The 57671-nt window shown below is 50.3% G+C and carries 48 protein-coding genes and 3 pseudogenes; 36 read left to right on the top strand and 15 right to left on the bottom strand.

Going from position 1 to position 57671, the window contains the following annotated elements:
• The first annotated feature begins 136 nt into the window (after nt 1-136).
• From ABNT34_RS06240 to istB, 3 genes are read left to right on the top strand one after another with little or no spacing between them, the layout of a single operon-like run.
• The gene (locus tag ABNT34_RS06240) at nt 137-688 is read left to right on the top strand and encodes a hypothetical protein (protein ID WP_348729804.1); all 552 of its coding nucleotides are present in this window, start codon (nt 137-139) and stop codon (nt 686-688) included.
• Between the two features lie 3 nt (nt 689-691).
• Complete coding sequence (locus tag ABNT34_RS06235; RefSeq protein ID WP_348729802.1) at nt 692-1654, top strand: hypothetical protein; 963 nt, start codon at nt 692-694, stop codon at nt 1652-1654.
• A 10-nt stretch (nt 1655-1664) separates the two neighbouring features.
• Entirely contained in the window at nt 1665-2411 is a 747-nt protein-coding gene (gene istB, locus ABNT34_RS06230; protein ID WP_348729800.1) for an IS21-like element helper ATPase IstB, read from the top strand.
• Between the two features lie 205 nt (nt 2412-2616).
• On the opposite strand, the pseudogene silE reads toward istB, so the two are convergent.
• The 3 genes and pseudogenes from silE to silR form a co-directional block, all read right to left on the bottom strand.
• Nucleotides 2617-2727, bottom strand: a pseudogene (gene silE / locus ABNT34_RS06225) (silver-binding protein SilE); the annotation flags it as partial.
• Nucleotides 2728-2977: 250 nt separating this feature from the next.
• Entirely contained in the window at nt 2978-4453 is a 1476-nt protein-coding gene (gene silS, locus ABNT34_RS06220) for a copper/silver sensor histidine kinase SilS (RefSeq protein ID WP_296297438.1), read from the bottom strand.
• The gene (gene silR / locus ABNT34_RS06215; protein ID WP_296297436.1) at nt 4446-5126 is read right to left on the bottom strand and encodes a copper/silver response regulator transcription factor SilR; all 681 of its coding nucleotides are present in this window, start codon (nt 5124-5126) and stop codon (nt 4446-4448) included. Before silR ends, silS begins: the two co-directional genes overlap by 8 nt.
• Nucleotides 5127-5315: 189 nt before the next feature.
• Here silR and silC point away from each other — a divergent pair, with 189 nt between their 5' ends.
• From silC to ABNT34_RS06180, 7 genes are all read left to right on the top strand, one after another.
• Nucleotides 5316-6701 carry a Cu(+)/Ag(+) efflux RND transporter outer membrane channel SilC gene (gene silC / locus ABNT34_RS06210; RefSeq protein WP_348729797.1) on the top strand — a complete coding sequence of 462 codons (1386 nt, stop codon included), beginning with the start codon at nt 5316-5318 and terminating at the stop codon, nt 6699-6701.
• A gap of 28 nt (nt 6702-6729) precedes the next feature.
• Nucleotides 6730-7083, top strand: coding sequence for a cation efflux system protein CusF (cusF, locus tag ABNT34_RS06205; protein WP_001246153.1), 354 nt, complete (start codon nt 6730-6732; stop codon nt 7081-7083).
• 113 nt (nt 7084-7196) lie between these two features.
• Nucleotides 7197-8489: a Cu(+)/Ag(+) efflux RND transporter periplasmic adaptor subunit SilB gene (gene silB / locus ABNT34_RS06200; RefSeq protein WP_348729795.1), complete on the top strand. Its 1293-nt coding sequence runs from the start codon at nt 7197-7199 to the stop codon at nt 8487-8489.
• A 10-nt stretch (nt 8490-8499) separates the two neighbouring features.
• The gene (gene silA / locus ABNT34_RS06195; RefSeq protein ID WP_348729793.1) at nt 8500-11646 is read left to right on the top strand and encodes a Cu(+)/Ag(+) efflux RND transporter permease subunit SilA; all 3147 of its coding nucleotides are present in this window, start codon (nt 8500-8502) and stop codon (nt 11644-11646) included.
• Between the two features lie 86 nt (nt 11647-11732).
• Nucleotides 11733-12173, top strand: coding sequence for a DUF411 domain-containing protein (locus ABNT34_RS06190; RefSeq protein ID WP_000758228.1), 441 nt, complete (start codon nt 11733-11735; stop codon nt 12171-12173).
• An 84-nt stretch (nt 12174-12257) separates the two neighbouring features.
• Nucleotides 12258-14747, top strand: coding sequence for an Ag(+)-translocating P-type ATPase SilP (gene silP / locus ABNT34_RS06185; RefSeq protein ID WP_348729890.1), 2490 nt, complete (start codon nt 12258-12260; stop codon nt 14745-14747).
• 40 nt (nt 14748-14787) lie between these two features.
• The gene (locus ABNT34_RS06180; protein ID WP_000843494.1) at nt 14788-14985 is read left to right on the top strand and encodes a DUF2933 domain-containing protein; all 198 of its coding nucleotides are present in this window, start codon (nt 14788-14790) and stop codon (nt 14983-14985) included.
• A gap of 33 nt (nt 14986-15018) precedes the next feature.
• Here ABNT34_RS06180 and ABNT34_RS06175 read toward each other — a convergent pair.
• Nucleotides 15019-15459, bottom strand: a pseudogene (locus ABNT34_RS06175) (peptidoglycan DD-metalloendopeptidase family protein); the annotation flags it as partial.
• Between the two features lie 7 nt (nt 15460-15466).
• On the bottom strand, nt 15467-15886 hold the full coding sequence (locus ABNT34_RS06170) for a transposase DNA-binding-containing protein (RefSeq protein WP_348729791.1): 420 nt from the start codon (nt 15884-15886) through the stop codon (nt 15467-15469).
• Nucleotides 15887-15960: 74 nt separating this feature from the next.
• Between ABNT34_RS06170 and ABNT34_RS06165 the strand changes: the two genes are divergently transcribed.
• From ABNT34_RS06165 to ABNT34_RS06115, 11 genes and pseudogenes are all read left to right on the top strand, one after another.
• A complete protein-coding gene (locus ABNT34_RS06165; RefSeq protein WP_348729789.1) occupies nt 15961-17274 on the top strand; it encodes a TolC family protein in 1314 nt (437 codons plus the stop codon).
• The gene (locus tag ABNT34_RS06160) at nt 17271-18890 is read left to right on the top strand and encodes an efflux RND transporter periplasmic adaptor subunit (protein WP_296296622.1); all 1620 of its coding nucleotides are present in this window, start codon (nt 17271-17273) and stop codon (nt 18888-18890) included. Before ABNT34_RS06165 ends, ABNT34_RS06160 begins: the two co-directional genes overlap by 4 nt.
• Nucleotides 18887-22016: pseudogene (locus ABNT34_RS06155) on the top strand (efflux RND transporter permease subunit). The gene ABNT34_RS06160 and the pseudogene ABNT34_RS06155 overlap by 4 nt, the downstream one beginning before the upstream one ends.
• 274 nt (nt 22017-22290) lie before the next feature.
• Entirely contained in the window at nt 22291-22665 is a 375-nt protein-coding gene (locus ABNT34_RS06150) for a hypothetical protein (RefSeq protein ID WP_348729787.1), read from the top strand.
• Nucleotides 22666-22771: 106 nt separating this feature from the next.
• Nucleotides 22772-23098 carry a hypothetical protein gene (locus ABNT34_RS06145; RefSeq protein ID WP_296296617.1) on the top strand — a complete coding sequence of 109 codons (327 nt, stop codon included), beginning with the start codon at nt 22772-22774 and terminating at the stop codon, nt 23096-23098.
• The gene (locus ABNT34_RS06140; RefSeq protein ID WP_348729785.1) at nt 23098-24531 is read left to right on the top strand and encodes a TolC family protein; all 1434 of its coding nucleotides are present in this window, start codon (nt 23098-23100) and stop codon (nt 24529-24531) included. The genes ABNT34_RS06145 and ABNT34_RS06140 overlap by 1 nt, the downstream gene beginning before the upstream one ends.
• A 9-nt stretch (nt 24532-24540) precedes the next feature.
• Nucleotides 24541-25956, top strand: a complete 1416-nt coding sequence (locus ABNT34_RS06135) for a copper oxidase (RefSeq protein ID WP_348729783.1) — start codon at nt 24541-24543, stop codon at nt 25954-25956.
• Between the two features lie 16 nt (nt 25957-25972).
• Nucleotides 25973-26329, top strand: a complete 357-nt coding sequence (locus tag ABNT34_RS06130; RefSeq protein WP_348729781.1) for a copper-binding protein — start codon at nt 25973-25975, stop codon at nt 26327-26329.
• A 12-nt stretch (nt 26330-26341) separates the two neighbouring features.
• Complete coding sequence (locus tag ABNT34_RS06125; RefSeq protein WP_348729779.1) at nt 26342-27136, top strand: copper resistance protein CopC; 795 nt, start codon at nt 26342-26344, stop codon at nt 27134-27136.
• Nucleotides 27137-27183: 47 nt separating this feature from the next.
• On the top strand, nt 27184-28044 hold the full coding sequence (locus ABNT34_RS06120; RefSeq protein WP_348729777.1) for a CopD family protein: 861 nt from the start codon (nt 27184-27186) through the stop codon (nt 28042-28044).
• A gap of 804 nt (nt 28045-28848) precedes the next feature.
• Nucleotides 28849-29979 carry an IS4 family transposase gene (locus tag ABNT34_RS06115; protein ID WP_348729775.1) on the top strand — a complete coding sequence of 377 codons (1131 nt, stop codon included), beginning with the start codon at nt 28849-28851 and terminating at the stop codon, nt 29977-29979.
• Between the two features lie 53 nt (nt 29980-30032).
• On the opposite strand, the gene ABNT34_RS06110 is transcribed toward ABNT34_RS06115, so the two are convergent.
• From ABNT34_RS06110 to ABNT34_RS06095, 4 genes are all read right to left on the bottom strand, one after another.
• Complete coding sequence (locus ABNT34_RS06110; RefSeq protein WP_296296603.1) at nt 30033-30896, bottom strand: sterol desaturase family protein; 864 nt, start codon at nt 30894-30896, stop codon at nt 30033-30035.
• A 72-nt stretch (nt 30897-30968) separates the two neighbouring features.
• Nucleotides 30969-31727: a helix-turn-helix domain-containing protein gene (locus tag ABNT34_RS06105; protein ID WP_348729772.1), complete on the bottom strand. Its 759-nt coding sequence runs from the start codon at nt 31725-31727 to the stop codon at nt 30969-30971.
• 2 nt (nt 31728-31729) lie between these two features.
• Nucleotides 31730-33136 (bottom strand): heavy metal sensor histidine kinase, encoded by a 1407-nt coding sequence (locus ABNT34_RS06100; protein ID WP_348729770.1) that lies wholly within the window; start codon nt 33134-33136, stop codon nt 31730-31732.
• Nucleotides 33123-33815, bottom strand: coding sequence for a heavy metal response regulator transcription factor (locus tag ABNT34_RS06095; RefSeq protein ID WP_348729768.1), 693 nt, complete (start codon nt 33813-33815; stop codon nt 33123-33125). The genes ABNT34_RS06100 and ABNT34_RS06095 overlap by 14 nt, the downstream gene beginning before the upstream one ends.
• 242 nt (nt 33816-34057) lie before the next feature.
• Between ABNT34_RS06095 and ABNT34_RS06090 the strand changes: the two genes are divergently transcribed.
• The 9 genes from ABNT34_RS06090 to merA all read left to right on the top strand — a co-directional run bounded on the left by ABNT34_RS06090 (nt 34058) and on the right by merA (nt 40463).
• Entirely contained in the window at nt 34058-34414 is a 357-nt protein-coding gene (locus ABNT34_RS06090; protein ID WP_296296597.1) for a hypothetical protein, read from the top strand.
• Between the two features lie 30 nt (nt 34415-34444).
• Nucleotides 34445-34672, top strand: a complete 228-nt coding sequence (locus ABNT34_RS06085; protein ID WP_348729766.1) for a copper resistance protein B — start codon at nt 34445-34447, stop codon at nt 34670-34672.
• 78 nt (nt 34673-34750) lie between these two features.
• Entirely contained in the window at nt 34751-35572 is an 822-nt protein-coding gene (locus ABNT34_RS06080) for a formyltransferase family protein (RefSeq protein WP_348729764.1), read from the top strand.
• Nucleotides 35573-36167: 595 nt separating this feature from the next.
• Nucleotides 36168-36710, top strand: a complete 543-nt coding sequence (locus ABNT34_RS06075) for a DUF411 domain-containing protein (RefSeq protein ID WP_296296593.1) — start codon at nt 36168-36170, stop codon at nt 36708-36710.
• Between the two features lie 100 nt (nt 36711-36810).
• The gene (locus ABNT34_RS06070; protein ID WP_348729761.1) at nt 36811-37038 is read left to right on the top strand and encodes a hypothetical protein; all 228 of its coding nucleotides are present in this window, start codon (nt 36811-36813) and stop codon (nt 37036-37038) included.
• A gap of 501 nt (nt 37039-37539) precedes the next feature.
• Nucleotides 37540-37944: an Hg(II)-responsive transcriptional regulator gene (gene merR / locus ABNT34_RS06065; protein ID WP_348729759.1), complete on the top strand. Its 405-nt coding sequence runs from the start codon at nt 37540-37542 to the stop codon at nt 37942-37944.
• A 79-nt stretch (nt 37945-38023) separates the two neighbouring features.
• Nucleotides 38024-38371 (top strand): mercuric transporter MerT family protein, encoded by a 348-nt coding sequence (locus tag ABNT34_RS06060; protein WP_348729757.1) that lies wholly within the window; start codon nt 38024-38026, stop codon nt 38369-38371.
• A gap of 52 nt (nt 38372-38423) precedes the next feature.
• Complete coding sequence (merP, locus tag ABNT34_RS06055; RefSeq protein WP_348729755.1) at nt 38424-38699, top strand: mercury resistance system periplasmic binding protein MerP; 276 nt, start codon at nt 38424-38426, stop codon at nt 38697-38699.
• 111 nt (nt 38700-38810) lie between these two features.
• On the top strand, nt 38811-40463 hold the full coding sequence (gene merA, locus ABNT34_RS06050; RefSeq protein ID WP_348729753.1) for a mercury(II) reductase: 1653 nt from the start codon (nt 38811-38813) through the stop codon (nt 40461-40463).
• An 83-nt stretch (nt 40464-40546) separates the two neighbouring features.
• Here merA and ABNT34_RS06045 read toward each other — a convergent pair whose 3' ends face one another.
• Nucleotides 40547-41722, bottom strand: a complete 1176-nt coding sequence (locus ABNT34_RS06045; protein ID WP_348729751.1) for a DNA-binding protein — start codon at nt 41720-41722, stop codon at nt 40547-40549.
• A gap of 269 nt (nt 41723-41991) precedes the next feature.
• On the opposite strand from ABNT34_RS06045, the gene ABNT34_RS06040 reads away from it, so the two are divergent.
• From ABNT34_RS06040 to ABNT34_RS06030, 3 genes are read left to right on the top strand one after another with little or no spacing between them, the layout of a single operon-like run.
• The gene (locus ABNT34_RS06040) at nt 41992-42267 is read left to right on the top strand and encodes a DUF1778 domain-containing protein (protein ID WP_014611701.1); all 276 of its coding nucleotides are present in this window, start codon (nt 41992-41994) and stop codon (nt 42265-42267) included.
• On the top strand, nt 42268-42783 hold the full coding sequence (locus ABNT34_RS06035) for a hypothetical protein (protein ID WP_011919306.1): 516 nt from the start codon (nt 42268-42270) through the stop codon (nt 42781-42783).
• Between the two features lie 24 nt (nt 42784-42807).
• Entirely contained in the window at nt 42808-43767 is a 960-nt protein-coding gene (locus tag ABNT34_RS06030) for a site-specific integrase (protein WP_011919307.1), read from the top strand.
• Between the two features lie 667 nt (nt 43768-44434).
• Here ABNT34_RS06030 and ABNT34_RS06025 read toward each other — a convergent pair.
• The 5 genes from ABNT34_RS06025 to ABNT34_RS06005 all read right to left on the bottom strand — a co-directional run bounded on the left by ABNT34_RS06025 (nt 44435) and on the right by ABNT34_RS06005 (nt 48633).
• A complete protein-coding gene (locus ABNT34_RS06025; protein ID WP_348729747.1) occupies nt 44435-45052 on the bottom strand; it encodes a cytochrome c in 618 nt (205 codons plus the stop codon).
• 61 nt (nt 45053-45113) lie between these two features.
• A complete protein-coding gene (locus tag ABNT34_RS06020) occupies nt 45114-45602 on the bottom strand; it encodes a DUF6644 family protein (RefSeq protein WP_348729745.1) in 489 nt (162 codons plus the stop codon).
• A gap of 24 nt (nt 45603-45626) precedes the next feature.
• Entirely contained in the window at nt 45627-46124 is a 498-nt protein-coding gene (locus tag ABNT34_RS06015) for a hypothetical protein (protein WP_348729743.1), read from the bottom strand.
• A gap of 75 nt (nt 46125-46199) precedes the next feature.
• Nucleotides 46200-46688, bottom strand: coding sequence for a rhodanese-like domain-containing protein (locus tag ABNT34_RS06010; protein ID WP_348729741.1), 489 nt, complete (start codon nt 46686-46688; stop codon nt 46200-46202).
• A gap of 793 nt (nt 46689-47481) precedes the next feature.
• Nucleotides 47482-48633, bottom strand: coding sequence for an ABC transporter substrate-binding protein (locus tag ABNT34_RS06005; protein WP_348729739.1), 1152 nt, complete (start codon nt 48631-48633; stop codon nt 47482-47484).
• A 399-nt stretch (nt 48634-49032) separates the two neighbouring features.
• Between ABNT34_RS06005 and ABNT34_RS06000 the strand changes: the two genes are divergently transcribed.
• The 3 genes from ABNT34_RS06000 to ABNT34_RS05990 form a co-directional block, all read left to right on the top strand.
• Nucleotides 49033-51516 carry a TonB-dependent receptor gene (locus ABNT34_RS06000; RefSeq protein ID WP_348729738.1) on the top strand — a complete coding sequence of 828 codons (2484 nt, stop codon included), beginning with the start codon at nt 49033-49035 and terminating at the stop codon, nt 51514-51516.
• A 582-nt stretch (nt 51517-52098) separates the two neighbouring features.
• A complete protein-coding gene (locus ABNT34_RS05995; RefSeq protein WP_348729736.1) occupies nt 52099-52443 on the top strand; it encodes a hypothetical protein in 345 nt (114 codons plus the stop codon).
• Nucleotides 52444-52520: 77 nt separating this feature from the next.
• Nucleotides 52521-57671 (top strand): FG-GAP-like repeat-containing protein (locus tag ABNT34_RS05990; RefSeq protein ID WP_348729734.1); only part of this gene is annotated, 5151 nt, incomplete at its 3' end.

Genomic DNA, 57671 nt, shown 5'->3' with positions numbered 1-57671 from the left:
GGTGTGATCCGGTCAGTCGTTTCGGTATCATCCGGCCATCTTTTTCTTTCTTCGTTTCAGGTGCTGCGGCATAACAGGGGTTTCCCTGTCAGCCGGAGTTTGTATGACACGCAAAAAGAAAGTGATGAGAACCGATATGAGAACTTATCTGGATGTGTTCCGGCTGTGTTTTGACGATCAGCTGTCCCACCGCCAAATTGCCCTTGCTTTGGGCATTGGCCGCTCGACGGTGACTGATTTAATTGCCCGTTTTAATAACCTCAACCTTGCATGGCCTCTCGCCCCGGAGGTGTCCTTAAATACCCTTGATCAGGCTCTGCTGCCAGGTCGCGATTACCAGACCAAACGTGTCTTGCCCGACTGGTTACGTATCGATTTGGAGTTAAAAGATCCGAAGCTGACCAAGCAGTTATTGTGGCAGGATTATCAGGCTGAACATGGTCACGCAGCGCTGGGGTACACCCAGTTCTGCGAACATTACCGTCGCTGGAAAGGCTCACAGCGCCGTTCGATGCGCCAACAGCATTATGCAGGCGAGAAACTCTTTATCGATTTCTGTGGCCCAACGGTGCCTATTGTTGATCCGCGCACTGGCGAAATCCGCAAAGCCGCCATCTTCGTCGCCACTTTAGGCGCATCCAATTACACCTACATCGAAGCCTGTGCCGGACAGGATCAGCAGTCCTGACTGATGGCCAACAGTCGCTGCCTGAGCTTTTTAGGTGGTGTTCCCACCTTATTGGTGCCAGATAATCTCAAGGCTGCCGTGGTTAAAGCTGACAAGTTTGAACCGACCATCAACAGCGATTACCAGGCTCTGGCTCGGCATTACCGTTGTACCGTGATGCCTGCGCGGCCTTACAAACCAAAGGACAAAAGCAAAGTAGAAGGCGCTGTGTTGATTGTTGAACGCTGGGTATTAGCGCGGCTGCGCCACCAGATCTTTTACTCGCTGGATGCACTGAATCAGGCCATCCGATTGTTGAATCATCAGCTGAATGAGCGGCCGATGAAAGCCTATAACAGCCTGAGCCGTAAAGACTTGTTCCAACAAATTGACCAGCCTGCGCTCAAAGCGCTGCCTGCATTCCCGTATGAATACACCGAATACAAAGTGGCCAAAGTGGGACCGGATTACCACCTGCAGTTCGATAAACATTACTACTCGGTACCGCATGCCTTGTGCGGTGAGCGGCTGGAAATACAGGCCACTGCCACCATGATCTGGGTGCATCACAAAGGCCAGTGTGTGGCGCAGCATGTGCGAAGTAGCAAAGCCTTCGGTCAAACCTCGGAGTTATCACACTTGCCACCAGCCCACGCCGCGCATCAGGAATGGGGGCCAGAGCGATTAAGGCAATGGGCAGAGAAAATAGGGCCGGATACGCTAGGCGTGGTGCTGGCGATAGAGAAGCGTAAAGCTCATCCGGTCTTGGCACAGCGCACCTGTCTGGCACTGCTTGGCCTGCAAAAAAGTTATGGCAGCAAACGGCTGGAACGCGCCTGCGGCATGGCACTGCAACAACAGGCGACGTTCACCGGCTTTATTAAAAACTTGCTGAAAAACGGCTTCGATCAAACTCAACCTGACGCCGAAAGTAGCGCCCCAGCACTTATACACACCAACTTACGTGGCCCTCACCACTACCAATAAGGACTGAATAATGGCTCTGATCATGACACAATTACGCCAGCTGAAAATGGCGGCGATGGCCAAAGCTCTGGAGCTGCAACGGCAAAATCCGCATAACTACAACGGCTTGAGCTTCGAAGAACGATTGGGCTTATTGGTGGAACAAGAGCAGTTCTCACGCGACAACACCCGCCTGATGAGGCTGCGCAAAGAAGCTGGGCTGCGACTTCGGGCCAGTGCGGAGGAGCTGAAATACCCGGCACGGCGTGGCATACGGCCAGAGCAACTGACGCCACTGCTGCAAGGGCATCACCTGAACTACGGCCAAAACGTACTCATCACGGGAGCAACAGGCTGCGGCAAAACCTATTTGGCCTGTGCGCTGGGAGAACAAGCATGCAGGCAAAACAAAAAGGTGAGGTACTACCGGCTGGGTCGCCTGATGGAAGCGCTGAAACTGGGGCATGCCGATGGCAGTTATTTAAAACAATTAAGCCAGCTGCAAAAGCTGGACCTATTGATCCTGGACGACTGGGGGTTAGAAGGATTTAAGGGTAAACAAATCAGCGATCTGCTGGATGTGATTGAAGACAGATACGAGCAACGCAGTACAGTGATCGTCAGCCAATTACCGGTCAGTGAATGGTATGGACTCATGGAAAATCCGACGGTGGCAGATGCGCTGTTAGACCGATTAGTCCACAACGCCCATCGGCTGGAATTAACAGGAGAATCGCAACGGAAAAAAAGTCTGGCTGAACCGACTGAAGTAAGTTAAAAAGTGAGGAGTTACGAAGAAAAGATCAGATGGCCGGACGATACCAGAAACAGCTGGCCGGACAAACCGAAATACGCACCCAGCCAGCCGCACGATGAAGAGCAGAAGTTATCATGATCGTTACTATGTTGGGAGTCACATAGAAGATCAGATCCTGGAAAACGGGAAAGGTTCCGTTCAGGACGCTACTTGTGTATAAGAGTCAGGCAGGAGCCTGTGCATTGTTGACGCGCTCATGGATATTCACGGTTTCAGTGGCCCAGGCCGAAGAAATTAAACTAAAGCCCAGCAAAGATGCTAATACGATATTTTTCATGATAACTCTCCATTTCTGAATTAGTGATGTCCGGGGAAGCACAACCTATATTTTCAGTTCCATAACTGAAACAAGTCCGGCAGTGTTTATTTCTCCGGGAGTTGGCTGGATATTCATTTCCTGGCGTAATCTGACGCCGGGTATTGATGAAGCAATCCAGCCTTCCTGATAAGTTGCACTAATTATATCGAATGGCTTCTATTTGCTGCATGACAGGCTAATGGCATCTTTTTCATTTAAATCTTTATTCTCAGTGTTGGGGCTCCGGAATCATTTTCTCCAGTTTGGGCACGGATAGGATAAAACGAGTTGAACGTACGTCCGATTCCACCTGCACTCTTCCGTGATGTGCTTCCACGATGGACTTCACAATCGCAAGGCCGATGCCGCTGCCTTCTCCTTTTCGTTGTCTGGACGGATCTACCCGATAAAAACGGTCAAACAGCCTTGATAAATGCTCTTCAGGGATTGGTTTCCCCGGATTTTCAATCACAAGGTCAAAAAAGCTCTCCTGCTCTCTTATTGAGACGGTGATTGCCTGTCCCTCCGGGGTATAACGCAGGGCATTGGATAACAGATTATTGATCGCCCTTCTGAACATTTGTGGATCTCCCTCAACCAGGCAGGGCATCCCGTTAAATTTGAGCGTGATATTGCGTTCTTCGGCCCAGGCTTCGAAAAACTCGAAGACTTTCATGACTTCTGCTCTGAGGTCAAAACGGACCCTGTCAGGTATAAGCTGGTTATTGTCCGCCTGTGCCAGAAACAGCATGTCGCTGACCATTTTGGTCATCCGGTTATACTCTTCAAGACTGGAGTAGAGGACATCCTCAAGTTCCTTCTGGGTTCGATCCTGACTCAGTGCGATTTCAGTCTGCGTCACCAGATTGGTGATGGGCGTTCTGATCTCATGCGCGATATCGGCAGAGAAATTGGCCTGGCGGGTAAAGACGTCCTCAATCTTTCCAATCATATGATTGAACGAGATAACCAGTTGCTCCAGCTCAATGGGAACGCGTGTCGGTTCCAGCCGCGCATCAAGATTCTCGGAGGTGATGTTTTTAATGGCATTGCTGACATTACGAAGGGGCAGGTGCCCCTGACGGACAGCGATGCGAATGATCAGAACAATCAGCAGGCTTATCACGACGGCGATCGCAATCAGATTTTTTTTCAGCGCATCGAGGTAATGGAGATGAAAATTAATGGAGAGGCCAGTCAGCATGACATAATTCTGCTGTTTGCCCTGAAATATCGCCTGGCCAGAGGAGGCGATAATCCGGTATGTTTCCATCTTCATTTCAGACCCGGTATCCATCGGTCTCGCAGGATCCTCCACCGTCCAGAGAAAGACATCCCGTGCGCGGCTGTGCTCGCTAAAATCTGCTGAATTCACGGCCGGGTGTAGTGCCGCCCCCTGCGCTGAACTAAAGAGCACTTCCCCCCTGGGATTGAGGAGCAAAAGGGCAACGTTGCGGTAGCTGGCAATCGACTCCTTTATTTTGCTTACTTTTTTTTCATCCGGATCCACCGGGGACTGCAGTATACGGTTCAGGGTAGTGCTGATTTGTTGAAGATCGCTGACATCCTGCTCGGCAAAATGATTTTCAACAGAATGCAGCATAAACCAGGTGAAGGCGATAAAAGCCAGTATCGTGGACAGGCTGATAAAAAAGGTCAGCCGCAGGGCGAGTGAGAAAGGGCGCCTGGAAGGTTTGCTATGCATCCGGGGCCTCCAGCATATAGCCCACGCCCCGGACAGTCTGGATCAGCTTTGTCCCGTAATCGTTGTCTATTTTAGCGCGGAGTCGCTTTACGGCGACATCAATCGCGTTAGTGTCGCTGTCAAAATTCATGTCCCAGACCTGAGAGGCAATCAGGGAGCGGGGAAGAACCTCGCCCTGATGGCGAATGAAAAATTCCAGCAGGCTGAACTCTTTACTGGTGAGCACAATGCGGCTTCCGGCGCGACTGACTTTTCTGGATACGAGATCCATCGAGAGATCAGCCACCCTAAACTGGCTTTCCGTGATCATCGTGTTTCCCCGCCTCAGAAGGGTTCTCACCCGGGCCAGCAGTTCGGCAAACGCAAAGGGTTTAACCAGATAATCGTCCGCACCCAGTTCCAGTCCTTTGACCCTGTGTTCGATCGTGCCGAGGGCCGTCAGTAGTAAGACCGGCATACCCTTTCCGGCAGTGCGCAGCATGCGGATGATATCCCAGCCGTTCACATCAGGCAGCATGATGTCCAGAATGACTAAATCATACTCGGCTGTCATGGCGAGATGATATCCGGTAAGACCATTATCAGCGTGATCCACTACGAACCCTGCCTCTGTAAGCCCTTTGCTGAGATATTCACCTGTTTTAATTTCGTCTTCGACGATCAATATTTTCATCTTGCTCCCCGTCTGGCTGCTAATGTCATTCTATTGCGCACACGATCGTAATCAACGAATTACCGTAAAAATGACAACATTGTCATTATTCTGTCACCCGACAAACAGAGTGCATTCTGTAAAGTAACCCTGGTAATACTCTGAACTTCATTTGAACCATTTACCAGGTCTGCCTGGACGAGAAGCAATATGTTCAAATTAAAACTACTCAGCATCAGCACAATCTTCATTCTGGCTGGTTGTGTCTCTCAGGCGCCTGAATATCAGCGTCCGGCAGCACCGGTACCCCAGCAGTTTTCACTGTCCCGTAACAGCCTGACGCCAGCGGTGAATGGCTATCAGGATACGGGCTGGCGTAACTTTTTTGTCGATCCCCAGGTCACCCGGCTGATTACTGAAGCCCTGACTAATAACCGTGATTTGAGAATGGCTGCACTGAAGGTTGAAGAGGCCCGGGCCCAGTTCAACGTCACGGATGCAGATCGTTATCCCCAGCTGAATGCCTCATCCGGGATCACATACAGCGGTGGTCTGAAAGGTGACAAGCCGACCACACAGGAGTACGACGCAGGTCTGGAACTCCGCTATGAGCTCGATTTTTTCGGCAAGCTCAAGAACATGAGTGACGCTGATCGCCAGAACTACTTTGCCAGCGAAGAAGCCCGTCGGGCTGTACATATCCTGCTGGTCTCCAGCGTTTCACAAAGCTATTTCAGCCAGCAACTGGCGTATGAACAACTCCGTATCGCGCGGGAAACGCTGAAAAATTACGAACAGTCCTATGCTTTCGTTGAGCAACAGCTCGTGACCGGGAGTACGAATGTGCTGGCGCTTGAACAGGCCAGGGGACAAATCGAAAGTACCCGCGCTGAGATAGCCAAACGAGAAGGCGATCTGGCTCAGGCAAACAATGCCCTGCAACTGGTGCTGGGAACGTACCGTGCACTGCCGCCAGAAAAAGGGATGAAAGGCGGGGAGATCGCGCCAGTTAAACTGCCATCAAACCTGTCGTCACAAATTTTGCTGCAGCGACCGGATATTATGGAGGCGGAATACCAGCTGAAAGCGGCTGATGCGAATATTGGCGCAGCGCGGGCGGCCTTTTTCCCGTCCATTACCCTGACCAGTGGCCTTTCCGCAAGCAGTACGGAGCTGTCCAGTCTCTTCACGCCAGGAAGCGGAATGTGGAATTTTATCCCTAAAATTGACATTCCTGTTTTTAATGCCGGCAGGAACAAAGCCAATCTCAAACTGGCAGAAATTCGCCAGCAACAGTCGGTGGTTAATTACGAACAAAAAATTCAGTCCGCCTTTAAGGATGTTTCCGACACGTTTGCGCTGCGCGACAGCCTTAGCCAGCAACTTGAGTCACAGCAGCGTTATCTTGATTCACTTCAGATAACTCTCCAGCGTGCCAGAGGATTATATTCCAGTGGTGCTGTCAGTTACATTGAAGTGCTGGATGCAGAGCGTTCTCTCTTCGCTACGCAGCAAACCATTCTCGATCTTACCTATTCCCGACAGGTTAACGAAATTAATCTGTTTACTGCGCTGGGTGGCGGTTGGGTAGAATAAATTTATTTAATTAATCAGGAAATTAAAAATGCGTAATTCACTTAAAGCTGTTTTATTTGGTGCCTTCTCTGTCATGTTTTCTGCCGGTCTTCATGCTGAAACACATCAGCATGGCGATATGAATGCTGCCAGTGATGCTTCGGTACAGCAGGTTATCAAGGGCACCGGTGTCGTTAAAGACATTGATATGAATAGTAAAAAGATCACCATTTCGCACGAAGCAATCCCTGCGGTGGGCTGGCCTGCAATGACCATGCGCTTCACTTTTGTTAATGCAGACGACGCTATCAATGCCCTGAAAACCGGCAACCATGTCGATTTCTCGTTTATTCAGCAGGGCAATATCTCCTTACTCAAAAGCATTAACGTGACGCAATCCTGATTGACTGTCCGGAGCGAATACATCCAGTGCGCCTGAACATTCATTAAGGGATTACTGTGAATGAATGATCGGGCGCATATGCCAGGTGTTTTGATTTTTCAGCGAGAAATTGTATGGCTTCTTTAAAGATAAAATATGCTGCAATAATTATCAGCAGCCTCCTAGCAGGAGGGCTGATATCGGTTACTGCCTGGCAGTATGTGAACTCATCACAAAAAACAGTACAAACAGAACAAAAGGCACCGGAGAAAAAGGTACTTTTCTGGTATGACCCGATGAAACCGGATACCAAATTTGATAAACCCGGAAAATCTCCCTTTATGGATATGGACCTGGTGCCAAAATATGCTGATGAAAGTGGCGATAAAAGCAATGGCGGGATCCGTATTGATCCAACGCAGGTTCAGAACCTGGGATTAAAAACGCAAAAAGTCACGCGAGGAATGCTGAATTATTCTCAGACAATTCCGGCTAATGTCAGTTATAACGAGTATCAGTTTGTCATTGTGCAGGCGCGCTCTGACGGTTTCGTCGAAAAAGTGTATCCCCTGACGATTGGCGATCATGTGAAGAAAGGAACACCGCTTATCGATATCACCATTCCTGAATGGGTTGAGGCACAAAGTGAGTTCCTGCTGCTATCCGGTACAGGCGGTACGCCAACCCAGATAAAAGGGGTTCTGGAGCGACTTCGTCTGGCTGGTATGCCGGAAGAGGATATTCAAAGACTGCGTTCAACCCGCACAATCCAGACCCGTTTTACCATTAAAGCACCTATTGATGGTGTCATTACTGCATTTGACCTGCGCACCGGCATGAATATTTCGAAAGATAAGGTGGTGGCTCAGATTCAGGGGATGGACCCGGTCTGGATCAGCGCTGCAGTGCCGGAATCTATCGCCTATCTGCTGAAAGATACGTCGCAGTTTGAAATTTCGGTACCGGCTTATCCGGATAAAACATTCCATGTCGAAAAATGGAACATTCTTCCCAGCGTGGATCAGACAACCCGTACGCTTCAGGTCCGTCTCCAGGTTTCTAATAAGGATGAGTTTCTCAAGCCAGGCATGAATGCCTATCTGAAACTCAATACCAAGAGCCAGGAGATGCTGCTGATACCAAGCCAGGCCGTTATCGATACCGGCAAAGAACAGCGCGTGATTACTGTTGATGATGAAGGCAAGTTTGTGCCGAAACAGATCCACGTTCTGCATGAATCACAACAACAGTCCGGCATCGGCTCCGGCCTGAATGAAGGCGATACCGTGGTGGTCAGTGGTCTGTTCCTCATTGACTCCGAAGCCAATATTACGGGCGCGCTGGAACGTATGCGCCATCCTGAAAAAACAGAAAGCAGTATGCCAGCAATGTCTGACCAGCCTGTAAATAGGCATTCAGGGCACTGAGGAGACGACGATGATTGAATGGATTATCCGGCGCTCTGTCGCCAACCGTTTCCTGGTCATGATGGGGGCCCTGTTTCTCAGCATCTGGGGTACATGGACGATTATTAACACGCCGGTCGATGCCTTGCCTGACCTGTCAGATGTGCAGGTCATTATTAAAACCAGCTATCCCGGCCAGGCCCCGCAGATTGTAGAAAACCAGGTCACCTATCCACTTACCACCACCATGCTCTCCGTACCTGGCGCAAAAACTGTGCGTGGTTTTTCACAGTTCGGTGATTCGTATGTATATGTCATTTTTGAAGACGGCACCGATCTGTACTGGGCCCGTTCCCGCGTGCTGGAATATCTGAATCAGGTTCAGGGCAAACTGCCTGCGGGTGTGAGCTCTGAAATCGGTCCGGACGCCACGGGAGTGGGCTGGATATTTGAATATGCCCTGGTCGATCGCAGCGGAAAACACGACCTTTCAGAACTGCGTTCTTTGCAGGACTGGTTCCTGAGATTTGAACTGAAAACCATCCCGAACGTGGCGGAAGTAGCTTCGGTTGGCGGCGTGGTGAAACAGTATCAGATCCAGGTCAATCCGGAGAAATTGTCCCAGTACGGTGTCAGCCTGCCTGAAGTGAAACAGGCTCTTGAATCGTCTAACCAGGAGGCCGGTGGTTCATCCGTTGAAATGGCCGAAGCGGAGTATATGGTCCGGGCCAGCGGATATCTTCAGACCATTGATGATTTCAATAACATTGTCCTGAAAACCGGCGAGAACGGTGTACCGGTTTATCTGCGGGATGTTGCCCGCGTGCAGACCGGGCCTGAAATGCGGCGAGGTATTGCCGAACTGAACGGCCAGGGGGAAGTCGCCGGCGGCGTGGTGATCCTGCGGTCGGGTAAGAATGCGCGCGACGTTATCACGGCAGTGAGGGATAAACTGGACACGCTGAAGGCCAGCCTGCCGGAAGGTGTTGAAATTGTGACCACCTACGATCGCAGCCAGTTAATCGATCGGGCCATTGATAACCTCAGCTACAAACTCCTGGAAGAGTTTATCGTGGTGGCCATCGTCTGTGCCCTGTTCCTGTGGCACGTACGTTCTGCCCTGGTGGCAATTATTTCTCTGCCGCTAGGCCTGTGTATCGCCTTTATCGTCATGCACTTCCAGGGACTGAACGCCAACATTATGTCGCTGGGAGGGATTGCAATAGCCGTCGGAGCGATGGTGGATGCCGCCATTGTGATGATTGAAAATGCGCACAAACGGCTTGAGGAATGGGATCATCAGCATCCGGGTGAGCAGATTGACAACGCCACCCGCTGGAAGGTGATTACCGACGCCTCCGTGGAAGTGGGACCCGCACTGTTTATCAGCCTGCTGATCATCACCCTGTCCTTTATTCCTATCTTTACCCTGGAAGGTCAGGAAGGACGTCTGTTTGGTCCGCTGGCCTTTACAAAAACGTATTCCATGGCGGGTGCAGCCATACTGGCAATCACTGTTATCCCTATTCTGATGGGGTTCTGGATCCGCGGGAAAATTCCTGCTGAGACCAGTAACCCACTGAACCGGTTGCTGATTAAAGCGTATCACCCGTTACTGCTCAGGGTACTACACTGGCCAAAAACAACCCTGCTGGTTGCGGCTTTATCCATTTTCACTGTTATCTGGCCACTGAGTCAGGTGGGCGGCGAGTTTTTACCGAAGATTAACGAAGGTGACCTGTTGTATATGCCGTCAACGTTACCTGGCGTGTCTCCTGGAGAAGCTGCTGCGCTCTTACAGAAAACGGACAAACTAATCAAAACGGTGCCTGAAGTGGCCTCAGTTTTTGGCAAGACCGGTAAGGCTGAGACCGCCACGGATTCCGCGCCACTCGAAATGGTGGAAACCACCATCCAACTGAAACCTGAGGATCAGTGGCGTCCAGGCATGACGATTGACAAGATTATTGAAGAACTCGACAGGACCGTCCGTTTACCGGGTCTGGCCAACCTCTGGGTACCGCCTATCCGTAACCGTATTGATATGCTCTCAACCGGCATTAAAAGTCCGATAGGTATTAAGGTATCGGGTACTGTTCTGTCGGATATCGATGTAACAGCACAGAGTATCGAAGCAGTCGCTAAAACCGTACCTGGTGTGGTTTCCGCACTGGCTGAACGACTGGAAGGTGGACGTTATATTGATGTGGACATTAACCGGGAAAAAGCTTCCCGGTACGGGATGACTGTGGGCGACGTCCAGCTGTTCGTCTCTTCAGCAATCGGTGGGGCTATGGTGGGTGAGACGGTTGAAGGCGTGGCCCGGTACCCTATTAACATTCGCTATCCGCAGGATTACCGTAACAGTCCACAGGCGTTGAGAGAGATGCCAATCCTGACCCCAATGAAGCAGCAAATTACGCTGGGCGATGTTGCCGATATTAAGGTCGTTTCCGGACCAACCATGCTGAAAACCGAAAATGCCCGGCCAGCCAGCTGGATTTATGTTGATGCCCGCGGCAGGGACATGGTGTCGGTGGTGAACGATATTAAGACGGCCATCAGTGAGAAAGTGAAACTGAGACCGGGGACCAGTGTGGCATTCTCAGGACAGTTTGAATTACTCGAGCACGCCAATAAGAAATTAAAACTGATGGTACCGATGACGGTGATGATCATCTTCATCCTGTTATATCTGGCATTCCGCAGGGTTGATGAAGCCCTGTTGATCCTGATGAGCCTGCCGTTTGCCCTGGTTGGCGGGATATGGTTCCTGTACTGGCTGGGCTTCCATATGTCAGTGGCGACCGGAACCGGGTTTATCGCCCTGGCCGGGGTGGCAGCAGAGTTTGGCGTGGTCATGCTGATGTATCTGCGTCATGCCATTGAAGCGCACCCGGAATTGTCCCGTAAAGAGACGTTCACACCGGAAGGCCTTGATGAAGCCCTCTATCATGGTGCCGTACTGCGTGTCCGGCCGAAAGCCATGACCGTGGCGGTGATCATTGCGGGTCTGCTGCCAATACTCTGGGGAACCGGTGCAGGTTCAGAGGTCATGAGCCGTATCGCGGCACCCATGATTGGTGGGATGATCACGGCTCCGCTGCTGTCCCTGTTCATTATTCCTGCCGCCTACAAATTAATCTGGCTGCGCAGACATAAAAAAAGCGTGTCCTGAACCTGAAAGGGCCCCCCCTGTGGGTGTCCTTCTTTACTGATTCACCCTGACGTCAGGGTTTATATCGATAATATACAGAGGTGAGTATGAAAAAAGTGGTTCTAATGGCGCTGGCTCTCGGCCTTTCACTACCCGCGATGGCGAGTGAAAAAGTGATTGATATGTACAAATCTGAAAACTGTGGCTGTTGTTCCCTGTGGGGCAAAGCGATGGAAAAAGACGGGTTTGAAGTACGAACTCACGTCATGAATGATCAGGCGCTGTCAGCCCTGAAAGAAAAGCATGCTATTCCTGCAGGACTACGAAGTTGTCATACCGCGGTTGCCGGTAATTTGATCATTGAAGGCCATGTGCCTGCGACAACGATACATAAGGCAATGCAGTCTGGTTCGGGTATATACGGTCTCGCCACCCCCGGTATGCCAGCAGGAAGTCCTGGAATGGAGATGGGAGCCCGAAAAGAGGCTTACGATGTTATCGCATTCTCACCGGATGGAAGTAAAAAAGTCTTTCAGCGAATCGAATAGTCAGCGGAACGGCTGATAACGGGACGCCGGTAGCAGGCACTCCTGTGCCGGCGATATTCGTGATAATCGCATCCATTACATACCCTGAAGACAGAAGATGCTTCGGTATGCATAAGGAGAGTTACTGTGAAAAATGAAAATGCAGTGCAACACAACAACCAGACTGCTTCTGAGCAGACATTATCCCCGGACGAGGGCCACGTATTGCATAAGGTGAGAGATCCCGTGTGCGGGATGGCCATCCTGCCCGACAGGGCGCACAGCAGCATTCGATACCAGGACCATCAACTTTATTTCTGCTCCGCCAGCTGTGAGAGTAAATTTAAAGCCCATCCCGATCGTTATCTTACCGAAGATGCCAGTGAACATTCCCATCACCATCACCACGATCATCACGAAGTCAGCCCTGATCAGATAAAACAGCCTCACCACCAGGCGGAAAAAGAGAATTCTGAAGGTGTGTGGACATGTCCGATGCACCCGGAGATACGCCGCAGTGGTCCCGGAAGCTGTCCTGTCTGTGGAATGGCACTGGAGCCGCTCGTAGCTACGGCATCCACGGGGCCGAGTGATGAACTTCACGACATGACAAGACGCTTCTGGCTGGGGTTGTTGCTGGCGTTTCCGGTTCTGGTACTCGAAATGGGATCTCATCTGTTTCCCGACTTGAGGAATACAGTACCGCCACAGTACAACACATGGCTGCAGCTGCTTCTGGCCTCCCCTGTCGTGTTGTGGTGTGGCTGGCCATTCTTCGCCCGAGCCGGAATGTCGTTACGTAACCGCTCCCTGAATATGTTTACCCTTGTTGCAATGGGGACCGGCGTAGCCTGGGTTTACAGCGTCATTGCAACCGTCTTCCCCTCCTGGTTTCCTGCATCGTTCAGAAACATGGATGGCCTGGTGGCCGTTTATTTTGAAGCCGCAGCAGTTATTACGGTGCTTGTTCTGCTGGGACAGGTTCTTGAGCTGCGGGCACGGGAACAAACCTCAGGCGCCATTACTGCGCTTCTGAACCTTGCCCCCAAAACCGCCAGACGGCTGGATCATGACGGTCATGAAACGGATATTAATGCGGAAGATGTCCTGCCTGGCGATAAGCTCCGCATCAGACCTGGAGAGAGTATTCCGGTCGACGGTATCGTGATCGAAGGCAAAACAACCGTTGATGAATCGATGGTGACCGGGGAGTCTATGCCGGTTACCAAAACGAAGAGTGACCCTGTCATTGGGGGGACGATTAATCAGACAGGTAGTCTTATCATCCGTGCAGAGAAAGTCGGTGATGAAACGATGCTCTCACGAATTGTTCAGATGGTCGCTGATGCACAGCGTTCGCGTGCCCCCATCCAGAGAATGGCTGACAGCGTTTCAGGCTGGTTTGTTCCTCTGGTGATACTTATCGCGGTTGTTGCTTTCGTGATCTGGTCTGTCTGGGGGCCCGAGCCCAGGATGGCGCACGGTCTGATTGCGGCTGTGTCGGTCCTGATTATTGCCTGCCCCTGTGCACTGGGGCTGGCCACACCGATGTCGATAATGGTGGGGGTAGGCAAAGGAGCCCAGGCCGGGGTGTTAATCAGGAATGCCGAAGCCCTTGAGCGTCTTGAAAAAGTGGACACGCTGGTTGTCGACAAAACAGGCACGCTCACGGAAGGTTCGCCTACGGTGACTGGGATTATCAGTCTCAATCTGGGTGGGGAAGCATCTCTTTTACGTGTAGCGGCCGCAGTGGAAAAAGGCTCGCAGCATCCGCTGGGTATGGCTGTAGTCCGGGCAGCCCAGCACAGGGGGATCATGATACCCGCAGTCAGTGATTTCAATGCTCCGTCGGGGAAAGGTGTTTCAGGCGATGTTGAAGGTCAACGGGTTGTTATTGGTAATGAACTGGCTATGCAGGAAAACAGTATCGTTATTGATAATCAAAAGGCCGTTGCGGATACGTTGCGGATGGAAGGCGCTACCGTTATCTATGTGGCCACAGATGGGTACCTTGCAGGCCTGATAGCTATCTCGGATCCCGTGAAAGCAACCACGCCGGATGCGCTTAAAGCTTTGCGTCAGGCGGGGATCCGCATTGTTATGCTCACCGGGGATAACCAGCTTACTGCTGAAGCAGTCGCACGGAAACTGGGAATAGATGAGGTTGAAGCCGGGGTTCTGCCTGACGGCAAAAAAGCAGTGATAACCCGACTGAAAGCGTCTGGTCATGTGGTTGCGATGGCGGGGGACGGTGTAAATGATGCCCCGGCGCTGGCAGCGGCTGACGTGGGCATAGCTATGGGAACGGGTACAGATGTGGCAATTGAAAGTGCCGGAGTCACCCTTCTCAAAGGCGACTTGATGATACTGAACAGGGCCCGTCATCTGTCAGAGATCACCATGAAAAATATCCGACAGAATCTGTTTTTTGCATTTATCTACAACGCACTTGGCGTGCCTGTGGCTGCAGGTCTGCTTTATCCTGTGTATGGAATACTGCTGTCGCCAGTTATTGCGGCGGCGGCCATGGCTCTTTCCTCCGTCAGCGTCATTGTGAATGCGTTGCGTCTGAAAAGTGTCAGGCTCGGGAAATAACACTGAGTGAAGGGTCAGTTACGAACAGAAGGAGTCCAGTATGAAAAGTACCACCTATGCGCTTATTGCTGTCGCCGCGATCGCGGCATTTGCCCTCCTGCGCGAACACTGGTCACATGTGGCAGGTTACTGGCCATATCTCTTATTGCTGGTCTGCCCGCTAATGCATCTTTTCCACGGCCACGGAGGGCATGGAGATCATCAACATCACGGAAGTGAAAACGATAAAAAAAATTAATCCGGCAGACGGGGCCGCGTCGCGGTCCCGTTATCAGTCCAGGTATCGTTCGTAGTCTCTGGCATGCGCAAAGGCATGCTGTTCGAGTTTGTTATCAGCGGGTGCCGCTGCCCGGAACGCCAGAGAGTTAACAGGGTTGTTATTGATGACCAGCTCGTAATGCAGATGAGGACCGGATGAACGTCCGCTGTTACCGGATAACGCAATAGCACCTCCCCGTGTAACCCTGGCCCCTTTAGTAACGAGTATTTTATTGAGGTGGAGATAGCGAGTTTTAACACCGGCTTTTCCCGTTACTTCAACAAAATATCCCATGGTACTGTTGTATTCGGCCCGGGTGATTTTTCCGTCGATGACGCTGACTATTTTCGTGTTCATGGGCATGGAATAATCAATGCCATTATGGGGACTCACTTTTCCGGATACCGGGTTAAGTCTTGCAGGATTGAAAGGCGAACTGAGTCTTGCTGCTGTCTCTTGATCAGATCTTGATCCCCTGCGCCATCAGATCTTTGGCTGCAAGAAAGCCATCCAGTTTACTTTGCAGGGCTTCCCAACCTTCCCAGAGGGCGCCCCAGCTGGCAATTCCGGTTCGCTTGCTGTCCATAAAACCGCCCAGTCTGGCTATCGCCATGTAAGCCCACTGCAAGCTACCTGCTTTCTCTTTGCGCTTGCGTTTTCCCTTGTCCAGATAGACGTTGGGATTACGGATAAATCGGTAAGCGCCTTCCTGCAGGGCTTCACTACCCTCTGATGAGATGGTTATTGATTTACCAGAATATTTTGCCAATTGAGCGGCAACGTTAACCAAGCGGGCAGTACGGCGAGGATCACCCAGCGCCGCCGAAGAGAACACAGATTTAGCCCAGTCGGCCGCACGATGAAGAGCAGAAGTTATCATGATCGTTACTATGTTGGGAGTCACATAGAAGATCAGATCCTAGAAAACGGGAAAGGTTCCGTTCAGGACGCTACTTGTGTATAAGAGTCAGCGTTATCAGTGCTTGCTTGTTGCTTTGTTTTACCAATGTTGCAGCAGCGCAATCATCTGCAACAGCACTGACTTTACAAGCTGCTTTGGAGCTTGCTGAAAGCCGTTCTGCAACACTTCAGGCTCAGGATTCAGTGAAACGAGCTGCGCGTGAGATGGCCGTTTCCACATCTCGCCTGCCTGATCCTGTGCTTCGCTTGTCTGTAGACAATCTGCCTGTCGAAGGAGCCATGAGCTACAGTCTGACTGATAATTTTATGACCATGCGTTCAGTCAGCCTGATGCAGACGTTTACAGCAGCTGATAAACGTCAGGCGCGCAGTGTTCGTTATGAACGCGGAGCTGAGGCGGCATCCTCTGAGCAATCATTACTTAAAGCATGGCTACTCACCCAAACAGCCAAGGCCTGGTTCGACCGCTATTACCAAGAGCAAAGGCTCGAACTGTTGCAACGTCAGCGTGACGAAGCCAAAGGGGTGAGTGAGGCTATCGAATCCTCCTATAGTGCCGGTCGTCATAGTCAGGTAGATGTCCTGGCTGCGCATTCTGCAGTAGCACAAATCGATAACCGAATGCTGGAGGCGAGGGCGGAACTCAGCATTATTGAGGCACTTTTGCAACGTTGGATTGGTGACGCGGCTTCAGACCCACTTGCCCCCCCTCCCCGCATTGACAGTACTCGTCTTGTAGCACACCAGTTAGCAGATGATATTAATTTGCATCCGGATGTCGCCGTGCTGAATGCCCGTGAGCGTATTGCGCTGGCGGATGTTGACCTGGCAGAGCTGGAAAAAGATGCTGATTGGAGCTGGTCTCTTATGTACAGCAAGAGAGGCAGTCAGTTTGGCGATATGGTATCGCTTGGCGTGTCCATCCCTCTGCAGTGGGATCAGGCGAACAAGCAAGACAGAGAAGTTGCAGCCAGACTTGCGCAAGTTGAACAGGTGCGTTTTGAACGCGAAGAATTGCGGCGTGAGCACCTTTTTGAGACTCAAAGACTCCTTGTCAACTGGCGCAGCAACCTGACCCGCCTGGAGAACTACAACACGAGGTTGATCCCGTTGGCATCCCAGCGCGTTGACGCTTTAATTGCTGCATTTCGTGGCGGCAAGGCATCTTTGGCAGAAGTACTTGAAGCTCAGCGAATGCTGATCGACACCCAGCTGGACAAGCTAGGTCTTGAAAAACAGACGGCTGCCTGGTGGGCTGAACTGGAATTTCTTATTCCCCGCGACTACAGCAAACCAACCAACTCATACCATCCGTCTAATCACTTAGCTGAGGAGACTTTGCCATGAATAGCAAAACTATCCTGCTCATAGGTCTTGTGACCGCCGGACTCATGGCTGGGGGACTAAGTTTCTATCAATTAGGTTTCAGCAATGGAGAGGCACATGCATTAAGTGCCAGGTCTGCAGAAACTAAAAGAACAACTCAAGTCGTTGACCCCTCAAGCTGGGGGATTTCTGAAGGTGAGGTGGCCTCGAAGCGCCATATTGAAGCAGGCCTCATGGCCGGAGATATAGATCCCGTTACAGAGCGAAAAATTCTCTATTACCACGATCCTATGGTTCCGGGGAACAAGTTTGAGGCGCCGGGAAAATCTCCCTTTATGGATATGATGTTAGTACCGACCTACGCCGGAGCCGAAAGCTCAGACAACAGTACAGTCTCCGTCAGTTCGCGTATTCAGCAGAATCTGGGCGTGCGGACAGGTGAAGTGATGCAGGCTCAATGGTCTCCTGAACTATCAGCTGTGGGTACAGTGGTGTGGAATGACCGTAGTCAATTTGTGGTGCAGGCTCGTGCAACCGGCTTTGTGGAGAAGCTACATGTCCGCACAGCATTAGATCCGGTTCGTAAGGGGCAGTCATTGCTGGAGCTCTATGTACCGGACTGGATAGCAGCGCAGGAGGATTACCTGACCACCCTGGCTTTGAAAACAGAAGGGGTGGAGATGCTTACTCAAGCTGCCCGGCAGCGCATGCGTCAGGCTGGTATGACCGAAACTCAGATCAGCCTTGTAGAAAGGACAAGACAGGTTCATGCCCGTATCACGCTTAGCGCTCCGGCAAGTGGCGTTATCATGGAATTGATGGTTCGTGACGGATCCACAGTAGTTATGGGGACGCCGCTTATGCGCATCAATAGTCTTTCGAGTCTCTGGGTTGAGGCCGAAATACCGGAAAGTCTGACCGCTCAGGTGAGGGTTGGCTCAGAAGTTGAGGCACACACTGCTGCGTTACCAGCAGAAGTGTTCCGTGGTCAGGTGCAAGCCTTATTGCCTGAGATCAATCCAACGACTCGCACACGTAAAGCCCGGATGGTGTTGGATAACCCGCACGAATTGTTGGTGCCAGGCATGTTTGTCCAGATGAAACTCAGCGGTGGACCAGCCCGCACTGCGTTGGTTGTGCCGTCAGAGGCGCCGGTACGTACCGGTCAACGAACCCTTGTTATTGGGGTTGAAAATAAGGCCTTTCGTCCGTTCGAAGTGCGTATTGGTCACGAACAAAATGGTCAGACTGAAATTTTGTCAGGATTAAAGCAAGGGCAAAAAATTGTGCTTTCCGGCCAGTTCCTTATAGACTCTGAAGCCAACTTAAAAGGTGTTGAAGGCCGTTGGTCTTCAGGCAATAAACAAGATTCAGTAAAACCAGCGGCTCAAAGCTACCACACATCTGCATTAGTGGAAGCAGTGTCCGATGAAGCTCTTACGCTGACGCATCCGGAAATACCGGCATTAAAATGGCCTGGCATGACGATGGACTTCAGGCTGGCTCCTGATCACTCATCCATTAAACCTGAGGTGGGTAGCAAGATACAGATTGAGTTTCTTTTGCCGGAGGACGAAGCGCCACTGATCATCCAATGGCAACCAGAACACAACAAGGCGAACGGAGGTGAGCAATGATTGCCCGTTTGATCCACTGGTCTATCACCAACCGCATTCTGGTTTTGCTTGCCACCTTGCTAATAGCTGCATGGGGTGTCATCTCTTTACTTCGGACGCCGCTGGATGCTTTGCCAGATCTGTCGGACACTCAGGTGATCGTTCGTACCAGTTGGCCAGGGCAAGCACCTCAGCTGATTGAAAATCAGATCACCTATCCGATGACGACCACTATGTTGTCAGTGCCTGGGGCGCGGGTGGTGCGTGGTTATTCGTTTTTTGGCGACAGTTATGTGTATGTGTTGTTCGAAGATGGGACTGATCTCTATTGGGCTCGTTGGCGGGTACTTGAATACCTCAATCAGGCGCAATCCCGGCTACCTCCGGGCGCCAGCTCAGCGCTTGGTCCTGATGCGACAGGGGTGGGCTGGATTTACCAGTACGCATTAATCGACCGCTCTGGTCAGCAGGATCTGGCCCAGCTGCGCAGCTTGCAAGACTGGTTTCTCAAGTTTGAATTAAAGACAATATCGGGAGTGGCTGAAGTCGCCACCATCGGCGGTATGGTACGGCAGTATCAAGTGGTGCTGAACCCGGACAAACTTGCTGCTTATCGTATTCCTGTAGAGCAAGTGATCGAGGCCATTCGCCGTGCTAATCAGGAATCCGGTGGATCGGTACTGGAAATGGGCGAGGCCGAGTTTATGGTACGAGCCTCAGGCTACCTGCAAACATTGGACGACTTTCGTGCTATTCCACTGACAACAACGGATGCAGGAGTATCGGTTTTGCTGGGTGACGTTGCCCATGTTCAGATAGGGCCAGAGATGCGCAGGGGGATAGGCGAGCTGGACGGTGAGGGCGAAGCCGTTGGGGGCGTGATTATTATGCGCTCCGGTGAGAACGCCTTAGCCACCATAGCGGCGGTCAAAACAAAATTGACGACGTTGAAGAAGAGTCTGCCGACCGGTGTGGATATAGTGCCGACTTATGACCGCTCCGGACTGATAGAAAGAGCCATTGAGAATCTTAGCTTCAAACTGCTTGAGGAGTTTGCTGTTGTTGCTGTCGTTTGTGCGCTGTTTTTATTCCATCTCCGCTCAGCTTTGGTGGCTATTGTCTCTTTGCCTTTGGGTATTCTGGCCGCATTTATTGTGATGCATTGGCAGGGGGTCAATGCCAACATTATGTCATTGGGCGGCATTGCCATTGCCATAGGTGCTATGGTTGACGCTGCTGTGGTAATGATTGAAAACGCTCATAAACATCTGGAGAAATGGCATCAGGATCATCCTGGGGAGTTGCTGCACGGCGAAACTCGTTGGCGGGTGATCGCCGATGCAGCTGCCGAGGTAGGTCCTGCGCTGTTTTTTTCTCTGCTGATCATTACGCTGTCATTTGTGCCGGTTTTTACATTAGAGGCACAAGAAGGACGGCTGTTTTCGCCGCTGGCCTTTACCAAAACCTATGCTATGGCAGCCAGTGCTGGTCTGGCGGTCACTTTGATCCCCGTACTAATGGGCTACCTGATCCGCGGCCGGATCCCTGCTGAGCAAAAGAATCCGCTTAATCGCTGCTTACCGCCCTTTACTCAATGTGGTATTGCGTTTTCCCTGGAGCACCATTGTATTTGCCTTTTTGGTTTTTGTGGCCAGCTTATGGCCATTGCAACATCTTGGCACTGAGTTTATGCCGCCTCTTGACGAAGGTGATCTGCTGTATATGCCAACGGCACTTCCTGGCCTGTCCGTCAGTAAAGCTGCACAGTTACTGCAGCAAACCGACCGTCTGATCAAAACAGTACCCGAAGTTGCCAGTGTATACGGAAAAGCGGGCAGAGCAGATACTGCAACGGATCCAGCACCGCTGGTTATGTTTGAAACCACCATTCAGTTTAAACCCAAAAGCGAATGGCGTTCAGGGATGACGGCGGAAAAAATCATTGAAGAACTGGACAGAACAGTGCGGGTGCCGGGCCTGACAAATATCTGGATCCCTCCGATCCGTAACCGTATCGATATGCTGGCAACTGGTATCAAAAGTCCGGTAGGGGTGAAGGTGTTGGGCAGCGATCTTTCGGTGATAAATCAACTGACAAAAGAGATTGAGCAAAAGGTTAAACAGATACCCGGAGTAACCAGCGCTTTTGCAGAGCGTTTGACCGGAGGACGTTATGTTGATATCGATATCCAGCGCGAGCGGGCGGCTCGTTATGGACTGAATATCGCTGACGTCCAGTTGATTGTCGCCAGTGCTGTGGGCGGGATGAACATTGGCGAAACTATTGAAGGGCTGCAGCGTTACCCCATCAACCTTCCTTACCCACGTGAGGTCCGGGATTCACTAGCGCTGTTACGCAGTTTGCCTATTGTTACACCCAAAGGGCAGCAGCTGATACTTAGTGATGTAGCAGACATTCGTATCGAGGATGGGCCACCTATGCTGCGAAGTGAGAACGCCCGTTTGGCAGGCTTTGTGTATGTGGATCTGCGAGGTCGCGACCTGGGCAGTGCAGTGCTGGAGATGCAGCAGGCTGTAGCTGAGCAGGTCAAATTACCACCAGGTTACTCGGTGTCCTGGTCAGGACAATTCGAATTTCTTGAACGAGCCACAGAGAAGCTAAAGCTGGTTGTGCCCTTCACTTTGCTGATCATTTTTATCCTGCTTTACCTGACCTTTAAGCATTTTGCTGAGACTTTGCTATTGATGGCAACCTTGCCCTTTGCACTGGTCGGCGGGATCTGGTTGTTGTTTGGTCTTGGCCACAATCTGTCTGTTGCCAGCGTGGTAGGTTTTATCGCCCTCGCCGGTGTTGCTGCCGAATTCGGTGTGATCATGCTGCTTTACCTCAAACAGGCGTGGCGTGCACGAACCGACCAAAATCAAACCAGTGAAGCTGATTTGTTGGACGCCATTCGTGAAGGGGCAGTGTTACGTGTACGGCCCAAAGCCATGGCAGTTGCGGTGATCCTGGCTGGTCTTTTACCCATTCTATGGGGCGCAGGTACTGGCAGTGAGATTATGCAACGCATAGCGGCCCCTATGGTCGGCGGAATGATTTCTGCGCCGCTGCTGTCCATGTTTGTGATCCCAGCAGCTTATTACCTGATGTATCGGCCTCGTCGAGGAACGAATGTAAAAGTCTAAGACACATAACTCCCAATGATAGTAGCTTCCAGCCTCAGATTAAATCAGAGGCTGGTTTTTTAGCTCCTTTGCAATATCACATTTTACATTAATATCCTCTGACAGCTACATAGACGCTACTATGCTATTACTCTGTTCAGGCATGGCGACGCAGCGATTTTGATGGCAAGAACCATAGCCCATTTTGTTCACATTTAAACGAAGTGGGTGAAGTTAGGTTGAACTTTTATGCAAACAGCTTTATATTAATACGGAATCACCCTAGAGTATTTTCATGCTTCGTCAAACTTGGGTTATCATTGCATTGTTAAGTCTGTTTCTTCTTAAGGGGACGGGGCTTTATGCTATGGTGCATTGCCAGACGGTTCCTACCAACGTTGAAGCAAGTATGACGACACATCATCAAGACATGATGGCCGAGCATGGACATGCGAATGTTTCACCGGTTTCGGATACAAATTCACCGATTGATATGGATTTGACCAGTGGTTGTCAGGCATGTGATGACTGCTGTAATATCCACTGTGCTGCCTTTCCTGTCACCCCCGAAGTATCAGTCAGTGATACTCATGACAAAGTTCTTCAATACACTTACTTCCATTCCAGCGCCATTATTCCGACTCAGGAACGACCACCTAAATTTGCTTAATCTTCACGACTAACGACATTAGCCGAGTCATTTATCTGCAACTTTGATCACCATTGTTGGCTGTTCGGCTAAGCTGTTTTAATTTCAGTTTGAAGAGATCTTTTGTATGAAAAGTAAACGATTTAAGTGTTGGGGAAAACACTCAACTCTGTTCGTGCTATCTGCATTATTGCCGTTATCAAGTCTGGAGGCTGCAGAGCTTCCTATGCCTGAGTCATTACGATCTGATGCACAGGGCCTGACCATCACCTATGTTCCGGTCAATGTAATTCAAGTCAAAGCCCCAGCGGTTTCCCCCTGGAAAGAGACAAATCAGCGTGTCGGAGAAATAGGTGGGTGGATGTTCTATGCCACAGAAGCCGCTTCAGATGGCGAGGACCCACATAAAACTCACCATAAGCCGGTGTCGGAAAACCATGAGGGGCACAAGTAATGCGAGTGCATACATACAGAGCCAATACAGTAAGTCTTCCGTCGCCAAAAGCATCGTTCTTAGCCATAAGCATCGTGTTTATCCTGTCAGGCTGTGCGGTTGATCCAGGAAATAGCGTTGATGTAATTCAAAAGGAAATTGCCAGCATAGCGCCTACACCTTTAATGCTGATTCAAGACAATGAGCAACAACGAAGTGTCGATCAGCGGGTAAATGCTCTATTGCTGCAGCCTCTGACTTTAGACTCTGCAGTTGAAATTGCGACACTCAATAACAAGTCGATACAAGCAGCGCTCCATAGTTTAGGCATTTCCGCTGTTGAATTGCAGCAGGCTACCCAACTGCCAAATCCTGGCATAAAGCTCACACGCAGCACTTCAGATGGCTCGTATTCAACCGAGCTGGAGTTTGGCATCAATCTGTTATCGGTTTTAACGTTGCCCAAAGTCCGTTCGATCGAAACTCAGCGATTTCAGCAGGAACGACTGAGTACTGCGCAGGAAATAGCGAGCATAATCAACGAAACAAAAATTGCCTACTGGAATGCTGTCGCAGCTCGAGAGGTACTTAGTTACATCGAAAAAGTGCATACAACAACCCAGGCCAGTGCTGAATTAGCCAATCGGATGACAGCAGTAGGCAACTTCAGCAAGTTAGATTACTTGCGAGAGCAAGGACAGCTCAGTGAGGCAACCTTAAATTTAGTCACAGCGCGGCAAGCTGTGTACTCAAGCACCGAACAACTGAATCGTTTGTTAGGTTTGTGGAGCAACATTCAAAAAATCCAGCTCCCTGAACGCTTACCTGAACTGCCAACAGAAATCAGACAAGTTGCTGAACTCGAAGCAAACGCATTGGAACAACGATTGGATGTAAAACTGGCAAAAATGAAGCTACAGATGATCGCAGCTAACGCTGGGCTAACCAAAGCTACTCGTTTTATTAATGCGTTCGATTTTGAAGCCGGTGGCAATACGAAAGACAGTAGTGAACGTAGTTACAGTGCATCTCTGGAACTACCTATTTTTGACTGGGGGAACTATCGCGTCAGGAAGGTAGAGGCAGAGTACTGGCAAGCATTTAATGAAGCTACAGCTACCGGGGTAAATGCCCGCTCAGAGATCAGAGAAAGATATTTAATTTACAGATCAATGTATGACCTTGCGTCCCATTACAAAAGCAATGTGCTGCCTATTCAACAACAAATCGCAGAGGAAAATCAGCTGCGTTATAACGGTATGTTTATCAGCGTATTTGAGCTCGTTGCTGATGCACGAAATCAAATCTCAGCAGTCACTGGATATGTCAATGCAGCTAAAGACTTTTGGGTGGCTAAATCCCAGTTGGATCTGGCATTAATTGGTGCTCCTGTCGTCGTTGGAGATGCCGAACAAACAAAACCAGCCGCTAAAGCCGAATCTGCAGGCCATTAAGGAGATTTTATGTATTCTCGTCGTGATTTAATCAAAAGCCTGGGAGTTATTGCCGCAGGTGTCGGTGTTGCCGCTGTCAGTCGCTCGGCGCTGGCTGGTGTACCTGAAGTCGTTAGTCAAACATCTCCGGATACCATGCCACCGTTGATGCCAGCAAATGGAAGACCCTACAATCCTGTTGTTACACTGAATGGCTGGACTTTGCCGTGGCGGATGAACAATGGGGTTAAAGAGTTTCATTTGGTTGCTGAGCCTGTGGTGCGGGAGTTGGCTCCAGGGATGAAAGCCCACTTGTGGGGCTATAACGGTCAGTCTCCTGGCCCGACAATTGAAGTCGTTGAAGGAGACCGAGTCCGTATTTTTGTGACGAACAAGTTACCTGAGCATACCTCCATACACTGGCATGGCCAAAGGCTGCCAAATGGCATGGATGGCGTCGCTGGATTAAATCAGCCTGCCATTCCATCAGGAAAAACCTTCGTCTATGAATTTGTTGCGCGTCGCCCAGGCACCTTCATGTATCACCCGCATGCAGATGAAATGGTACAAATGGCGATGGGAATGATGGGATTTTGGATCACGCACCCAAAAGAAGCTCATCCTCACATCGCTGAAGTGGACAGAGACTTCGTGTTTTTGCTGAATGCGTATGACATCGAACCTGGTAGCTACACGCCAAAAATAATGACGATGTTGGATTTCAATTTGTGGACGTGGAACAGCCGGACATTCCCAGGTATCGATCCTCTGGTTGTTCGTAAAAATGACAACGTACGGATCCGGGTTGGCAATCTGACGATGACCAACCATCCAATTCATGTTCACGGACATGAGTTCACGGTCACGGGCACAGATGGCGGTCCAACCCCACCAGGCAGCCGCTGGCCTGAGGTCACGACTGATATTGCGGTTGGACAAATGCGTCAGATTGAATTCCTTGCTGATGAAGTGGGCGACTGGGCATTTCATTGCCACAAGTCTCATCACACCATGAATGCTATGGGTCATGACATCCCCACGATGATTGGTGTTGACCACAGCGGACTCAGCAAAAAAATCCATACTCTGGTACCCGATTATATGGTGATGGGTGAACGCGGCATGGCTGATATGGCCGAAATGACAATGCCTTTACCAGACAATACATTGCCAATGATGACAGGAGATGGACCTTTTGGTTCGGTTGAAATGGGAGGCATGTTTAGCGTACTTAAAGTGCGTGAAGATCAAGCTCCCAATGATTACAAAGATCCGGGTTGGTTCAAACACCCGGAAGGAACCGTTGCCAGAGAATGGACTGGAGACGTCGGCCAACCTACTCGTTCGAAAGAGCAGGGCGGAAACCTGATGCCTTTGAAGCAAACCCCTCAAAGTACCGTAGAAATGAAAGTTCGCAAACCAAAAGCCCACAGTGGCCACAACTAACCAATAAAGGTGATTTATGAAAACTATCAATTTAAAACTTTTAGCTCTGGCTTTTATGGCAACAACAACTGTTCCTGTCATTGCACAAGAAGAGCATGCACATGATGCACATCAGGCTGAGGTTACAGCCGAAGCATCGCAAATGACGATGGCGACTATCCGCAAGCTCGATCTGGACAATGGAAAAATTACCCTGAAACACGAGGCGATAAAAAATCTTGGAATGCCAGGGATGACGATGGTGTTCCAAATCGAGGACAAAACACTATTCAACGGTTTAAGTGAAGGCGATATGGTGCAGTTCAAAGCAGAGAAAAAGGGCACGGCTCTCGTTGTGACTTCTCTTGAAAAAATGCAACACAAAGGTCACTAAGGAATTCACTAGATGCTTACTCTTCTCAACATACAACGTCAGCTCATACTATTCACGATAGTATGTGTCGGGTTGTTCTCAGCGACAGCGTTCGCCCATACCAGTCTGAAATCTTCAGTACCGGCTGATGGACAAGTTGTTCCGGATGTACGTCAGATCAGCGTTGTATTTGGTGCTTCAATCCGCTTGATGACTTTTACGCTGACTGACGCCGCCGGGAATACTATCCCCACTGATTTTGCACGGTCTTCAACGAAACAATCCCGGTTTGACATTGGAGTCGGAACACCATTACCAAACACCTCTTATAGCGTGGGGTGGATGGCAATGGGAGATGACGGACATAAAATTGATGGGAACTTCCGGTTTGTCGTGGAGCCAACGGCCAGTGCAACGGCTCACGTTGCTGCACAAGATGACAAACCGGTCTTATTGACAGGAATGGAGCTTGACGCTGCTAAAGCCGTTTTACAGTTTCATAAAGCATTGAAAGATGGAGACAAGGCCACTGTAAAACGATTGTTAGCTGACAATGTGATTATTTTTGAAGGTGGTGGTGTTGAGCGTTCTGAAGCTGAGTATGAACAACATCATATGTCAGCAGATATGGCATACCTCAAAGAAATGTCGGTGAAAACGCTTGAGCACCATGTAACCGTATCAGGAAGCAGTGCTGTGTCTTTATCACGTTCCAAGGTGAATGGAACCTACAAAGGAAAAATTGTTGATCGCGAAGGGATGGAAACCATCACATTGCAAAAGCAAGACGATGCGTGGTTAATCACCCACATCCATTGGTCAAATTAATTTTTGTAACAACCGAGGGAGCTATGCTCCCTCTTTAGGATCTTAGAGTGGACATCATCGAAATATCTTCTTGGCTAGCACGAGTTATGTTCTATGCAGCAACTGCCGCTGTAATAGGAGGTTTGTTTCTTCGAGGCTTGAGCGAAAACCACACGGGTATTGTGGAGTGGCTACGTTGCTATATCCGTTGGGGCTCGTTGATTGGCATGATTAGTATTGTGATTTCATGCTTAAGTCAGCTGTTTATGTTTGGAGGACTGAGTATTAGCAGTTTGTCAGACTCGGACACCTTAACAATGCTTCTCGATAGTACGTTAGGGTGGTCATGGGGTCTGGCCTTTATTGGCTTTTTGGGCTGTTTTGTTGGGGCGCTGGATAAAATAAAAAACTCGACATGTCTGCAATTGGTCACCTCAGGAACTTTTCTTGTTGTGCTCTCTTTTTGGTTTGCAGGCCATCTTGTTGACTCTCACTGGTATGTGCATCTGTCTCTTTTAATACATGTTGTAGCAATTGGCATGTGGCTGGGGTCTCTCTTGCCGTTGTGGAAAGTGACAACGATCGCAGATTTGGAACTGATGCGTCGCATCATGCTTAAATTTGGTAAAATTGCGCTCTTTTTTATCCCTGCATTGCTCATTGCTGGGCTATTCATGTTGTTGTTTTTATTGGATGATTTTCGTTTGCTGTTTCAGGATAGTTATGGACAAACCATGCTCGCCAAACTGTTTGCTGTAACTTTATTGCTTGGACTTGGCGCATTAAACAAGCTAGTGCTTGTACCTCGTTTACCAACGGCTGATATTGTCTATCGATTACGAAAGTCGATTGTCATTGAAATGGTCGTGGGAGGATTAGTGCTGGGGCTTACAGCATTAGCGACAGCCATTATTGGGCTGGAACGTTGATGGCTTACATACTTAAACCGTCCGGCGTGTTCTACAAACAAAAGCCAGCTCATCAGGAGTGGGTGTGTAAATCTCCGCTAATTCCCGCTCGGAATACGCCGACTTTAGCCGCGGGTAGGCAGTTTCATGTATCGCACTTACCTTGATGTAAGGCAATAATCAATTATCATTCCGGTGCCGATACCTTTCCCGAGCACAATCCCAGTCTCCACCGCCGTTAATTTTAAATAGGCCTGACGGTTGCCAAACGATGGAAGTCTAACTATCTCCGGGGTTTATTTCAATGAAACATGAAAAAACGCCGGGGGCGACTTTTTCGCCATTGAGGCTAAGGCAGCGGCAACGTTGAGTGCCAAGGATTTTTCCGGTCTGAAACGTTTTCAAAGCATCGCTGGCGATCGCCTCCAAATCGGCATCCTGCTCTACGATGGGGATCAAACTACCGCTTTTGGTGACAATCTCTATGCCGTATCACTGGGAACGCTCTGGTCATGAACAGGAACTTCACCATTGGCCAGTTGGCCAACGCTGCAGGTGTCAATGTCGAAACCATTCGCCACTGCGAACACCGTTGGTTGGTCACACAACCTCCCAGACCATCCCAAGGGTGTCGAACCTGAGGCATCCCCACAAAATATCGATTGAAAACAAAAAGATGAGCTAAGAAGGAACATTCATGGTGCTTGGTGATCTGATTCATCGCCAAACAAATTAGAGAACCAAAACGCCATGAATGTTAGTCGCATCTTAGCTAGTTTTATCCGGAACGTCACGCCCATATCTCACAAGGTCCGAAGGGAATCTTTGCGCTCTGCTGTACAAAGTTGCATAGAAAACCAAACACTTACCGTCACCGGCATTGGCCGGGGTATTGCCGGAAAGACCAAAGAAAAACACCGGATTAAACGCGCCGACCGCTTGTTATCCAACCGCTGGATGCAAATCGAGCGTCCCCTGGTCTATGCCGCCTTAATCCGGCTTCTTATTAGTCATTTGCCAAGGCCAGTGATACACGTCGATTGGTCAGATTTGGATGCAAGCCGTGGCAATTATCTGCTTCGTGCTTCTCTGGCTTTCAAAGGCCGGGCCTTAACTTTGTACGAACAGGTGTATCCGCTGAATCGAAAGGAAAAACCAGAAGAACATCAACGCTTTATTGAGCTGTTTAAAGACATGTTGCCTGCACATTGCAAACCCATAATTGTCACTGATTCCGGCTTTAAAGTGCCCTGGTTTCAACTGATCCAGCAACAAGGTTGGGACTTCGTTGCCCGTATCCGTGGCAATTCCAAGTGCCATACCACTGAACATGGCTGGCTGAATTGTCAGGACTTATTTAAAAAAGCCAGCAAACAACCCAAGACCTTTATCAATAGCACACTCAGGCTGAAAAATGGCTTTGCTGTTCAGTTAGTTCTGTATAAAAAGGCACTCAAAGGCCGGACTAAGCTGACCAAACTCGGTGAAAAGTGCCTCGACAGCCACAGTCGCGACTCATCGCGCAGTGCAAGAGAACCCTGGCTGTTAGCAACCAGCCTTAACCTTGATGATCTTAAATCTATACAACAGGTTATCTCTGCCTATCGCTCCCGCATGCAAATAGAAGAAAGCTTCCGCGACAACAAATCAGCCCGTTATGGTTTGAGTCTCGAATGGCAAGGATGTAAATGTCCGCAGCGCTTGGCCGTATTAATTATGATAGGAACATTGGCGCATACATTATTGATATTTATAGGTTTATCAGGCGTAAGCGCAGGGCTTCACCGGCAGTTTCAGGCTAATACCACCAAACACAGAGCTGTGCTGAGTTATGCCTATCTGGCGCTCAGGATGATAGGACGAAAGCTGGATACTCTCAGGAGCAGGGACTGGCGAAACGGCATCCACGAATTCAGGCAAATAACCGCTTCTTACGGAGATCATTTACATGCTTAAATTCGTGGGGATCCTTCAGGTGTCGAACCCGACCGACTTAATCGAACCGGATGTTACTGTTCTGTCGCTGAAAACTGAAAAGGCTGGAGCAACTGACCCACATAATGCTTTGGATAATCGGGCTCCGAGGAAATACCAAGATCTTTTATGGCAATTTTTCGGGAAGAGTCAAAGTAGGCTGTTCCCAAAAGCCTGTCCGTCAGAGTGGTAAACAGACCAAAATTCACATCGCCTTCCTTGGCTGTGTTCAGGTGATGAAATCGGTGCACGCTGTTAATGGCCAGAATATGCTTTAGCGGCCCTGAAAAATACGCCACGTTGGAGTGTTGCAAAAGTAGCTGGAGTACTACCGCCACCACCAGCAACAGCATGATGTTGTGAGGCACACCCATCAAAAGCAGCGGCATGGTTCCCGCTATGGTTTCGATTAACTGGTGCAGTGGATGCTTCATCAGACCATTAAAACCATACAAGCGCTTTGCGCTGTGATGGACGGCATGCAGTTTCCACAGGCTATGGAAGCGGTGGCTGGCGAAATGAGCCAGGGTAATACCCATGTCGGCAATCAAGATCGCCACGACCAGTTGCAACGGTAGTGGCAGGCTGGATGGCCAAAGATCTAACAGCGAAAACGCCTGACCAACCAGCGGAAGCATCAAAAGCCCAAGTATATTGAGCGATTCGTTAACGATGGCATGAATAAAATCTGTGCCTTGATCCTGTTGGGATAGATTGAACGTGGGGTCATAGGGAACAATCTTTTCGCAAATGAACGACAGACCCACAAACCCCGATAGCAATAAAGCCAACCACGCATCAGCGTATCCTGATCCTACAAGATAAATAGCAATGCCATTACCAGCCAGCAGAAAAAAAGGCAGATAAAATAACTTGATCAACCATCGACTTGTACTCATTGCAAAAACTCCACTAAATTCATTGAGAGCTTATTTTGTACTTAGCAGGTCATTCACCATTGAACGAAAGAGCTATTTTTCCGAAAGGAGCTGTTTAATTGTTGTAGAGTTGACGCCAAACGCTTCCATCGCGGCACGACAGAAATGTGCTTGATCGGAAAAACCTGCCGTCATCGCAGCATCTGTGAGTGACAGGCTTTGGCTGAGTTCGAATGCCAGCAGAAGCTTTAGCCATTTCTTATAGCTTCTGAACGGCAAGCCGGCTTGCTCGCTGAACCAGTGGGAGAATCGGCTCGATGAGAGGTGGGCAAGTTCAGCCAAAACAGTGCGTGAAGGTTCCCGTCCATGCATTAACTCGGATCGTAACACTTCAACCACCGGTTGGAACCGATTATCCTGGCGAGATAAGCTACAGGTGCAGGTTTTCCGAAAATCCTCAAGCGCAGCTTGCAGATCGTCTGTGCTGTTTAACTGGATGAGTTGCTCCATGCCGGGTGTGCCGTCAAGCTTAATAATGGGGATGTTTTGTGCCATCGCCTGGGGAAGCAGGGTTTTACAAATATTGTGGGTCGGATCTGCATAGAGGCAGAGCACCCTGGCAGTTTGTAACTGATGGATTGTACCTGCGGGGATCAACAGACTCGTCCCGGCATAACACGCTTGGCCAACGCGCACCTCAACCGGGTTGCCCAGACCCACAACCATCTGATGCGCCCAATGTTTGTGGGGCTTGTTATCGCCAGCCTTACCCCGAAAGGCGATGAGGCCTGGCACCATGGCCACTTTACCTTGCCACGATTGACCCTGGCGTGTTTTCTTGGATACAGACATGCTCAGCCTCTTCGCTCTTCCGGGGCGGGCAGATAGAGGGTGAAGCTGGTGGCGTGCTGATCAGAGCTTGCCTCGACCCGACCACCATGAGTTTCAACAATGGAACGGACAATGGCCAACCCGAGTCCGGCCCCCTCGCTCTGGCGTGCTCTGGAAGGATCGGCGCGGTAAAAGCGATCAAACACGTTTGGCAGGTGTTCTGCGTGGATCTCGAGGCCCGGGTTGATCACGCTCAGCGCCACCATATCATTGATAGTTGTACTCAACCGAACCCGTATCCATTTGCCTGCCGGGGTGTAACGAATGGCGTTCGACAGCAGGTTGGAGATGGCCCGGCGCAGCATGGCGCGATCACCACTTACCGCCGGTGCCTGCCCCTCCAGAGACAGGGTGATGTGTTTTTCCTCCGCCAACGCCTCGAAGAAGTCGAACAGTTGCCTGACCTCACTAGCCAGATCCAGCGGTACCTGCACCAGTTTGAGTAGACCGTGGTCGCTCTTGGCCAGCCAGAGCATGTCGTTAACCATCTTGGCCAGGCGTTCCTGCTCTTCCAGATTGGAGTACAGGAGCTCACGATATTCGTCCAGTGTTCTCGCCCTGCCCAATGCCACCTGGGTCTGGGTGATGAGATTGGTCAGCGGGGTTCGTAGTTCGTGGGCGATATCCGCGGAGAAATGCGACAGCCGGGTGAAGCTATCTTCCAGTCGACCAATCATCTGATTAAAGGCGGCGGCCAGATCCTGTAGCTCCAGGGGCAAGTTGCGAGAATCAAGTCGAATATGCAATCGGTCGGCCTGAATACTGCGCATCTCGTCCGAGAGACCGCGCAAAGGCGCGTGTCCCTGATGCACTCCAAACCACGCTGCCAGCAAAGTCACGCCGCCAGTGAGCAACATGATAAGCCACAGACTGCGGCGGAACTCTTGCAGAAAATGCAGATGGAAATCCATGCCGATCGCCGTGGCAATGCGATATTCCCGGCGGTCGTTGACCAACCGGGTGATGCCCCCCCGATAGCTATTTCCGTCAATGTGCCAGGTCGTCAGGTTATCGGCATGGATCCGTTTAACGGGGGATAAAGCCGCTATCGCCTGCGCGAAGTCAGCCCCCAGCGAAGCGAACACCAGCTGGCCACGATCATTCCACACCTGAGAATAAACGCCATGGTGTCCCGACACCGCGCGGGAAAGCGCCTCCGGTAGCCGGAGCGGATCGTCCGTACTTTGCAGGGCCTGCGCTACCGCCTCGTGGATCACGGCCAACTCGTCCGCGTCCTGTTCGGCGAAATGGCGCTCGACGGCACCGAGCACCAGATTGCCGATCAACACCAGGCTGATGCCGATGGCTAATGCGACAAAGACCATGACCCTGGCGGTCAGCGAAAGTGGACGCCGCTCAGTCGTCATCATCATCTGCTTCCACGTCGAGCTTGTAACCCATGCCACGCACCGTCTGGATCAGCTTGGGCTCGAAGTCCTCGTCGATTTTGACGCGCAATCGACGGATGGCTACGTCGATCACATTGGTGTCGGAATCAAAATTCATGTCCCATACCTGCGAGGCGATCAGCGAACGGGGCAAAACCTCACCCTGACGGCGCACCAGCAGCTCCAGCAGGCAGAATTCCTTGTGGCTGAGATTGATTTTTCGGCCGGCGCGGACGACCCTGCGTCTCGGCAGATCCAGGGTGAGATCCGCTATTCTGAGCTGGTCCGACAGGGGCGGTGCCGAGCCTCGGCGCAACAGGGTGCGCACTCGTGCCAGCAACTCGGCAAAGGCGAAGGGCTTTACCAGATAATCATCGGCGCCCAGCTCCAATCCTTTGACACGATCATCCACGCTGTCACGAGCGGTAAGAAACAACACCGGCGTCTGACGTCCTGCCTCCCGCTGCGACTGCACAATGTGCCAGCCATCCACGTCGGGCAGCATGACATCCAGCACGATCAGGTCGAAGGACTCGGTCATTGCCAGATGGTGGCCATCGAGACCGTTTCGAACCAGGCTGACCTGGAATCCGGCCTCGGTCAGCCCTTGCTGCAAATAGTTGCCTGTCTTTATTTCGTCTTCGACGACCAGTAGTCTCATTTAGTCTTGTCCTGTGTCCTTTATGGTCAGTCTAACGGTCCATTCCAAACATCCAGATGGCGCCTAGATTACATTGTTGTAATGCTATGGCCATCTGGCTGACAGAGGAAATTAGTTAAACTAGGAATAACCGGTACGAATGCAGGCTGGCCTTTCGGTCACTATCGCTGGCCTCCTTAATCGGGTTCGACGGGAATGGGCGTGCCACATGAATTGTATCAGTGACTTTATGGAGGGGTGTAATGAACACTCAGTTTCTGCGAAACATGTTGCTCGTTACGACCGTGCTGCTGATTGCCGGATGTGCCAATAGTCCGTTTTACCATCGATACGTCATGGCGGGTCAGGTTGTACAGGCCTCCGAAGGGCGGAGAATCGTCTGCATTGGCGCACCCAAGGGCGCTGAAGTGGGGCAAATACTGGACGCCTACCGCGTCGTGTTTAGAACGGATGTCGTCGAGGAAGGTGAATCTCACTGGTCTCGCAAGTGGGTAGGCAAGGTCAGAATCGATGGGATCATCGATGAGCATTTCGCCACGGTCGATGTTCTGGAAGGCGGCATTCTGAAAAACGACATCGTCGCTCTTAGGGAGCGATAGGACGATATCGTAAACGTTTCGGATAGCGGCTTGTCTGATGCCACATTCGGACTACGATTGCGCTATGCGTTTTCACGCCAGTTGGGGGCTTATGTCGGTGTTGAGTGGAACCGTACTTTTAGCGGTACAGCCTTCCAGTCGCTTGTCAACGGGGGATACCCCGTACGTTGCTGGGATCCTGTTCTGGTTTTAATCAAAAGGCTATTGTCTTTAACACATCCAATGTGTCACATGGTTGATGGTTTGGAAAGCAATTGAAAATATCGATGAACATCTTTGCTCCGCGAAAACCGGTAGTGCATTGCGACTTGAATTAGGAAAAAACAAGGTTGGAAGATGAAAATACTCTACTTGGGGAATGATGAGTATCGTAATTGTCTGAGATACTTGATTGATAATGGACACGAAATTGCAGCTGTGTATGTTAATGAGGTCAATAGCTGCTCAGAATTTACAATGACATTATGTGCAGAACATGGCATTACTGTTTTGCGGCACAAGCCTTCAAAAGAAGAGCTTTGGATTCATTATGAAGACGGCGTTGAACTGTTTTTAAGTGCTGACTATCAGTATACAATTCCTCTGGTCTCAACACAAATGCTGGGTGTGAATATTCATCCAACTCTATTACCGGTAGGTCGCGGACCAACACCCCTCCCTTTCTTATTAGAGGCTCACGACAATTTTGCGGGGATTACATTACATAGAATATCTCCTGAGCTCGACAGCGGAGACATATTTCTCCAGCAAAAGCTGAATGTTACTCAGAACGATTCTCTCAACTCCCTCAAAGTGAAACTCTGCATACTGGCGCAGGATTTGCTCGAACAGTTTCTAAAGAACCCGCAACAGTATGTAGATACTGCCAAACCTCAAGGCAAAGGAATATATTGGTCTGAGCCTGAAGCGTCAGAGCGAACCTTAAACTGGAGCGAACAACTTTCGACTATAAAAACCAAGCTCAGACGCTTTGGACATTTCGGTATTTATACAACAATTGAGGAACAACCTGCGATAATAAATTGTGCTGAACTAATCGAGTATAAACACAATAAGCCTTTAGGTGTTGTCCTGTACGAGGATGCATTTATTGTAGCTGTTTCAGTATCAACTGGGTTTGTTGTGATTTTGAAGGAGAATATATGTTACATGTATTAAGCAATCACTTTTTAGCGCATCCGACTTTGTATCATGTTACGGTGGTATGTAAGCAATATTCTGGCTACTTTGGCGTAATGGATTGGTGAGATACTTTTTTATGCGACCTGGCGCGTTGTTAATATTTCTGCTGCTGGTGACGCTCCTTGCAAGGAGCGCGTTTGCGGCTTCGTCAGACTTCTGCACCATGCCCGCCAATCAACCGGCACCGGTCGGCCTATTCCAGGGTGAGCATGCGCATCTGAACCACGCTCAGTTGGAGCATGATGCCATGCAGCATGGCGCCGGTGAAGTCCAGGATCGATACGACTGCTGTGACACTGACTGTATGATGAGTGGTTGCCTGTCAATGATGCCGCCCGTTGCTCACTTCGCTTCCCCCATTCATGCAGGTTCCATCGCAATTGTTTTTCATGTGCCCGCCTTCCCGCGATCGCCCAGTTTTCCTCTATTAAGACCTCCGATCGCCTGATTGATAGGTAAAAACCGTTTTCTCGAACTGTGATACAAGGCGCTTCGCCTGCACGACTGACGTCTGCTCGTTACCTTGTCATCCATTACTTAATGTTCTATTCAATTGTCTTCGGAGGCAACTATGTATCGATTTAAATTAACGGGCTTGGTGTTGGGGCTGTTGACGCTGCCCTTGATCGCAGCCAGTAATGATGGGCCTATAAACCCAAAAACATCTGACCCATCCGCTGGTGCAGTTGAAACGCTCACCGTCTACAAAAGCCCTACCTGTGGCTGCTGTAAAAAATGGATAGGTCACATTGTAGCCGAGGGCTTTGAGGCCAGTGTCGAACACCCGGCTAATCTGGACGCCATCAAGGATCGCTATCGAATCGCAAACAACCTGCGTTCCTGTCACACCGCTGTGTCAACCCAGGGTCATGTCTTTGAGGGGCATATCCCGGCGCGCTACATTCATCAGTTTCTGGCCAATCCGCCAGCCGACGGGATTGGGCTGACAGTGCCCGCCATGCCCGCTGGCAGTCCTGGTATGGAGGTGGGTGACAAGTTCATGCCATACCGGGTTCTGCTGATGAAAAAAGACGGCAGCACTGAAGTGTTTGCCAGTGTCGAGAGCGCGGCTCAACAGGTTCAGCCACTCCAACAACCGGAAGCGCAGCCATGAAAATATTCGTAACGATGCTTTTTATCCTGCCGCTCGGTATAGGCAGTGTCATAGCCTTTGCGCAATCCCTTCCCGAGACCCTGACGCTGGACGAGGCGATATGACCGGTGGCGCGATCAATCTGGACGGCTTGCTGGAGTTTGAAGCCACTGCCGTAGGTGCAGAATCAACCCTGGCAAAAATCATTCGTTTAGTCGAGCAGGCACAAGGCGCCAAAGCGCCGGTGCAGGCTTTGGTAGACAAGATCAGCAGTATTTTTGTACCTGTGGTGTTAACGTTGCAATTAACAGTGGTGATGTTGCTCTACCAGAGAGATTGCTCAGATTGAAAGGTAACTTGCTATTTGATCCTGCATTGGAAGAATTGTGAAAAGTTGCATTTTGTTACATGACTTTTTTGTGTTTTATGTGAAAAGCAACTTCGTGATTATTAATCTCTGCTTTCGAATAACAAGATTCTTTTATTATGTTGCTATGTGTAGTGGCTCGCAAACATAAGCCCGCGAGCTTGATTACATCCGGCTTCTCGGACTCAGATTAACTGATAAAAGGCCAAACGCTCGGCTCACAATCACTGCTAATGAGATATCCATAATTAATAACGAGCTTGAATTTATCCTTATCGGCTCACATTAACTGGCTACAGTTGTCGTTCGTTATGAACAGTGGACAGTCGCATAAATTCACAAATGTTGTAGTTGCCGTGACCAGCATTGAGGCGATCAATGAACAGCGTTATAGCTGATCGAAACCTATAGGAAGCAAAATCTCGTACTAGTGTTATTGATGCCTAATTATGGATTATAGTAGACCGTATGTAAGTACGGTGAATGGACATCATTTTGTATACAATCGGCCAATTAGCCAACGCAGCCGTTATCAACGTTGAAACTATCCGCTACTACGAACGCCGCGGTCTTGTTGAACAGCCTAATAAACCGACACAGGGGTTTCGCCGGTATCCTGTCACTACCCTGAATCGGCTTCTATTTATCAAACGGGCGCAGGAGTTAGGGTTCACACTGGAAGAAATCCATCATCTGCTCACACTGAATGATACCCCATGTCAGGGCGTTCAGGACGTGGCCACACTCAAGCTTGCCAATGTCCGCTCAAAGATCGCAGATCTGCAGAGTCTGGAACTTGTTCTTCATCATTTGCTGAGTCAATGCGCATCCAATCCGGATCAGACCCATTGCCCCATCATCGAATCCCTACAACCACACAACAACTAAACCCACCGATTGGGCTTGACTCCGTACTATGGTACGGCATCTACACTGACACCGATAGCTCTAATCAAAGGAGTAAAACGTGTCCATAAAAGAGTCAAATCTCCCCGTTATCGGTGGAATAGTTGCGGCAATTGGTGCAGGCGTTTGTTGTGCCGGTCCTTTCGTTTTGTTGCTACTCGGGGTGAGTGGTTCCTGGATTGGTCATTTGACCATGTTAGAACCTTATCGCCCTATTTTTATTCTGCTGGTTTTAACCTCGTTTGGATTTGCTGGCTGGAAGGTCTATCGACCTATTGGCATGTGCGCTCCAGGAACAGTCTGTGCAGTTCCCCAAGTGCGAAAACGCAGGCAGGTGATCTTTTGGTTATCAGCACTCACAGCATTAATGTTAGTCACCAGCAATTATTGGATTGTCTGGTTCGCCTGAATACTTTTTACCCTCAATTTTGTTAACGTTTTATACGTTATTGGAGAGAATGATGAAGAAAATCACCTTGTTGTTTTTGCTAACGTTGACCAGCCTGAGCGCTATAGCCGAAACGAAAACGGTTACGTTGGAAGTTCCAACCATGAACTGCGTCACTTGTCCGTTTACGGTCAAAAAAGCCTTACAAAATGTAGAGGGCGTCAGTAAAGCTGAAGTCACCTTTGACACCAAGTTAGCAGTAGTCACCTTCGATAACGAAAAAACCACGGTGAAAGCACTGACTGAAGCCACCACTAACGCGGGTTATCCGTCAACGGTCAAAGAGTAAAGCGCGGAAATACACATTTAATTACGGCCCCTGTTTCGGCAATAAGCTGACCGCATTGGTTACGATAATTAATAATCGCAGAAAATAACTCTGTGCTGTTGAGGAACGAAAATGATCTTACTATCGATACAAGGGATGACCTGCCCAAGCTGTGTCGCCCATATCAAAGATGCGCTCGATGCGACCGAAGGCGTGAATTACGTTGAGATCTCCTATGCAAACGCCAGCGCAGCGATCACCACAAACGGGAAGGTAAGTGTGGCGGATCTCGTCAAGGCGGTTGAAACTCTGGGTTATGCCGCACAAGTCAATCCAGAACCTCAAGCTTGTTTTGACAACACAAATATCAGCAATACAGAAAATATCAGCCCACAACAAGTGGTGATCATTGGCAGTGGCTCTGGTGCTTTTGCCTGTGCGATTAAAGCTGCTGACGGAGGAGCTAAGGTTACGCTTATCGAAGGTGCGGATGTTATTGGCGGTTGCTGTGTCAATGTCGGCTGTGCCCCGTCTAAGATCCTGATCCGCGCCGCACAACTGGCGCAACAACAACGAAACAATCCTTTTATCGGATTGGCAAATCATTCACCCCAGCTCAATCGCGCACTGTTGGCTGAGCAACAAACAGCGCTTGTCGAAGAATTACGCGTGGCAAAATATCAAAATATTCTGGATATCAATCCGGCACTGAGTTTGCTCAAAGGTTGGGCTACTTTCAAAAACGCGAACACTTTGATCGTCAGTAAAAGTGATGGCTCCCAGCAAGAAATACACGCCGACAAGGTGCTGATTGCAGCCGGCTCAAGCCCGACCATCCCACCGATTGAGGGTCTGAGCGAAACTCCGTACAGGACATCTACTGAAGCGCTGTTTGCGACAGAACTACCAGAACAACTGGTCATCATTGGCTCTTCTGTCGTTGCGCTGGAAATTGCTCAGGCTTATCGCCGTTTAGGCAGTGACGTTACCCTATTGGCCAGACACACGCTGCTTTATCGCGATGAGCCGTTACTCGGTGAAAAATTAACAGACTGCTTTGAGAATGAAGGTATCAGGGTTCTAAACCATACCGAGGCGTCACATGTTTCCCATGACGGACGGCAGTTTACCTTGAAAACCAATGCAGGCACTTTACGCTGTGACAAGCTTCTAATATGCACAGGGCGTCATGCAAATACAGCCAGTCTTAACCTCGATGCAGTTGGGATCCGGACAGACAAACACGGGGCGATCATCGTTAACGAGATGATGGAAACAAACGTTCCAGGGGTTTATGCCGCAGGTGATTGTTCCACTATGCCGCAGTTTGTATATGTCGCTGCGGCGGCGGGTAGCCGCGCAGGAATGAATATGACCGGTGGCGAGAGTAAACTTGACCTATCCTCGATGCCGGCGGTCATTTTTACCGATCCGCAGGTTGCAACCGTCGGACTGACGGAAGTTGAGGCCAGACAGCAGGGTATTCACACGGACAGCCGGGTACTCGACATGAAAAATGTACCCAGAGCACTGGCCAATTTCGAAACTGACGGCTTTATCAAGCTGGTGATTGAAAAGGCCACAGGAAGACTGATTGGTGCACAACTTTTGGCCCATGAAGGCGGAGAAATGATCCAAACTGCAGCTCTAGCTATCCGCAATCGGATGACTATCACTGAGTTAGCTAACCAGTTGTTTCCATATTTGACCATGGTTGAAGGGATCAAGCTCTGTGCCCAAATCTTTCACAAAGATGTGAATGAGTTGTCCTGCTGTGCTGGATGACTCATGTTCATTGAACAAACCCGTTCTGGAACTATGGATATGCCAGTGAGACAGCAACTATAATGACCTCGCTCCATCTTACATTATGCCAAAGTGATATCCAGATCAGAGAGCGAGCAAATCTCGCCCTCAAAACTTACTGAATATTTCATGGATCCATCCGACCTTTTTGTGTACCGCGTAATTTGTCCGATTTTATTGTAAAGACGACTCTCGGGATCCGTTACCAGCACAACTTCTCCGACTGCAAAAATTGGCGGCGTACTCGCCTCAAGCTTTGGAACCAATTGCTGCCACAGCTGCTGCTGCGTTGCCAAAGTCGCAGTCAGCGCAGATTTTTCCTGCAGCCAGGCTTGTTCATCTGCACGCAAAGTATTCAGTTGCGTGGTTAATTCCTCGGTGTAGGCGATATTTGCACCAACAGCATGTTTCAGCTCGGAAAGCAAAGCCTCATTTATCTGCTGTTGGTGTCTCAAATCATTGTTATCATCTTTGAGGGACGTCAGCTGCTTCTCAAATGCCGCTGCGGCGTCCTGGCTGTATTTTAACTGCAGAGTGAGCTCCTGAGCCTGCTCTTTGACCTCGGTATAGTCCTTTTGCTTCACACTGATGATCTGCTGACTGGTTCGCAGTTCAGCTTGAAGCTGCTGAACCTGGTGTTCATGTCGCTGTAGATCTTGCTCCCGATTGGTTTTGACCGACTCTCGGTAGTGCTCCAGCGCCTGACGGGCATGGGTATGCTTTTCTTCAAGCGATTGGATCTGTGTATCCCGATCATGCAACTTTAATATTAAATGATGCATTTCCGTGGTCATCGCCGCTATCTGCAGTGCATCCTGGTGACGGGCTTCTTTTAACCCGTTTATTTGTGCCAACGCATCACGCAGTTGTTGCTGCAGCGTTTCGCACTGCTCATAGCTGCTGCTTAGCTCACGCCCTTGCGTATCGAGCAGCTGCAGCTTCTCCTGAAGGGCTAGCGCATGGCGTTCTTCTGCGTGCTGAACACGTTGCAGCGCTTCGTCCTGTAGTCGGCGAGCCAGGTGGCCCACCAATTGGCCCAACTCGTCACTGAGGGCACCCAGATCATCCAATCGTCCTTTTTCATCCTCCCCCAGTTCCTTTAAATACTTCAGGATAGTGGTATTCGAGCCGGTGCCGAGTTCAGCACGTACGGCCTCAACGGAAGGGTGCCGTCCCTGAGCAATAAGTGCTATCCGGACCTGCTGGACTTGCAGCTTAGTGATCCCATCTCTGGCCATGTGGACACCCTCATGCATAATATTACGTAATGTGTAATTACATAATATTATGAGCTTTCTAAAAAGCAAGTAACCAAAAGATATTAAGCCATGATAATAGAGACTTATCAGGGGTTATGGCGAAAATAGCGCTAAAATGCCGTATTGGGCATACGTAATGGCACCGGTCCTCCACGAAATGTAGCTGACCATCGCGGCCAACGGGTTGCGGCAATGTGCCGTACAGGATATACTGCTATCAGGTCTTTTTTTGTACAAAGGTGAATACGATGGCAACAGCTCTTCGGGAACGTATAGAGATGCGGGTCGATGCAGAAACCAAGCAGCTGGCAGAGCGAGCTGCGGCAGCGCTTGGCTGTGCGTCGTTGACTGAATTTATGGTTCGCCTTATCCGGGATAATGCGCCTCAGATTTTGCAGTCTCAATCAGCCATTGAACTTACATCAGCCCAGTTTGATCACTTCCAGCAGGTATGTGAAGCGGCGGCGGCCCCCCATCAGCGGCTTAAAGACGCTGCGGCTCTACTGGATAAAGAGGGATTCTGATTGTCTCTCTCTTCAGCTTTTGTTCTGATCGACGCTGCAACGCATGATTTGAAAGGCTTTGACTGCGGTAAACCCAGCCTCAATGACTACCTGAGCCGGTTTGCTGTTCGTAACAGCTCCCTGGGGTTAAGTCGTACCTGGGTTTTGACGGAGCTCGTTGCTCAAGGCAAGGCTCCGGTTGCAGCTTATTTTACGTTAGCAAGCAGTACTGTCACCCGTGAATTATTGCCTTCTCAGCCCAAATCGCTGCCAGCCTATCCGGTGCCTGTTGTGCTGCTGGCCAGGCTCGGTGTTTCTCTCACTCAGCAAGGGCGTCAACTAGGAGCTAAAACCCTGGTTCAGGCGCTTCGTACCGCTCTTGAATTGACAGACTCGGGGCTACCAGCGCTTGGTGTGGTACTGGACGTTCTGGATGAAGCAGCGCTGAAGTTTTACCAGCATATGGGCCTATTTACCCCATTGACGGATCAGCCGATGCGTCTTTTTGTGCCGATGAGCACGTTACGTCAGCTTTAACACAAGACACCAGGAGGCTGAAGTGTGAACAAGGTTGACCGCTATTTACACGCCGCCACACGCGAACATACCCGTAGAAGTTATCAGTCAGCGGTCGAGCATTTTGAGGTTCAGTGGGGCGGTGTATTACCGACAACCGCAGCAGAACTCGCCAGATATTTAGCACACTATGCGGATAGTCTGGCTATCAGCACATTAAAGCAACGGATCGCAGCACTATCCAGCTGGCACCAGACCCAGGGATTTGCCGATCCGACCAAAGCCCCCATGATCCGGCAATTGCTCAAAGGCATTCGTGAACTTCATCCCGCCAAAACGAAGCAAGCAAAACCCCTGCAGCTGGCCATACTGGAGCAGGTGATCCGTTATTTAGAGCAGCAGGAAGCAAAGGCTATCGAATCCGGTGAGCAACACCGATTGCTAAGGGTGGCTAGAGACAAAGCACTGATCTTAATGGGGTTCTGGCGCGCTTTTCGAAGTGATGAAATTAGCCGACTACAGATCGAACACATTGAGTTTCACCCTGGTGAAGGACTTACCGCCTATTTGCCAAGAAATAAAACAGACCGCCTCAACAAAGGAACCGCATACAGACTGCCAGAGCTTCACCGGCTTTGTCCTGTAGAGGCGTGCCGCCATTATCTTTTTTTACTGGATCAGCCATCAGGTCCGCTATTTCGGGGGATAACGCGATGGGGGACTGTATCCGCATCAGCGATAAGATCAGATAGTGTAATTCCGTTGCTCCGGATCACGTTAGAACGAGCGGGAGTACTGAATACTGAATTGTACAGTAGTCATTCGTTGCGCCGTGGTTTCGCTAACTGGGCCAGCCAGCAAGGATGGTCGCTCAAACAGCTAATGGAACATGTAGGCTGGAAAGATGTGAAATCAGCGATGCGGTACATTGAAGACCAAGATCGTTTTGCGCAGACAGCTATTGATGCGGCATTAGGGAACGAAAAGGGCTCAAATAAGCATTAGTTGGCTTTTAAACATGGAAATAAAAAGATTAACGCATTGATATTAAATAATATATTTTAAAATTCTGCATTTCCCCCAAAAATGTAAAATCAGGTGCTCTGAAGGAGCATTTTCTTATGGAATTCGACGATACAGTGACCAATTTACGGTATGTTTTTGAGCTAATCTGTCGCTGATTTTACATTTTTGGGGGATGGGCAAAAATAGCCATATATTAAATATTGAGTAAGAATCAGCAGGCCTACCTTTAGGAGTATGTGAAATTTTCTGTGTAAGTGGCTGTTTATCACATCGAAATACGTGGCCTAATGTAAAGACCTCGAAGTTAACACTAATCCCCACATTAGGTCAGTGAAAGCTGGAGAAAGGGTCATTGGCAAGTAGCTCTGTGGTGACTTTCCTTATAAAATTTTTTTGAGAACCATGTCATAAAAATCAATGTCCACTATGAAAGTGTTACGGACATTGGTTTTATGAACAAATTGCCCATGTTTTCGTCCGCATTTCGCTCAAAGCCACCATCTCCAAACTCTAACAATCCGAGCAGCGGCAGTCGCGCAGTGAGCTTTGAAGAGTGAGCGCGGTGCTGGTCAGTCACAATCAACGGCCTATTCGCTCGTCACTCGCTTTTGGATACCAGCTGGCGCCCCTTTGGATTTTCGGTGGGTTAATGCGCTGGCGGTAATTTATCCGCCGGATACCAGAACTGGCTGTGGCAGCCTTCGCAGGCATGTTCAATCTGGCCGCCGGCATTTTCATAATCAGACAGATCGCGTCGTTCAATCGCCTGTAGTAAACGCAAAGTCGCTTGTTGTAACGCTTGCGCGTGGGCATTAAATGCCGGTTGATTGGCCTGAATCAGTGTGGCGATCGCTTCGGGCTGCAGTTCAGTATGATGGCTGGATGTGTTGCCGTCGGCAACAGGCCGACCCGGCAGTTGTAGTAAATTGGCCACTTCAGCGAGTGTAAGCGCATGGCGTTGTAACTGTTGCCAGTCTGCCGGGGTTTTCGGCGCTGTTTCCACCACGCCTTGCGGGCCAATTTCGGTTGAAACGGCGTTCCATAACGGGTCGACGTTGGGGTCTATCAGCTCCAGCATGATTTGCTGCAATGTCGCTACCGGTTGAGCCAATGGCTGTGTCGGGGCAGCCGCGGCAATGGCGGAGGCCAGCTGTAAACCAGCACCAAGCGCCAGACACCAGACCCAGGTTGCGAGTGCCCGTTGCAGCAATAGCGGCGGCACACGGACAGGTTTTTTCTTCAACACATTATTCACCTTAAACACTATGTACTCCTGTACAACAAATCGTTGTGCTGCCGGCGGTTGGTGATGGCCGGCTGCTGCATCAGGCGGCAACAAAACCTACTGCGCGCCCGGCCAAACCGACGCCAAACCATAAAACAAAAGAAATTGTCACCAGCGCCAGCCGCAGGCCAAAGGCCACATCGGCCTGACGCTGGGTTCGCAACAATACCCAGCGATAGGCCGTCAGCTGCAGCAACAACGCCGCGCCCAGCAACACAAATTTCAGCGCAAAGGCCGGGTTTGGCTGATACAAGGCGGCACCTGGCGCCCACATAAACACTCCGGATACAGTCAACAGACCAAGCCCAAGCCATTGCCAGGGCGTTAGTTTTGCCACCAGATAATCCAGTGGTGCGCCGGTCAGGCCTCTATCGATGAGACGCAGATTAATCAGCAATAACGGCGTTAATAGCAGCAGTAGCCCGGTGATATGCAGCAGCTGTGCGACTATGCCAAAGGCGGCGTCGAGCTGGCCGATACTGCGGCTGATATTGCTGTCCTGAATGGCCTGAAAAAATTCAACAGACATATCTTTCTCCTCCAATGAGCCTTGTCAGAAACCTGAATCCAGATAAGGGATCAGCCGGCCCAGGATCACCACACCGCTCCAGAACCCCAGCGAGGCAAAACCTGCCAGACGCACGCCGGCCGGATGCGGAGCCTGCTGCCACTGCGTGACATCGCGGCCATAGCGCCACTCAAACCAGATGGCATTAAGGCCTGCCAGCACAATCAGCAGCAGTTTCAGCGGAAACACAAAGCTGTTCAAAAGTTCCGGCCCGGCGGCGAATGTCAGCAAAATACCGGTGATAAAAGTGATGACAAAACCAGCCAGCAAATAAGGCCGCAGTTGCCTGAGCAGCGCATGAACCGGCAGCTGCACCAGCGCGATACCAGTCAGGCGTAAATCGATCAGCACAATCAGCCCAAAAGAAAACGCCAGACTGAGCAGATGACTGCCCTCAACCAGCGGATACATATACAAAGACTCGGCGAGCGCAGTGCCGAGCGCCGAGTCATACATCAGTTGTAATAAAGCAGTGGCGTCCACAGCAGGCCTCATTTCTTCAATTGCAGGATGGCAGAGCAGGGCGGCGGCACTTTTTTGGGTAAGTGCCGCGGCTGCTTATTCTGAAGTTTTGGTCTGTGCAGTTTTCTCAGCCGCTTTTTTCGGCGCTGGCGGGCTGATGCGGGCCAGAGTGCCGCCTTCGGCTTCATAATCCTGCGCACCAATAGCGCCTACGACGTTGTAGCCTTTGCTGGCGAGCAAATCGGCACCTTTACCGGCGCGGCCGGCGTGGTTAGAGACGGTGACGATTTTGCGATCCTTTGGAATAAAGGCCAGCGACTGCTCCAGATCTTTGGCCTGGATACTCAGGTAGACAGCAAAACCACCGATTTTGGTCAGCTCGTCCGGCCGGCGTAAATCAATAATCACCAGCTGTTCCGGAGCTGCGAGCAGCTGGTCGATTTGCGCTTTATTCAGTTTTGGTGTTTTGGCTTTATATACCGGCGCGGCATGCGCTTTGGCAGTCTCTGCGGTTTGGGCGGTCGCCGGTAACACTGCGGCGCTCAGCAACAAGCTGGCGAATAATAAAGTGGCTGATTTTTTCATAAGTAATTCCCTGAATTTGACTATTTGTGATTTATTTCAACACCCTAGTGCCCGGCGGCGCTGCCTGCCGGATGCGTCTGCCACCATCTGACATGGCACCTGAAAGCATGTCGTTGGGGTAAACCGCATCCGCTGCTGCCTGCATATGCCGGCAGCGCCGCCAGTCGCTCCATCCGCTGCGGCGGTCCAGCTCGCCTGAGTCTGGTTCTGATTGCCAGCACCACAGCATTGACAGACGCTGGTGCGTTGCGCAGTGACAGAACCCGGGCCAATCCGGAGGCAATGCCCGGTGAGTTGGCGACCTGCCGTCTCGCTGCGGATGTACGGTCATAGTTGCAAGCGATATTCCATAAGTGGTTAGTTGTGATGCGTTTTGGCTATAACTTAGTTATAAATGGATGTTTGGATGGCTAATAATTCAAGTTGTTGAAAATTAATAATATTTTTAGGTGGTGTTGGGGCGGGGAGATGAAATCGCCCCAAGGCAGCGCGGAAATCAGCGGGCTTGCCATTCGACTCTGGGCCACAACCACCACTGTGCTGTTGTTTTTGCAGCAGTTACGCAGCAACGCTGTGGCAGATAAGACAGCGTTGTTGCAATGGTGTTGCTCAGAGTGTCGGGCGCGCGAGTGGATAAAAGACCAGAGGTCAGAGTGCCTGGCTTATTGAAGTGAAGACCTGATATCAAGAATGGAAGTCTGGGCCCGAAAGGCCTCTGACTTATAATGGCATGAGGCAGCACGCTATAGATGTTGGTGCTGCCTGTTTTTCAAAAGTAGTACCGATAAATGTGCTACCACAAAGATGCGACGGCATCCTGATAAGACGGCGTCTGCCGCTGCGCGGCCAGCTGTGTGGCAACACGCCGTTCCCGCTCCGCCTGCAAAATCCGCAGCGGCAGCGGTTCGACCCAATGATCCAAATCGAAATTGGCCGGAATAAAACCGCGGCTGAATAAAAAGTCTTTGTAATGGCTGAGCGCACTGAGTGCGATCGGGTCCAGGCTGATATTTTGCTTTAAATGTAAGTCGTCACCATAAGCCTGCCGGACCCAATGTACAGTGCTGCGTGATTCTTCAGCGACATATTCGGCCGTTGCGTCCGGGTGGGCCCGGGCAAAATCGTCGACCTGCAATACCCGGTTTAAAAATCGCAGCACCAGCTGCGGATGTTCGCGCCACAGTGCGGCATCGACGGTGATCGGCCGTGGTGCACTGTTGTTGGCGCGCACCAGTGGGTCCGGATGCTGACGCAGGTCATAGAGTTGCCGAAATCCCGGCTGCGCAGCCAGTTCAACGCCTTTGGCACCTTTGACAAAAATCGCATCGACCCGGCCAGTTTGCAGCGCTTCTGCCAGGCGGGCGTAGCCGGCGCTGACGGGTTCGTCAAATTCACGCCCTATGATCGCGGCGAATTCAATATCAACAAACTGCACAGCGGATTCGGCCACACCGGCCAGTGCCAGAATATTGGTAAAGCCACGCATGGTGCTGGCGCGGGCGGCATCAATCCGGCGCATACTGACCGGTAAAGCCAGTTTTTTGCCGGCCAGATCAGCGAGGCTTTGAATGGCAGAATCCTCCCGTACCAGCAGCAGCTGTGCTTCATCCAGCCAGTTCAGACCAACCAGCAAAGTGTCGGCGCCCCAGGCTTTGGCCCACAGTGCCGCGGTGTTATTACCCTGGCGAAAGCTGCCGTACAGATGATGCTCTTCATAAGAGACGGACGCATTGTATTCAAGGTCATCCGGCACCGCCTGCAGCCGGATAATGTCGCGGCGAAACTCTTGCTCCAGCCAGCCCATCCGCACCGCCATGCCAAGCGGTGTCGGCACCGGGCAGCGGCTGTACCATAGCACTTCCGGTGGCGCGGCATACTTGGTCTGCCGGGGTGGCCGCTGGGCGATTGCTAATGGTGAGCGCAGGGGGCGATTAAAATCCGTCATGGCGATGCTCCTTGTCGTTGCGTCGGGTTTTGCTCCCACGCAGTGGCTGACAGTGATGGGTCAGCGCTTTTTAGCATCGTCTTTGGCCGGCCCCAACATCAGTTGCCACTACCTTAGTGCCAAAACGTCTAACCAGCGCTGCAACTTTTTCGCCCTATGACCGGGTGTGTCAGCGCTATGTTAGTGACTCCATCAGTGTGATGAGCCTGAACAGCACGCCATACATGAGCTTTCGGCCGGTGCGACCAGACTAATTCGGCGCCTGCCAAGATGTTTTGCGATGGCTAGATCAATGTTTTTAATTCATTTATGGAATATAAAAGCAGAAAAAACACATATTATAAGTATATGACTGTCTCTAAGATGAGGCCATTCCCTCAGGTATGGAGTTATTCAGATATGTCGTTTAATCGTTTAAAGGCGCAGTCCGCCAGTGCCGTATCCAGTCGCCGTCCAATCAGTTCACGTCCAATCAGTTCAGGTTTAGTCAGTTCAGCCATTCTCAGTAGCCTGGTGCTGCCGGCAACCGCATTGGCACAGGAACAAAATAATTCGGAGAAAGCCGCGGCGGAGCCAGAAAAAATAGCCGTGATAGGTTCACGGCTGTCAGTACGCACCGCCACTGAAACCCTGGTGCCGGTCGATATTATTGATGCCAAACAGCTGGTCGATACCGGCATCACTGAAACCGCGCGTGCGCTGCAGTTTTTAGTGCCGAGTTTTAACTTCCCGACCTCGTCGGTGACCGATGGCTCCGACGCGGTGCGCCCGGCCAGTCTGCGTGGTTTATCGCCTGACCATACGCTGGTGCTGGTCAACGGCAAACGCCGGCACGGTTCGGCATTGGTGCATTTAAATGGCACCATGGGCCGCGGTAGTTCTAACGTTGATTTAAATGCTATTCCGGTCAGTGCCATTAAACGCATTGAAGTGCTGCGCGACGGCGCTTCTGCCCAATATGGCTCGGACGCCATCGCCGGAGTGATTAATATTGTGCTGAAAGATAACAGTGAAGGCGGCGAGATTTCGCTGAACAGCGGCCAGACCTTTGAAGGCGATGGTGAGCAGTACAAACTCAGTGCCAGCAAAGGTTTTGCCCTTGGCGAGCGTGGCTTTACCACGGTCGCACTGGAATATCATGACAAGAATTTCACCAACAGAGCCGGGCTGGATAGCCGTCAGCAGTACCCGAATGGCGACCCGCGTGAAGCAACGGCACGGCGTGACACCTTCCGCGTTGGCGATGCCGCCTACGAGAATTTTGCCTTTCTGGTCAATGCCGGTTACCAGCTGGATCATGGCCGGTTATATGCTTTTGCTGATTTCAGCAACCGCGACACTTCATCTGCCGCCTTTTTCCGCCGGCCTGTCCAAACCACGCAAAACCTGTCGGAAATTTACCCGGATGGCTTTTTGCCAAAAATTGCACCGGAAACGGCCGACCGCGCTGTGACGGCGGGTTATCAGACCGAGCTATCAGACTGGACTTTAGACTTGTCGGCCAATACCGGCACCAGCCAATATGACTATTATGTGCGCGACTCGCTGAACGCCTCGTTTGGCCCGGCTAATTCAACGAGCCCAACCAGCGCTTATGCCGGCCAGCTGAAAAACAGCGAACAGAACCTGAAACTCGATGCCAGCACCAGCATTGGCTTTATTGCCGATTCCGAGCTGCTGGTCTCGACCGGTGTGTCGTACCGTCACAATAACTATCAGATCAAACGCGGCGATGAAATTTCCTGGAAAAACTATGGCTACAAAGGCAATGCCGGCGGCTTCCAGAGTTTTCCGGGCTTTACGCCTGAATCTGAGATTGACCAGAGCCGCCACAATACCGGCGTTTTTTTGGAGCTGGAAAACCAACTGACCGATGCATTGAACTGGGCCGCAGCTGTGCGCCATGAAAATTATTCGGATTTTGGCAATAACACCAGCTGGAAACTAGCCGGGCGTTATCAGCTGACCGACAACCTGGCGCTGCGCGCCGCCGCCAACAATGGCTTTCGTGCACCCAGCGTGCAGCAGCTGTATTTCACTTCGATTTCTTCCGTGGTGGGTGGCAATGGCGTCATCACCGAAACCGGTACTTTTAATAACGTCTCACCGGTAACCAAAGCGCTGGGGCAGGGGCCGCTGCAAGCGGAAACTTCTGAAAGTATCAGCTACGGCCTGACCTATCAGCAGGATGCGCTGAGCCTGACGTTAGATGGCTATCAAATCAAACTGGAAGACCGGGTGATCCTGACCAGTAACGCAGTCAACCGCGCCAGTTACCCAATCATTAATCAGCTGCTTGGCAATTCAACGGCTCAGGCCGTGCGCTTCTTTACTAATGGCCTGGATACAACCACCAAAGGTGTCGAAGGCGTACTGGCTTACCAGTTACCAGAATACACCTGGGGCAAACTGCGGCTGTCGTTATCGGCGCAATACAATGAAACCAGCATTGACGCGGTGAAAATCCCGTCGTTATTACAGGGTCTTGAAAGCGTACTGCTGAATTATCAGGAGCAGGTCCGCCAGACCAAAGCCAATCCCAAAGTGGGTGCCGCGCTGGGTATCAACTACCAGCTGGACGCGCTGACGGTGAACCTGCGGCTGAATCACTTTGGCCCTTACACGCTGGCGCATAACGCCACCAACAACAGCGGCGATAAAGAATATCGTGGCAAAACCCTGACAGATTTGTCGCTGAGTTATCGCTGGGACGAGCAGCTGACGCTGAGCGCAGGTGTGCAAAACCTGTTTGATATTTATCCGGACGAACAGCCGGCATCCGTGCAGGCCGTCAACGGCGGTGTGTTTAAGTATCCCAACACCAATGCGCCTTTTGGTTTTAATGGCGGGTCTTATTATGCAGAGGCGAGTTATCGGTTCTAACGGTGAAGGTGGCGGTGAAAATAACGAGCGTTAAAAGCTGAAGCCACAATAAGCCCGGCGCATGCTGCATAACATGCTGCCGGGCTTGTTGTATCTGAGCTTTGTGGGATGACTTTTAACCCAATACGCACATTCTAAAATAGTTTTATCTGACTATTTAACCGGCATGCGTGATTGAGGATTGGCAGGCGGATGTAATGACTGGCTTATTTCCGATGAGCAGGAGTAGCTTGGTCATGGCCGAATCGTTGCTTTTCACTGAAAGCGGACTTTTCTTAGTTCGAATGAACCAAGGCTCTCGAAAAATTCGAGACTTTCTGGCTTTGCCAGAAGGCTTAAGAAACGTGCATTATCCATTTCTTGTTTCTGCAGGTTATCAATGCCCTGACATATATCTATGTGGCCAATATTAGTTGACCATTACACTCTTCTTGCGACCCACAGTTTGCAAGGCCTTTCAAGGGTGTGGCATCGGTGTCCGTTCCCAATTTTTATAAAAATTATTCCATTTTACTTGCATTTGCGCATTTATTAACCAAACATAACTGAGACACACATGGAAATTAACCTAAAGGATTAGTTATGACACTGCACAAGCACACCATTTTTTCGTCCATCTTCGTGTTTTTCGTCGCGGCTTCACCAACGCAAGCAGCAGAAACAGCTGAACGAAATATCCTCAGTATTGGCTGCCAAAAAGAAAAAGGCGTCTGCACTGTTCAACTGAATGGGGACGCTGTCGGAAGCCGCAACTGTGCCTCTAATACACTGCAATTCAACACCCTTACCGACAAGAATGCGGATGCTGTCTTATCACTTCTGACAGCCGCATTTTTTGCCAACAAAAAAGTTCGCTTTGACATCAGCGAGCAATGTGGCAATCAGGACACGATGCCCACTTTTGAAAGCTTCAGAGTATTGAACTGAGCTGCAGATTCTAAAAAGCAAACTGTTAGTTATCGGTTTGCTTTTACCAACATATGGACGTGATGAAGGAACATCGAATGTTAAAGCGATTCATTTCTGCATTTGTACTGCTGTCCTTGCTGCTGTGCTCTTCAGTTTCTGCTGACGAATATCATGGCTACAAAGTGTTCAGTGATCCTGAAGGGAATGTCTACCTGATGGCACCGAAGCAGTTTACTCTGGTGCGCAAAGCCCCATCAGTACCGCTGCAGATCAGACCAAAAAATGGATTGCTAAAGGTGTATGACGTCGATGGCGTCTGGAAAGTTCAAGTTCTGACCGAAGCCGAGTGGGCAAAGCTAAAACTGACCGAAGGGAACAGTCAGCTCCGAGATCTGCAGTTTGCCGATTTGGACGGTGACGGCATGCTGGACGCATTTCTGGTGCTTAGAAATCAGCTGACGCCTTACATCAAGCTTGAAAATCTCACTGGTGACGCAACCCTCTTTGCGGCGCAAGGTTACAGCATGGCTGAAGCCTTAGCGACCTACCGTCTGGTCGACGAGAATGGGGATGGTATTGCAGATATTGTCTCTGATCTGGAACGATTTGATGGTGGCAGCGGCACCATTGGACGCACGGCGTTTAAAACGCCGGGTCAGTTAGTGGTTGGAATGACAGCCGGTGAATACCGGACCGATGAATCTGGAGCTGCCACATATCAGGTGAGCCTGAATTTGCCGGCGGGGATCGCCGGCGTGCAACCGCAGCTCGGGTTCAGTTACAACAGTATGGCCGGCGATGGCTATATGGGGACTGGCTGGAGTATCTCCGGGACCTCTGTGATTAGCCGTTGCCCTAAAAATCTCTCTTCTGACAATCTGCAGGGCAATATTGCTTTTTCACAAGCTGACCGTTTATGTCTCAATGGCCAACGCCTGATTAGTGGCACTGGAAGCTCTGATATCGGCGTGTCTGATGCAACTTACTGGTCTGCGACCACGTATCACACGGAGCTTGAAAGCTTCGTCAAAGTAAAGCCGCATGGCAGCACGACGCAAGGACCTAAGGCTTACACCGTTGAAACGAAGTCTGGTGAAATTCATTACTATGGTGATGTCTCGCAGGTTTCCGGCAGTGATGACCGCAGTGTATCGATGGCCTTAAGCCTGCTGAATACCGGCGGGGCCAGTGAAAACGCAGCCGATGCACTTTTTGAATTGAATGGTCAGACAACGCCCAGAATGTGGGCATTAAAAGCTATTCGCGATGTCAAAGGCAATTACATCCTGTTTAAGTACGCCGAAGACCAGGTAAAGGGTGAGCATTATCTGACCGAAGTGCAGTATACCGGCCGGCCGGGTCAGGCACCTTTTGCAAAGGTAGTCTTCACTTATCGTGACAACAAGAAAAAACGCATCGGCTATCAGGCCGGGCATCCGGTCAGTCTCACCAAAATATTAGATAGTGTGACGGTCTATCAGGACAACCAGCAATATCGCTATTACCAGTTCCAATACACGGAATCTGATGTACTGGAAGAGAAAAACTATCTGACTGCGCTGCAGGAATGTACAACGGACACTGCAGCCTTATGTTACCCGGCAATTGGTTTGCAATGGAACAAACCAGCCTCGAGCACCAGTGGTGTGCAGACCGTTTGTGTCAACGGTGAATGCTGGCCAGAAGCAACGACCGACGCTTACACGCCGTTTAACACCACTTCCAGTAAAAAGGGCAGCTCGTTTGACCGTTTTTATCAACAGCTATTTGATATGAACGGCGATGGTTACACCGATATGGTGTACCCAAGCGGTGGTTCCTGGCGAGTGCGGTTCGGTAGCAGCGCCATGAGTTACAGTAGTGAAGTGACCTTAGCGACAGTGGGGGTCAATAAGAAACAGTTTGCTAAAACAATCGACTATAACGGCGATGGGCAACGTGATTTACTGGTCGCCGACAGTGAAACGTCGAATTGGTACATTCTGACTTACCAGCCTGCCTCGTCAACGGTCCAAAATTGTGAACCTCAGTCTTCATCCGGATACGTCTGTCCGGATATTACGATGTCCTCTACTTACACGCTGGTCAATACCGGACGTGTAGCCACCGGGCTTGAAGGGTTGTCGCAAGTTGCTGATATTGATGGTGATGGCCTTGAAGACATCCTCTTTATGGTCAATGGTAACTTTCAGGTCTACCGTAATCTTGGGATGACCGGTGCGACACACAATGGTTTTAGCGTTGCAACTGCTGCCGGCACCACGAATAAAATTACAGCCGCGTTTCCGGACGGCATGCATTCAGTTAAATCTGACTTAAAAAACTCGGCCATCTTTGATGTAAACGGCGATGGCAAAACAGACCTTATGGTCTATGTCGTCGATGGGATTTGCTCTGGGTTGCCGCGCCTGACCAAAGAAGAATGCCTCTATGAAGGCCGAACCTGGACAGATTTGACGGAATGGCGGCTATTTATTTCCAATGGCAGCACTTTTACCCAAAGTATGGGGCTTGGCACTTCTGCCAAAGATTTGCGTCCGGTCGATTTAAATGGCGATGGTTATTCGGATTTGATGTATCGGATGGGGACGACCTGGTATTACCGTTTGTCCGATGGGAATACCTTATCTTTCGTCGATTCCTCCAGTTTTGCAACGCCTGATGACCGTGTGAGCCTGAGCTATTTCCTTGACCTGAATAGTGACGGACGCACGGACTTTTTGGTTCCTACTAGCTATTCCAGCTGGAGTATTGTGCTGTCACGCCCGCACAGCGACCCAACCAAAATTATCTTTGAAAGTCGAGGCACACAAAGCTTTGCGACAAATGCGGCTATTCAGTTTGCCGACGTCAATGCAGATAACAAACTGGATTTATTAACAGCCACAGATGATACCGGTTGGAACATTTTCAGTAACAGTCGTTCTGGCATCAATGACCATACCGTGAATACTTTTACCAACAGCTGGGGCGTTCCAACCACGGTCCAGTATGCCAATATCAGCGACACAGCAGTCTACTTCCGTGCCAACTCCAGCAATAACACCAGTTCCGACTATTTCTCACCTCGCAGTGGTTTTTACGTGGTGTCCCGCGTCAGTACCGAAGTCAAACCCAGCCAGTCTGTATCAGTCGATTATGAATATGGCGGTTTATTGCTGCACAAAAAGGGCCGCGGTTTATTGGGGTTTGAGCACTTAAGAACGACAGATTTGCAGAGTAACGTTGTCACTGAAACCCGTTATTACCAGGTGTGGCCTTACACCGGGATGCCACGCAGTACTGCTCAGTCGCGTGGGGGTTACGCTATGGCGACTTCCAGTAATACAGTACAGAACCAAACCAGCGCTTTTGGCGGCAGTTATCCATACATCAACAACAGTACCGAGAATAAATATGCCTTGAGTACTAATTTACTGAGCTCAACGGCCCTGAGTGTTACCAGCAGCACCTTTGTATACGACACTTATGGCAACTTGACGTCCAGCAGTGTGACACAAGCAGATCCGCAAAATAGCAGCAACAATCTGCTGACATCGACGACTAACACGTTTAATCAATCTCCTGCTTATCAGCGCTACGGTCGGCTGACTGCAAGTACTGTGACTAAAACACTGAAAGTAGGGGGAACAACAACCAGCAGTATCAGTCGTGCGAGTGGTTTTACCTACAACACCGACTATCTGTTGGAAACTGAAACCTATGCCGCCAATCTCGCAGCAGCAACTGCTGTGACTACCCATAGTTATGATGCAGCGGGTAATAAAACGTCTGTATCGGTTTATGCCCCTTCGGGCAGTGACGGCACTTTGCCGATGATCCGCGCGAATTCGACCGCATACACGACGAATTTCCGCTTTGTCGCCAGCACCACCAATGCTGCAGGCCGTACTGCAACATATAAGTACAATGGCTCAGCGGCCAGCACATTTGCCAGCTCTCCAACACTGATCAGCGCAATCGCAGTCACGGATGCGAACAACCAAACAAGCACCACCAATTTTGACGCCTTTGGTCAGAGTACCAGCAGTGCCCTCAAAGGTGCCGCTGGCTCTGACGCTCAAGTGAATTCAGTACAAAGCAGAAGTTTCTGTACTGGTTGTAGCAGTCTCTTCCCAGACGCCTATATCAAAATGACCAGTACCAATGATGCCGGAGCTGAGCAGGAGCAATACCTGGATAAATACGGTCGCGAAGTGGGCAGTAGAACGAAATTACCGCTGTCCGGCTACGCGGTCATCCGTAAAACCTACGACAGCCAAGGCCGCCCTTGGGAAAGTTATGAGCCGGCGAAAGACGTTGTATCGAGTTATAAAACCACTGCCGGCTACGATGCACTTGGCCGTGTTACCTCTACCACCATGCCGAACAGCGGCGTCACAACTATTAGTTATAACGGGTTCAGTACGACGACGACTGATGCGTTGTCTAAAAACAAAACCAGTACGCAAAACTATTTGGGGCAGGAGGTGAGCACAACAGACCACAATGGCACTGTCCTGAGCTTTACATACAACGCCTACGGTGATCTGTTAACAGCATCAAGCGCCAGTATTGCCCGATTAACGAATGTATATGACAACTATGGCCGCAAGACCTCGATGAGTGATGTCGACAAAGGCAGTTGGAGTTATAAAACCAATGGCTTTGGTGAAACAGTTAGTCAGACCGATGCGAAAACGCAAACCACGACGTTTGAGTTCAATAATCTTGGTCAACTCCTCCGCCGATATGACACGTCAGGCACCGTGTGCTGGAGCTATGGTACGTCAGCTGCGGCCTATAACCTCGACAAATTGGTGACTGTAAAGCAGTGGAGCAGTAATCAGGCTTGTAACAGCGGCACGACCGCCCTGTACCAGGAGGGCTATACCTATAACAGCAAAGGACTGGTCAGCAATAAAACTGTGACTACTGAAGGCACAGCCTTTAGTTTTGGCTCTGTCTACGACAGTGTTGGCCGGCCTTACGAGCTGACTTATCCACTGGTCAATGGGTATGGTGGCATTGTGGTACGCACCGAGTACAGCAATGGCGTGGCCTATAAAAATACCGACGTCACCGGTGGTGTCGTTGGCACCGTATACCAGCAAATCACCGGCATCAATGCCCGTGGTCAGGTAGAAACGGAAGTCTATGGCAACGGCGTGGTGCAAACGAATGTCTATGATGCGCAAATGGGCTGGCTTGATAACGCATCCGTTACCCGAAGTGGTGTCACCCATCAGGTGTATGACTATAGCTTT

The organism is Rheinheimera texasensis (assembly GCF_964031785.1).
GTDB classification, from domain to species: domain Bacteria; phylum Pseudomonadota; class Gammaproteobacteria; order Enterobacterales; family Alteromonadaceae; genus Pararheinheimera; species Pararheinheimera texasensis_A.
Note: the sequence above shows the minus strand (reverse complement) of the source record. Positions and strands in the feature narration are given on the sequence as shown.

Excerpts from the sequence above, each read along its gene's own strand:
- ABNT34_RS06240 (WP_348729804.1), top strand. The coding sequence starts at position 137 with ATGAGAACTTATCTGGATGTGTTCCGGCTGTGTTTTGACGATCAGCTG.
- ABNT34_RS06235 (WP_348729802.1), top strand. The coding sequence starts at position 692 with ATGGCCAACAGTCGCTGCCTGAGCTTTTTAGGTGGTGTTCCCACCTTA.
- istB (WP_348729800.1), top strand. The coding sequence starts at position 1,665 with ATGGCTCTGATCATGACACAATTACGCCAGCTGAAAATGGCGGCGATG.
- silS (WP_296297438.1), bottom strand. The coding sequence starts at position 4,453 with ATGCATAGCAAACCTTCCAGGCGCCCTTTCTCACTCGCCCTGCGGCTG.
- silR (WP_296297436.1), bottom strand. The coding sequence starts at position 5,126 with ATGAAAATATTGATCGTCGAAGACGAAATTAAAACAGGTGAATATCTC.
- silC (WP_348729797.1), top strand. The coding sequence starts at position 5,316 with ATGTTCAAATTAAAACTACTCAGCATCAGCACAATCTTCATTCTGGCT.
- cusF (WP_001246153.1), top strand. The coding sequence starts at position 6,730 with ATGCGTAATTCACTTAAAGCTGTTTTATTTGGTGCCTTCTCTGTCATG.
- silB (WP_348729795.1), top strand. The coding sequence starts at position 7,197 with ATGGCTTCTTTAAAGATAAAATATGCTGCAATAATTATCAGCAGCCTC.
- silA (WP_348729793.1), top strand. The coding sequence starts at position 8,500 with ATGATTGAATGGATTATCCGGCGCTCTGTCGCCAACCGTTTCCTGGTC.
- ABNT34_RS06190 (WP_000758228.1), top strand. The coding sequence starts at position 11,733 with ATGAAAAAAGTGGTTCTAATGGCGCTGGCTCTCGGCCTTTCACTACCC.
- ABNT34_RS06180 (WP_000843494.1), top strand. The coding sequence starts at position 14,788 with ATGAAAAGTACCACCTATGCGCTTATTGCTGTCGCCGCGATCGCGGCA.
- ABNT34_RS06170 (WP_348729791.1), bottom strand. The coding sequence starts at position 15,886 with ATGATAACTTCTGCTCTTCATCGTGCGGCCGACTGGGCTAAATCTGTG.
- ABNT34_RS06160 (WP_296296622.1), top strand. The coding sequence starts at position 17,271 with ATGAATAGCAAAACTATCCTGCTCATAGGTCTTGTGACCGCCGGACTC.
- ABNT34_RS06150 (WP_348729787.1), top strand. The coding sequence starts at position 22,291 with ATGCTTCGTCAAACTTGGGTTATCATTGCATTGTTAAGTCTGTTTCTT.
- ABNT34_RS06145 (WP_296296617.1), top strand. The coding sequence starts at position 22,772 with ATGAAAAGTAAACGATTTAAGTGTTGGGGAAAACACTCAACTCTGTTC.
- ABNT34_RS06140 (WP_348729785.1), top strand. The coding sequence starts at position 23,098 with ATGCGAGTGCATACATACAGAGCCAATACAGTAAGTCTTCCGTCGCCA.
- ABNT34_RS06135 (WP_348729783.1), top strand. The coding sequence starts at position 24,541 with ATGTATTCTCGTCGTGATTTAATCAAAAGCCTGGGAGTTATTGCCGCA.
- ABNT34_RS06130 (WP_348729781.1), top strand. The coding sequence starts at position 25,973 with ATGAAAACTATCAATTTAAAACTTTTAGCTCTGGCTTTTATGGCAACA.
- ABNT34_RS06125 (WP_348729779.1), top strand. The coding sequence starts at position 26,342 with ATGCTTACTCTTCTCAACATACAACGTCAGCTCATACTATTCACGATA.
- ABNT34_RS06110 (WP_296296603.1), bottom strand. The coding sequence starts at position 30,896 with ATGAGTACAAGTCGATGGTTGATCAAGTTATTTTATCTGCCTTTTTTT.
- ABNT34_RS06105 (WP_348729772.1), bottom strand. The coding sequence starts at position 31,727 with ATGTCTGTATCCAAGAAAACACGCCAGGGTCAATCGTGGCAAGGTAAA.
- ABNT34_RS06100 (WP_348729770.1), bottom strand. The coding sequence starts at position 33,136 with ATGATGACGACTGAGCGGCGTCCACTTTCGCTGACCGCCAGGGTCATG.
- ABNT34_RS06095 (WP_348729768.1), bottom strand. The coding sequence starts at position 33,815 with ATGAGACTACTGGTCGTCGAAGACGAAATAAAGACAGGCAACTATTTG.
- ABNT34_RS06090 (WP_296296597.1), top strand. The coding sequence starts at position 34,058 with ATGAACACTCAGTTTCTGCGAAACATGTTGCTCGTTACGACCGTGCTG.
- ABNT34_RS06080 (WP_348729764.1), top strand. The coding sequence starts at position 34,751 with ATGAAAATACTCTACTTGGGGAATGATGAGTATCGTAATTGTCTGAGA.
- ABNT34_RS06075 (WP_296296593.1), top strand. The coding sequence starts at position 36,168 with ATGTATCGATTTAAATTAACGGGCTTGGTGTTGGGGCTGTTGACGCTG.
- ABNT34_RS06070 (WP_348729761.1), top strand. The coding sequence starts at position 36,811 with ATGACCGGTGGCGCGATCAATCTGGACGGCTTGCTGGAGTTTGAAGCC.
- merR (WP_348729759.1), top strand. The coding sequence starts at position 37,540 with ATGGACATCATTTTGTATACAATCGGCCAATTAGCCAACGCAGCCGTT.
- merP (WP_348729755.1), top strand. The coding sequence starts at position 38,424 with ATGAAGAAAATCACCTTGTTGTTTTTGCTAACGTTGACCAGCCTGAGC.
- merA (WP_348729753.1), top strand. The coding sequence starts at position 38,811 with ATGATCTTACTATCGATACAAGGGATGACCTGCCCAAGCTGTGTCGCC.
- ABNT34_RS06045 (WP_348729751.1), bottom strand. The coding sequence starts at position 41,722 with ATGGCCAGAGATGGGATCACTAAGCTGCAAGTCCAGCAGGTCCGGATA.
- ABNT34_RS06040 (WP_014611701.1), top strand. The coding sequence starts at position 41,992 with ATGGCAACAGCTCTTCGGGAACGTATAGAGATGCGGGTCGATGCAGAA.
- ABNT34_RS06020 (WP_348729745.1), bottom strand. The coding sequence starts at position 45,602 with ATGTCTGTTGAATTTTTTCAGGCCATTCAGGACAGCAATATCAGCCGC.
- ABNT34_RS06010 (WP_348729741.1), bottom strand. The coding sequence starts at position 46,688 with ATGAAAAAATCAGCCACTTTATTATTCGCCAGCTTGTTGCTGAGCGCC.
- ABNT34_RS06005 (WP_348729739.1), bottom strand. The coding sequence starts at position 48,633 with ATGACGGATTTTAATCGCCCCCTGCGCTCACCATTAGCAATCGCCCAG.
- ABNT34_RS06000 (WP_348729738.1), top strand. The coding sequence starts at position 49,033 with ATGTCGTTTAATCGTTTAAAGGCGCAGTCCGCCAGTGCCGTATCCAGT.
- ABNT34_RS05995 (WP_348729736.1), top strand. The coding sequence starts at position 52,099 with ATGACACTGCACAAGCACACCATTTTTTCGTCCATCTTCGTGTTTTTC.